At 47.7% G+C, this 56994-nt stretch carries 58 protein-coding genes and 1 pseudogene (2 of these 59 cut by a window edge); 19 read left to right on the top strand and 40 right to left on the bottom strand.

All coding sequences use genetic code 11. The features are described from left to right. Nucleotides 1-6075, top strand: partial view of a putative Ig domain-containing protein gene (locus D0C16_RS13780; protein ID WP_151032908.1) — the 3' portion only. 2337 nt of this gene lie to the left of the window's left edge; the window shows 6075 of its 8412 coding nt (coding positions 2338-8412); its start codon lies off the left edge, out of view; its stop codon occupies nucleotides 6073-6075. A 446-nt stretch (nucleotides 6076-6521) separates the two neighbouring features. Here the strand turns inward: D0C16_RS13780 and D0C16_RS24785 are convergent, their stop codons facing one another. Next, entirely contained in the window at nucleotides 6522-6662 is a 141-nt protein-coding gene (locus tag D0C16_RS24785) for a transposase domain-containing protein (protein ID WP_084618167.1), read from the bottom strand. Nucleotides 6663-7300: 638 nt separating this feature from the next. Here D0C16_RS24785 and D0C16_RS13765 point away from each other — a divergent pair. From D0C16_RS13765 to D0C16_RS13755, 3 genes are all read left to right on the top strand, one after another. Beyond that, the gene (locus D0C16_RS13765) at nucleotides 7301-7819 is read left to right on the top strand and encodes a hypothetical protein (protein WP_225318678.1); all 519 of its coding nucleotides are present in this window, start codon (nucleotides 7301-7303) and stop codon (nucleotides 7817-7819) included. A 4-nt stretch (nucleotides 7820-7823) separates the two neighbouring features. Next, entirely contained in the window at nucleotides 7824-9230 is a 1407-nt protein-coding gene (locus D0C16_RS13760; RefSeq protein ID WP_062060803.1) for a DEAD/DEAH box helicase, read from the top strand. A 292-nt stretch (nucleotides 9231-9522) separates the two neighbouring features. Next, nucleotides 9523-9711 carry a hypothetical protein gene (locus D0C16_RS13755; protein WP_062060806.1) on the top strand — a complete coding sequence of 63 codons (189 nt, stop codon included), beginning with the start codon at nucleotides 9523-9525 and terminating at the stop codon, nucleotides 9709-9711. A 429-nt stretch (nucleotides 9712-10140) separates the two neighbouring features. Here D0C16_RS13755 and D0C16_RS13750 read toward each other — a convergent pair whose 3' ends face one another. From D0C16_RS13750 to D0C16_RS13725, 6 genes are read right to left on the bottom strand one after another with little or no spacing between them, the layout of a single operon-like run. After that, on the bottom strand, nucleotides 10141-11133 hold the full coding sequence (locus tag D0C16_RS13750) for a serine/threonine protein kinase (RefSeq protein WP_062060809.1): 993 nt from the start codon (nucleotides 11131-11133) through the stop codon (nucleotides 10141-10143). A gap of 12 nt (nucleotides 11134-11145) precedes the next feature. Beyond that, nucleotides 11146-11571, bottom strand: coding sequence for a hypothetical protein (locus D0C16_RS13745; protein WP_062060812.1), 426 nt, complete (start codon nucleotides 11569-11571; stop codon nucleotides 11146-11148). After that, the gene (locus tag D0C16_RS13740; protein WP_062060815.1) at nucleotides 11568-13667 is read right to left on the bottom strand and encodes a hypothetical protein; all 2100 of its coding nucleotides are present in this window, start codon (nucleotides 13665-13667) and stop codon (nucleotides 11568-11570) included. The genes D0C16_RS13745 and D0C16_RS13740 overlap by 4 nt, the downstream gene beginning before the upstream one ends. Nucleotide 13668: 1 nt before the next feature. Then, nucleotides 13669-15636: a hypothetical protein gene (locus D0C16_RS13735; RefSeq protein WP_062060818.1), complete on the bottom strand. Its 1968-nt coding sequence runs from the start codon at nucleotides 15634-15636 to the stop codon at nucleotides 13669-13671. Then, the gene (locus D0C16_RS13730) at nucleotides 15633-17114 is read right to left on the bottom strand and encodes a site-specific integrase (RefSeq protein ID WP_062060820.1); all 1482 of its coding nucleotides are present in this window, start codon (nucleotides 17112-17114) and stop codon (nucleotides 15633-15635) included. The genes D0C16_RS13735 and D0C16_RS13730 overlap by 4 nt, the downstream gene beginning before the upstream one ends. Nucleotides 17115-17165: 51 nt before the next feature. Further along, nucleotides 17166-17303: a hypothetical protein gene (locus tag D0C16_RS13725; RefSeq protein WP_370458187.1), complete on the bottom strand. Its 138-nt coding sequence runs from the start codon at nucleotides 17301-17303 to the stop codon at nucleotides 17166-17168. Between the two features lie 236 nt (nucleotides 17304-17539). Between D0C16_RS13725 and D0C16_RS13720 the strand changes: the two genes are divergently transcribed. From D0C16_RS13720 to D0C16_RS13685, 9 genes are all read left to right on the top strand, one after another. Next, nucleotides 17540-18301 (top strand): ParA family protein, encoded by a 762-nt coding sequence (locus tag D0C16_RS13720; protein ID WP_151032907.1) that lies wholly within the window; start codon nucleotides 17540-17542, stop codon nucleotides 18299-18301. A gap of 17 nt (nucleotides 18302-18318) precedes the next feature. Next, complete coding sequence (locus D0C16_RS13715) at nucleotides 18319-18777, top strand: lipopolysaccharide assembly protein LapB (protein ID WP_151032906.1); 459 nt, start codon at nucleotides 18319-18321, stop codon at nucleotides 18775-18777. Nucleotides 18778-19144: 367 nt separating this feature from the next. After that, a complete protein-coding gene (locus tag D0C16_RS13710; protein ID WP_151032905.1) occupies nucleotides 19145-20893 on the top strand; it encodes a nitrogen regulation protein NR(II) in 1749 nt (582 codons plus the stop codon). Between the two features lie 36 nt (nucleotides 20894-20929). Beyond that, entirely contained in the window at nucleotides 20930-21640 is a 711-nt protein-coding gene (locus D0C16_RS13705) for a response regulator (protein ID WP_151032904.1), read from the top strand. Nucleotides 21641-22296: 656 nt separating this feature from the next. After that, nucleotides 22297-23370 carry a M23 family metallopeptidase gene (locus tag D0C16_RS13700; RefSeq protein ID WP_151032903.1) on the top strand — a complete coding sequence of 358 codons (1074 nt, stop codon included), beginning with the start codon at nucleotides 22297-22299 and terminating at the stop codon, nucleotides 23368-23370. Nucleotides 23371-23434: 64 nt separating this feature from the next. Further along, nucleotides 23435-23590: a hypothetical protein gene (locus tag D0C16_RS24050; RefSeq protein WP_191968488.1), complete on the top strand. Its 156-nt coding sequence runs from the start codon at nucleotides 23435-23437 to the stop codon at nucleotides 23588-23590. A 79-nt stretch (nucleotides 23591-23669) separates the two neighbouring features. Continuing rightward, entirely contained in the window at nucleotides 23670-24074 is a 405-nt protein-coding gene (locus tag D0C16_RS13695) for a globin family protein (protein WP_151032902.1), read from the top strand. Between the two features lie 253 nt (nucleotides 24075-24327). Beyond that, nucleotides 24328-24816 carry a hypothetical protein gene (locus D0C16_RS13690; RefSeq protein ID WP_151032901.1) on the top strand — a complete coding sequence of 163 codons (489 nt, stop codon included), beginning with the start codon at nucleotides 24328-24330 and terminating at the stop codon, nucleotides 24814-24816. Continuing rightward, nucleotides 24809-25093 (top strand): transcriptional regulator, encoded by a 285-nt coding sequence (locus tag D0C16_RS13685; protein ID WP_151032900.1) that lies wholly within the window; start codon nucleotides 24809-24811, stop codon nucleotides 25091-25093. The genes D0C16_RS13690 and D0C16_RS13685 overlap by 8 nt, the downstream gene beginning before the upstream one ends. 31 nt (nucleotides 25094-25124) lie before the next feature. Here the strand turns inward: D0C16_RS13685 and D0C16_RS13680 are convergent, their stop codons facing one another. The 13 genes from D0C16_RS13680 to D0C16_RS13620 all read right to left on the bottom strand — a co-directional run bounded on the left by D0C16_RS13680 (nucleotide 25125) and on the right by D0C16_RS13620 (nucleotide 35224). Continuing rightward, a complete protein-coding gene (locus tag D0C16_RS13680; protein WP_151032899.1) occupies nucleotides 25125-25454 on the bottom strand; it encodes an antibiotic biosynthesis monooxygenase in 330 nt (109 codons plus the stop codon). Nucleotides 25455-25471: 17 nt separating this feature from the next. After that, nucleotides 25472-26137 carry a hypothetical protein gene (locus D0C16_RS13675; RefSeq protein WP_151032898.1) on the bottom strand — a complete coding sequence of 222 codons (666 nt, stop codon included), beginning with the start codon at nucleotides 26135-26137 and terminating at the stop codon, nucleotides 25472-25474. Between the two features lie 42 nt (nucleotides 26138-26179). Then, the gene (locus tag D0C16_RS13670; RefSeq protein ID WP_151032897.1) at nucleotides 26180-26647 is read right to left on the bottom strand and encodes a GNAT family N-acetyltransferase; all 468 of its coding nucleotides are present in this window, start codon (nucleotides 26645-26647) and stop codon (nucleotides 26180-26182) included. Nucleotides 26648-26726: 79 nt separating this feature from the next. Continuing rightward, the gene (locus tag D0C16_RS13665; protein ID WP_151032896.1) at nucleotides 26727-27422 is read right to left on the bottom strand and encodes a hypothetical protein; all 696 of its coding nucleotides are present in this window, start codon (nucleotides 27420-27422) and stop codon (nucleotides 26727-26729) included. Beyond that, nucleotides 27415-28242, bottom strand: coding sequence for an FTR1 family protein (locus D0C16_RS13660; protein ID WP_225318677.1), 828 nt, complete (start codon nucleotides 28240-28242; stop codon nucleotides 27415-27417). Before D0C16_RS13660 ends, D0C16_RS13665 begins: the two co-directional genes overlap by 8 nt. Beyond that, complete coding sequence (locus D0C16_RS13655) at nucleotides 28243-28578, bottom strand: cupredoxin domain-containing protein (protein WP_151032895.1); 336 nt, start codon at nucleotides 28576-28578, stop codon at nucleotides 28243-28245. Further along, nucleotides 28575-29987, bottom strand: coding sequence for a HAMP domain-containing sensor histidine kinase (locus D0C16_RS13650; protein ID WP_151032894.1), 1413 nt, complete (start codon nucleotides 29985-29987; stop codon nucleotides 28575-28577). The genes D0C16_RS13655 and D0C16_RS13650 overlap by 4 nt, the downstream gene beginning before the upstream one ends. Next, entirely contained in the window at nucleotides 29984-30643 is a 660-nt protein-coding gene (locus tag D0C16_RS13645) for a response regulator (RefSeq protein WP_151032893.1), read from the bottom strand. Before D0C16_RS13645 ends, D0C16_RS13650 begins: the two co-directional genes overlap by 4 nt. 76 nt (nucleotides 30644-30719) lie before the next feature. Then, nucleotides 30720-31361, bottom strand: a complete 642-nt coding sequence (locus tag D0C16_RS13640; protein ID WP_151032892.1) for a hypothetical protein — start codon at nucleotides 31359-31361, stop codon at nucleotides 30720-30722. A gap of 12 nt (nucleotides 31362-31373) precedes the next feature. Then, nucleotides 31374-32234 (bottom strand): SDR family oxidoreductase, encoded by an 861-nt coding sequence (locus D0C16_RS13635; protein ID WP_151032891.1) that lies wholly within the window; start codon nucleotides 32232-32234, stop codon nucleotides 31374-31376. Nucleotides 32235-32243: 9 nt separating this feature from the next. Further along, a complete protein-coding gene (locus tag D0C16_RS13630; protein WP_151032890.1) occupies nucleotides 32244-32945 on the bottom strand; it encodes a TenA family transcriptional regulator in 702 nt (233 codons plus the stop codon). Continuing rightward, nucleotides 32932-34479, bottom strand: a complete 1548-nt coding sequence (locus D0C16_RS13625) for an AMP-binding protein (RefSeq protein ID WP_191968487.1) — start codon at nucleotides 34477-34479, stop codon at nucleotides 32932-32934. The genes D0C16_RS13630 and D0C16_RS13625 overlap by 14 nt, the downstream gene beginning before the upstream one ends. After that, nucleotides 34472-35224 (bottom strand): thermostable hemolysin, encoded by a 753-nt coding sequence (locus D0C16_RS13620; RefSeq protein ID WP_151032888.1) that lies wholly within the window; start codon nucleotides 35222-35224, stop codon nucleotides 34472-34474. Before D0C16_RS13620 ends, D0C16_RS13625 begins: the two co-directional genes overlap by 8 nt. A gap of 268 nt (nucleotides 35225-35492) precedes the next feature. Here D0C16_RS13620 and D0C16_RS13615 point away from each other — a divergent pair, with 268 nt between their 5' ends. Beyond that, complete coding sequence (locus tag D0C16_RS13615; protein WP_151032887.1) at nucleotides 35493-36857, top strand: GGDEF domain-containing protein; 1365 nt, start codon at nucleotides 35493-35495, stop codon at nucleotides 36855-36857. A gap of 26 nt (nucleotides 36858-36883) precedes the next feature. On the opposite strand, the gene D0C16_RS13610 is transcribed toward D0C16_RS13615, so the two are convergent. The 11 genes from D0C16_RS13610 to D0C16_RS13560 all read right to left on the bottom strand — a co-directional run bounded on the left by D0C16_RS13610 (nucleotide 36884) and on the right by D0C16_RS13560 (nucleotide 43981). Next, on the bottom strand, nucleotides 36884-37381 hold the full coding sequence (locus tag D0C16_RS13610; RefSeq protein WP_151032886.1) for a GNAT family N-acetyltransferase: 498 nt from the start codon (nucleotides 37379-37381) through the stop codon (nucleotides 36884-36886). Next, nucleotides 37378-37683 carry a chorismate mutase gene (locus D0C16_RS13605; protein WP_151032885.1) on the bottom strand — a complete coding sequence of 102 codons (306 nt, stop codon included), beginning with the start codon at nucleotides 37681-37683 and terminating at the stop codon, nucleotides 37378-37380. Before D0C16_RS13605 ends, D0C16_RS13610 begins: the two co-directional genes overlap by 4 nt. Before the next feature lie 10 nt (nucleotides 37684-37693). Next, nucleotides 37694-38026, bottom strand: coding sequence for an antibiotic biosynthesis monooxygenase (locus D0C16_RS13600; RefSeq protein ID WP_151032884.1), 333 nt, complete (start codon nucleotides 38024-38026; stop codon nucleotides 37694-37696). 46 nt (nucleotides 38027-38072) lie between these two features. Next, nucleotides 38073-38558, bottom strand: a complete 486-nt coding sequence (gene lspA / locus D0C16_RS13595; protein WP_191968486.1) for a signal peptidase II — start codon at nucleotides 38556-38558, stop codon at nucleotides 38073-38075. Between the two features lie 62 nt (nucleotides 38559-38620). Continuing rightward, nucleotides 38621-39190, bottom strand: a complete 570-nt coding sequence (locus D0C16_RS13590) for a hypothetical protein (RefSeq protein WP_151032882.1) — start codon at nucleotides 39188-39190, stop codon at nucleotides 38621-38623. A gap of 46 nt (nucleotides 39191-39236) precedes the next feature. After that, nucleotides 39237-39914, bottom strand: a complete 678-nt coding sequence (locus D0C16_RS13585; protein ID WP_255482106.1) for a tRNA (adenine(22)-N(1))-methyltransferase TrmK — start codon at nucleotides 39912-39914, stop codon at nucleotides 39237-39239. 188 nt (nucleotides 39915-40102) lie between these two features. Continuing rightward, nucleotides 40103-40528: a GFA family protein gene (locus D0C16_RS13580; RefSeq protein WP_151032880.1), complete on the bottom strand. Its 426-nt coding sequence runs from the start codon at nucleotides 40526-40528 to the stop codon at nucleotides 40103-40105. Between the two features lie 223 nt (nucleotides 40529-40751). After that, entirely contained in the window at nucleotides 40752-41387 is a 636-nt protein-coding gene (locus D0C16_RS24455) for a hypothetical protein (RefSeq protein WP_225318676.1), read from the bottom strand. A 58-nt stretch (nucleotides 41388-41445) separates the two neighbouring features. Further along, the gene (locus D0C16_RS13570) at nucleotides 41446-42087 is read right to left on the bottom strand and encodes a DUF4145 domain-containing protein (protein ID WP_151032879.1); all 642 of its coding nucleotides are present in this window, start codon (nucleotides 42085-42087) and stop codon (nucleotides 41446-41448) included. A gap of 142 nt (nucleotides 42088-42229) precedes the next feature. Continuing rightward, on the bottom strand, nucleotides 42230-42976 hold the full coding sequence (locus D0C16_RS13565) for an Abi-alpha family protein (protein ID WP_151032878.1): 747 nt from the start codon (nucleotides 42974-42976) through the stop codon (nucleotides 42230-42232). Nucleotides 42977-43108: 132 nt separating this feature from the next. Continuing rightward, nucleotides 43109-43981 (bottom strand): hypothetical protein, encoded by an 873-nt coding sequence (locus D0C16_RS13560; RefSeq protein WP_151032877.1) that lies wholly within the window; start codon nucleotides 43979-43981, stop codon nucleotides 43109-43111. A 636-nt stretch (nucleotides 43982-44617) separates the two neighbouring features. On the opposite strand from D0C16_RS13560, the gene D0C16_RS13555 reads away from it, so the two are divergent. From D0C16_RS13555 to ahpF, 3 genes are all read left to right on the top strand, one after another. Next, on the top strand, nucleotides 44618-45034 hold the full coding sequence (locus tag D0C16_RS13555) for a hypothetical protein (RefSeq protein ID WP_151032876.1): 417 nt from the start codon (nucleotides 44618-44620) through the stop codon (nucleotides 45032-45034). Nucleotides 45035-45269: 235 nt separating this feature from the next. Further along, nucleotides 45270-45833: an alkyl hydroperoxide reductase subunit C gene (ahpC, locus tag D0C16_RS13550; RefSeq protein ID WP_151032875.1), complete on the top strand. Its 564-nt coding sequence runs from the start codon at nucleotides 45270-45272 to the stop codon at nucleotides 45831-45833. A gap of 128 nt (nucleotides 45834-45961) precedes the next feature. Continuing rightward, nucleotides 45962-47527 (top strand): alkyl hydroperoxide reductase subunit F, encoded by a 1566-nt coding sequence (gene ahpF / locus D0C16_RS13545; protein WP_151032874.1) that lies wholly within the window; start codon nucleotides 45962-45964, stop codon nucleotides 47525-47527. A 65-nt stretch (nucleotides 47528-47592) separates the two neighbouring features. Here ahpF and D0C16_RS13540 read toward each other — a convergent pair. The 4 genes and pseudogenes from D0C16_RS13540 to D0C16_RS13525 form a co-directional block, all read right to left on the bottom strand. Continuing rightward, a pseudogene (locus tag D0C16_RS13540) lies at nucleotides 47593-48546 on the bottom strand (polysaccharide deacetylase family protein); the annotation flags it as partial. 399 nt (nucleotides 48547-48945) lie between these two features. Next, nucleotides 48946-50115: a histidinol-phosphate transaminase gene (locus D0C16_RS13535; RefSeq protein WP_151032872.1), complete on the bottom strand. Its 1170-nt coding sequence runs from the start codon at nucleotides 50113-50115 to the stop codon at nucleotides 48946-48948. Nucleotides 50116-50399: 284 nt separating this feature from the next. Further along, nucleotides 50400-51011, bottom strand: a complete 612-nt coding sequence (locus D0C16_RS13530) for an alpha/beta hydrolase (protein WP_225318675.1) — start codon at nucleotides 51009-51011, stop codon at nucleotides 50400-50402. 114 nt (nucleotides 51012-51125) lie between these two features. Continuing rightward, nucleotides 51126-51743, bottom strand: coding sequence for a LysE family translocator (locus D0C16_RS13525; protein WP_225318674.1), 618 nt, complete (start codon nucleotides 51741-51743; stop codon nucleotides 51126-51128). Nucleotides 51744-51853: 110 nt separating this feature from the next. Between D0C16_RS13525 and D0C16_RS13520 the strand changes: the two genes are divergently transcribed. Then, nucleotides 51854-52192, top strand: a complete 339-nt coding sequence (locus D0C16_RS13520; RefSeq protein WP_151032871.1) for a hypothetical protein — start codon at nucleotides 51854-51856, stop codon at nucleotides 52190-52192. Between the two features lie 334 nt (nucleotides 52193-52526). Further along, the gene (locus D0C16_RS13515) at nucleotides 52527-52982 is read left to right on the top strand and encodes a nuclear transport factor 2 family protein (protein ID WP_151032870.1); all 456 of its coding nucleotides are present in this window, start codon (nucleotides 52527-52529) and stop codon (nucleotides 52980-52982) included. Between the two features lie 23 nt (nucleotides 52983-53005). On the opposite strand, the gene pelA is transcribed toward D0C16_RS13515, so the two are convergent. The 5 genes from pelA to pcnB form a co-directional block, all read right to left on the bottom strand. Beyond that, nucleotides 53006-54247, bottom strand: coding sequence for a pectate lyase (gene pelA, locus D0C16_RS13510; RefSeq protein ID WP_225318673.1), 1242 nt, complete (start codon nucleotides 54245-54247; stop codon nucleotides 53006-53008). Nucleotides 54248-54474: 227 nt separating this feature from the next. Then, nucleotides 54475-55317, bottom strand: coding sequence for a 3-methyl-2-oxobutanoate hydroxymethyltransferase (gene panB, locus D0C16_RS13505; protein ID WP_151032869.1), 843 nt, complete (start codon nucleotides 55315-55317; stop codon nucleotides 54475-54477). 26 nt (nucleotides 55318-55343) lie between these two features. After that, nucleotides 55344-56027, bottom strand: a complete 684-nt coding sequence (locus D0C16_RS13500) for a deoxynucleoside kinase (protein ID WP_151032868.1) — start codon at nucleotides 56025-56027, stop codon at nucleotides 55344-55346. 18 nt (nucleotides 56028-56045) lie between these two features. Then, on the bottom strand, nucleotides 56046-56531 hold the full coding sequence (gene folK / locus D0C16_RS13495) for a 2-amino-4-hydroxy-6-hydroxymethyldihydropteridine diphosphokinase (protein ID WP_151032867.1): 486 nt from the start codon (nucleotides 56529-56531) through the stop codon (nucleotides 56046-56048). A gap of 3 nt (nucleotides 56532-56534) precedes the next feature. Continuing rightward, nucleotides 56535-56994, bottom strand: the end of a protein-coding gene (pcnB, locus tag D0C16_RS13490) for a polynucleotide adenylyltransferase PcnB (protein ID WP_151032866.1). 926 nt of this gene lie beyond the right edge of the window; the window shows 460 of its 1386 coding nt (coding positions 927-1386); the start codon falls outside the window, past its right edge — the gene reads right to left on this strand; the stop codon is at nucleotides 56535-56537.

Genomic DNA, 56994 nt, shown 5'->3' with positions numbered 1-56994 from the left:
AGCGCGCAATTAGCCGGTGGCGGTGCCTTACCTGCCTGGCTGAGTTTTGATGCAGTAACTCGCACGTTTAGTGGCACGCCAGCGAACGCCGATGTCGGTACGGTATCGATTGATGTGATTGCGAGTGACGGTAACGGCGGTACCGTCACCGATACGTTTGTTATTACCGTTGCCAACACCAATGATGCGCCCACAGTTGCTAATCCAATCGCCGATCAAAACGCGACTGAAGATGCTGCTTTCAATTTTCAATTTGCTGCGAATACGTTTAACGATGTTGATGCGGGCGATACGCTTACCTATAGCGCGCAATTAGCCGGTGGCGGTGCCTTACCGGCGTGGTTAAGTTTCGATGCGGTAACTCGCACGTTTAGCGGAACGCCAGCCAATGCCGATGTCGGCACTGTATCGATTGATGTGATTGCGAGTGACGGCAACGGCGGTACGGTTACCGATAGTTTCGATATTGTTATCGCCAATACCAACGATGCACCCACCGTTGCCAATGCGATTCCCGATCAAAACGCCACCGAAGATGCTGCGTTTAATTTTCAATTTGCTTCGAATACGTTTAGCGATGTTGATGTCGGCGATACGCTGACTTATAGCGCGCAATTAGCGGGTGGTGGTGCTTTACCCGCGTGGTTAAGTTTCGATGCTGTAACTCGCACATTTAGTGGCACACCTGCGAATGCCGATGTCGGCACTGTATCGATTGATGTGATTGCCAACGATGGCAACGGCAGCACAGTGACCGATACGTTTGTCATTTCCGTTGCCAATATCAATGATGCACCAACGGTCACCAATGCAATTCCAGACAGGGACGCAACTGAAAACTCACCATTTAATTTCCAGTTTGCTGCAAATACCTTTGGTGATGTGGATGTCGGCGATACGCTGACATACAGCGCGCAATTAGCGGGTGGTGGTGCATTACCTGCCTGGTTGAGTTTTGATGCAGTGACTCGCACCTTTAGTGGAACACCTACAAACGGCGATCTTGGTTCAATCTCAATTGACGTGATTGCCAACGATGGTAATGGCGGTATTGTTACAGACACATTTGATTTGACTGTTTATGCGGGCATCAATAATTTACCAACGGTTGCTAACGCTATTCCCGATCAGAATGTGATTGAAGATTCTGTTTTCAATTTCCAATTTGCGTCTAATACTTTTGCAGATGTGGATGTTGGCGATACCTTGACCTATAGCGCGCAATCGGCCGGAGGAGGCTTATTACCGGCATGGCTCAGTTTTGATGCTGCGACTCGCACATTTAGCGGAATTCCGTTGAATAACGATGTTGGAACTTTTTCACTAGAAGTGACTGCCGATGATGGTCGTGGAGGTACTGTCACAGATACTTTCGTCATTACCGTTTCCAATACCAACGATGCGCCCACCGTTGCCAATGCAATTCCCGATCAAAACGCTATCGAAGATACTGCATTTAATTTTCAATTTGCTTTGAATACGTTTAACGATGTTGATGTTGGCGATACGCTCACTTACAGCGCGCAATTAGCCGGTGGCGGTGCATTACCGGCGTGGTTAAGTTTTGATGCGGTGACGCGTACCTTTAGTGGCACACCTGCGAATGCCGATGTGGGTTCAATTTCAATTGATGTGATTGCCGATGACGGCAACGGTGGTACCGTCACCGATACGTTCGTCATTACCGTTGCCAATACCAACGATGCACCCACCGTCGTCAATCTAATCGCCGATCAAAACGCGACTGAAGATGCTGCGTTTAATTTTCAATTTGCATCTAACACCTTTAGCGATGTCGATGTCGGTGATACGCTGACTTATAGCGCGCAATTGGCGGGTGGAGGTGTATTGCCCGCGTGGCTGAGTTTTGATGCAGTGACTCGCACTTTTAGTGGTACACCGGCGAATGCCGATGTCGGTACTGTATCGATTGATGTGATTGCCGATGATGGCAACGGCGGTACTGTCACCGATAGTTTCGATATTCTCATCGCCAATACCAACGATGCCCCAACAATCGCCAATGCGATTCCCGATCAAAACGCGACTGAAGATTCAGCCTTTAACTTCCAGTTTGCGGCGAACACTTTTTCCGATGTTGATGCGGGCGATACGCTCACCTATAGCGCACAATTAGCGGGTGGCGGTGCCTTACCGGCGTGGTTAAGTTTTGATGCCGTGACGCGTACCTTTAGTGGCACACCTGCGAATGCCGACGTGGGTTCAATTTCAATTGATGTGATTGCCGATGACGGCAACGGTGGTACCGTCACCGATACGTTCGTCATTACCGTTGCCAATACCAATGATGCGCCAACGGTCGCCAATGCGATTCCCGATCAAAACGCGACTGAAGATTCAGCCTTTAACTTCCAGTTTGCGGCGAACACTTTTTCCGATGTGGATGCGGGTGATACCCTCACCTATAGCGCGCAATTAGCGGGTGGCGGTGCCTTGCCCGCGTGGTTGAGTTTCGATGCAGTGACTCGCACTTTTAGTGGTACACCGGCGAATGCCGATGTCGGTACAGTATCGATTGATGTGATTGCGAGTGACGGTAACGGCGGTACGGTTACCGATAGTTTCGATATTGTTATCGCCAATACCAACGATGCACCCACCGTTGCCAATGCGATTCCCGATCAAAACGCGACTGAAGATGCTGTGTTTAATTTTCAATTCGCATCTAACACCTTTAGTGATGTTGATGTCGGCGATACGCTCACCTATAGCGCGCAATTGGCGGGTGGTGGTGCCTTACCGGCGTGGCTGAGTTTTGATGCGGTGACGCGTACCTTTAGTGGTACACCTGCGAATGCCGATGTGGGTTCAATCTCAATTGACGTGATTGCCAACGATGGCAACGGCGGCACCGTTACCGATACGTTTGTCATTTCCGTTGCCAATACCAATGATGCGCCCACAGTTGCTAATCCAATCGCCGATCAAAACGCGACTGAAGATGCTGCTTTCAATTTTCAATTTGCTGCGAATACATTTAACGATGTGGATGCGGGCGATACGCTGACTTATAGCGTGCAATTAGCGGGTGGTGGTGCATTACCTGCCTGGCTGAGTTTTGATGCAGTAACTCGCACGTTTAGTGGCACGCCAGCGAACGCCGATGTCGGTACAGTATCGATTGATGTGATTGCGAGTGACGGTAACGGCGGTACCGTCACCGATACGTTTGTTATTACCGTTGCCAACACCAATGATGCGCCCACAGTTGCTAATCCAATCGCCGATCAAAACGCGACTGAAGATGCTGCATTTAATTTTCAATTTGCTGCGAATACGTTTAACGATGTCGATGGTGATGCACTGACTTATACAGCGCAGTTAGCGGGTGGCGGTGTATTGCCCGCGTGGCTGAGTTTTGATGCAGTGACTCGCACTTTTAGTGGTACACCGGCGAATGCCGATGTCGGTACTGTATCGATTGATGTGATTGCCGATGATGGCAACGGCGGTACTGTCACCGATAGTTTCGATATTCTCATCGCCAATACCAACGATGCCCCAACAATCGCCAATGCGATTCCCGATCAAAACGCGACTGAAGATTCAGCCTTTAACTTCCAGTTTGCGGCGAACACTTTTTCCGATGTTGATGCGGGCGATACGCTCACCTATAGCGCACAATTAGCGGGTGGCGGTGCCTTACCGGCGTGGTTAAGTTTTGATGCCGTGACGCGTACCTTTAGTGGCACACCTGCGAATGCCGATGTGGGTTCAATCTCCATTGACGTGATTGCCAACGATGGCAATGGCGGTATTGTTACAGACACATTTGATTTGACGGTTTATGCAGGCATCAACAATTTACCAACGGTTGCTAACGCTATTCCCGATCAGAATGCGACTGAAGATTCTGTTTTCAATTTCCAGTTTTCATCTAATACCTTTGCTGATGTGGATGCTGGCGATACCTTGATCTATAGCGCGCAATTAGCGGGTGGTGGTGCATTACCTGTGTGGTTAAGTTTCGATGCAGCGACTCGCACCTTTAGCGGAATGCCAACCAATGGTGATGTGAGCTCGATTTCGATTGATGTCATTGCCAGCGATGGCAACGGCGGCACTGTCACTGATACGTTTGTCATTTCTGTTGCCAACACCAACGATGCGCCCACCGTCGCCAATGCGATTCCTGATCAAAACGCCACTGAAGATGCTGCGTTTAATTTCCAATTTGCATCCAACACCTTTAGCGATGTCGATGTCGGCGATACGCTCACTTACAGTGTGCAATTAGAGGGTGGCGGTGCCTTACCCGCGTGGTTAATTTTTAATGCGGCGACTCGCACATTTAGCGGTACGCCGACAAATGGCGATGTTGGTACTGTATCGATTGAAGTGATTGCCAACGATGGAAATGGCGGTATTGTTACAGATAGGTTCGATATTGTTATTAGTGAAGCTATTGGCAACATTAATCAGGCTCCTGTGCTTGTAAATCCCATTCCTAGTCAGAGTGCGACTGAGGATGTTGCATTTAATTTTCAGTTTGCCGCGAATACATTTATCGATGCTGATGTAGGCGATACCCTAACTTACCGCGTACAGTTAGTGGGTGGCGGTGCATTGCCCCCTTGGTTGAGTTTTGATGCGGCGACTCGCACATTCAGTGGGGTGCCCACGAATAATGACGTAGATACGCTATCGATTGAAGTTGTCGCCAGCGATGGCCAGGCGACCTCCTCGGCTCAATTTCAATTGAATGTACTGGTCGTAAATGATCGTCCCATTGCAGGTGAAATGATTGTCATCAACAACCTGGAAGATGCATCGGGGGATCAGCTTGATTTGCGGGTGCTATTTTCGGATGAGGAAACCGCAAGCAGCGATTTGGTGTTCTCTGTAGTGAGTAATTCTAATCCCGGCTTGGTGATTAGCGCAGTCATTGATCCTGCTACCGGCTTGATACAGTTTCATTATGGGGCAAATCAATTTGGCACTAGTGATCTGGTTATCAGGGCGCAAGATGAGCAGGGTGCTTGGGTTGAGTCTGTGGTGCGCATCAATATTGCCTCTGTAAATGATGTGCCTGTGTCTGAGGCAATTGCGGATATTACTGTCTACGCAGGAAGTCTGCCGCTCTCAACGGATTTGCAAACGGTATTCAGTGATATCGAAGATGGGTATTTATTGAGTTGGTCGGTCGTAGAAAATACCAATCAGTTGGTCGTAACAGCAATTCAGATTGACCCTGTTACCGGAATCATGACCTTGGTGTTTGCTGATCAGGCATTGGGGGTATCAGTCGTTACTTTGCGAGCTCAAGACAGTGATGGTGCCTGGGTGGAAACCAGCTTTCAAGTAACTGTGATTGAACCAGAGGTGGTTTCTCCCAGGCCGCCGGTTGAGCCTCCCGTCACTCCACCAGTTGCTCCACCGATCAATCCGCCATCAGTTGAGCGTCCTCTAAATCCTCCGACTGAATTGCCGGTAGTTCCCCCGATAGTGCCGCCAGAAACAATTATAACGCCGCCGCTGCCGAACGAAAATGAGGGGGAAAATACAGGAGATGTTGGTGAGCTAGGAGAGGGTATTTACTCCTCTGATGGAAGTGCGATATCAAGCGGAAATGATGATGTAAACAATACTGATCAAAATGATAAGTCCAGTCGTGACATTGAGCGAGCAAACAAAATGCAGCTCGATAATAATCTTTTGCTCAGCTCGCTTACGGCATCTCCGAGACTCGCTGCCCTGATTGCTCCTGATTCTGGTTTTACACCTTGGGATGCTGCAGATTTTGACAACGAGATTCATCGATTGCGCGCACAAATGGATGAGGCTTTGGAGGAGGAGCAAAATCGTAGAGCTGTAGTCTCAGGGTTAATTTTTTCAATTACTACCGGCATATTGGTCTGGTCTTTGAGAGCAAGTAGCTTGCTGTTGATGCTGGTATCTTTGTTACCTTTATGGCGAGGTTTCGACCCTCTACCCGTTCTTGACGAGGTAAACAAAAAGAAAAAGGAACTTCTGCGGCAGCGTAAAGATAAAAAACAAGAAGATCGTGAAGTTCGTGAAGTGGGGTATTTGTTTGACCACAATAAGGGAGGGTAGATCGCTGCTGAGTAGGTCTCTTTAGTGATAATGAAATGAGAATTGACTCCTTTTTAATCGCATTTCAAGCAATAGTGTGGTTTCAGTGATCTGATTGGTTTAGCAAGTACGAAATTGCTGCTCAACATCGTAAGCGTCCTATCAACCCCACCTAGCCTTGCCCTAAGCGTACATGTAACACGAAACTATGGCCAATATCCTACAAGCTTTTCAGTCTCTACCCACCCTTTTCAGCAAGCAAAATATTTAAAATAAGTAGCGAAAGGACGCTAACCGAAACAGGATGCAACGGTTAAAGGGATTGGTTTAAGGATGAAGCTGCAAAATGGACGACATTAGGGATCAGGCATGATGCCGAGCTGATTGGGAGATCACTTACCCGCGCAGGAAGTAAAGGGGCTAGCTGGATGTGATGCCTCTTTTTTTGACGTTTGGATTCTATTTTTCTAATCCGCATTTAATTTCACCGTCCACGGTATAAGATCTTCTAGCCGATCATCCTCAGTGTGTTTGGGAATTTCTGTCAGCAAATGCTCAGTATACTTCACCGGATTTAGATTATTCCCTCTTGCGCTGGGTTCGTACATTTGGTGACGTGGTTTTTATCGTCGGTGCTTTAGCTGTGAGCTGGCAGGTTGTGTAGGGTTTATTTTCCTCATCAAGAGGTGGTGTGTTAACAATCGATCCAGCTAGGACGCCTGAAAAAAAGAAACTGTGTGCTGCGGTAATTGTGGCGGTAAATAAGGTGTAACAGTTAAGTCTTAAGCCGGATATTGAGTTTAATGTCCGGTTTAATTTAAGAGCACCTCTGAAAATAAGATTTTAAATTCATAAGTTGAACTCTTTTCGAATATTTTTGGGGTGAGTACTACGGCAATTGGTAAGCATGCTCGCTACAAGATCAATCTTTTCGCTCGGCTTCTTTAATCGACTTAATGATCACTTCAATCCCTTCGTGAGGATCTGCTCCTATCGCGTGGCAGTACCTCACGAATTCTACAAGCTCTATCTTCTTTCTATCTTGCTCCATTTTCCCAACACTGGTCCAATGGGCTCCAATCATAGGGGCTAGGTCACGCAAAGTTAACGAAGTTGCTGCTCGCTTTTGCTTCAGCCAAAAGCGAAGCTTTGCATAATGAGGTGAGTACGAAGATGTTTTCATTGTAGCGATATTAGATACAAGCTAGAATGTAGCGAAATTCACTACAATTCAAATAAGCATCAAATGAAGCCAAAACACCTAAAGCATGAAGTATTTAGTGCTTTCCAAGAACTGATAGGAAGCCGTTTTACGGTTGCTCAAGCCGTATCTGTTTACATGGCAAGCCCATTTTGCTCTCACTCGGACGTAAAACCCGCACGGCAATTTGTCTACAGAAACATGAAGCGGCTTATTCAAGCTGGTGAACTGGAAAAAATCGGTCCTGATGGCGGTTGGCAAAAATACCGTTTTACTGAGAGCTTTAACGCAAGGTTAACTGCAGATGTATCTCTCATTTCAGGTCAACCGATAGTGCAAGAGGCATCAAATATAAGTGCGAATCTTATCGAAAGGCTAAATCACCAAAAGTTGGAATTACTTACCACAATGGGTGAAGCTGAAGAGTACGACGCGATTTTCAAAGAATTACCAGAGATGCGCGGGCAAATTCAATCGCTTTATAACGATTCGCGAGATAGGTGTTCCAAATTATTGGGGAAAGTTAAAGCGCTCGAAAATCTCATCTCATTAAATTCAAGATAAAAATATGCAATTAAGACGCTGGCAATCCGAATGTATTTCAAAGGCTCTGCATAAGTTCTCAGTAATGGGTAATCACTTTCTCTGCTTGGCTACGCCAGGTGCTGGCAAAACAGTTATGGCGTCAGTCTTGGCTACCAAACTGCTCGAACATAATCAGATAGATCTCATTCTGTGCTTTTCACCTTCGGTCACAGTATCAAGTGACTTTGAGCAGGCACTTGCAGATCACACCAATGCCCGAATGGACGGACTGTTAGGCTCTAAAGGGCGTTCACTCACCTACCAAGCAATGCTTTATTTAGATGATGAGTTCTGGAAGCTATTTGATACGAACAGGATATTTGTGATATTTGATGAAATTCATCACTGTGCTGGCGATGGATTAGGTAATGCGAATGCATGGGGACAAAAAATTATTCAGCATATTCAAGGTCGTGCTACTTATTCTTTAGCACTTACGGGTACCCCTTGGCGTTCTGATCAAATTCCTATTGCACTTTCGAGTTATTGCCAACAACAAAAAATTCATTGCGATTATGTATATGGTTTGACGCAGGCAGTTGCGGACAACGTGTGTAGAAGCCCAAAAATTACGCTGATTGACAATGATAAAGTTTGGATTAAGCACAATAATGAAGTATTTAAGTTTTCATGCTTTGGCGAGTTACTAAAAAAATCCAAATGCTCCTATCAACAATTGATAGAAAACGAAGCTCTCATTTCCTACTTCATCGATAAGTCGTCAAAAAAATTATCCGCAATTAGAAAACAGCATTCAAGCGCAGGTGGTCTTATTGTTGCTGCCTCGGTAGAGCATGCCAATAAAATTTCCGAGATATTGTATCGTCGGACCGGAGATCAAGCGTATATAGCAACCTATAGAGAAGAAGATCCACTAAACATAATCAATAGGTTCAAATTTAATTCTGAAAAATGGATTATTTCCGTTGGGATGATCAGCGAGGGAACCAATATACCTAGGTTGCGAGTGTGTTGTCATTTAACCCGAGTTAAAACGGAGCTACATTTTCGACAAGTTTTGGGTAGGATATTGCGAAGCAGTACTGAAGCAAATGAAGAAGGTTTTCTCTATATGCCTGCTGAACCCAATCTTCTCGAATATGCCACTCGTGTTGCACAAGAAATACCAGATGGTGTTGCTATTAAATTTGACTCTATGTCGAAGGCGCAAGATCGTGAATGTGATGCTTTAATTCTGAAGGGCGACGATAATCTCGCCACGAGTGTAATCCTGGCGGTCGATTGCAGCTCTACTGACGATTCAGATCTGGAATTAGATCTTAGTCATCAAGCAGGGCTAACTTCACTCGCTAGATCATATGAATCTACAGTTAATATCTTTGGCAGGTTTAAACAAGAACTCCTGTCGCTACCGCTTACTGCTTGTTGATGCTGGCGCAATGCTCAAATATATCGTTCCGACAATTTTTTATTTTTCTTTCGATCTAGCCTGCGAAACTAATTTGTAGTGCATGAAAGAGGCTTAGCTGAAAAATCAAATAACTGCGTGTTGATTTATGTATGAAATTGGTCGTTTTTTGCGTTTAAGAATGACCCAGGATAATAGGTGTTAGTAATCATCCTAACTGGTTTTTTCAATATTTTAAGTTGGTCAATATTCAATGCCAAAATGGGTCCGCATTGAATGAAAATCAATAACTCTATCTTTAAAAGTGGAAACTATGTCTGATATTAATGACGAATTTTATGCTCTGTTAATACGTATATCCTCTCCAAAAACCCGCAGAGCAGGTGACGCTTTTTTCTCAGCTGATCCTCTGGACTTGTCCATTACGTATTCACCAGACAATTTTGATAGCTTCGATGTTCAGCCTGATGGCAAGTCGACTGACATCATCGGTAAGAAATGATGATCCCTTTATGCAGTTATTCTTTCGAACCGAGCAATAATCATCCTTTTTTTCTTGCTGGCTTGTGGAATTTTTCCTCATATTAAAACATCATCATTAAGATACAGTAGTCATTTTCTTTAGAATCATCGAGATGCGAATTCGCACCAATTTTTTCACACAATCGTAAACCATTTACCCACTTTATTGCATCAATTTACCTAATTGGAGCGGTAAGTTGGCATGAGGTTGCGTTGATAAACTGGATAACAGGTGCGGCATTCAAGTGTAGCTGAACAGCAAATATATCTCTGAAGAAGAAAATGCATAAAGGATTGCTCAAAGCCTTGCTGAACAGCTCTGTATTACGACGAAGTTATTTTCAGGCTGAATACTATTTAGGCGCCCTCACTCTGGGGGGATCAATCTAGTTCGGAATGAAAAAATTCTCTAATAATTTCCTGAAGACCTTAAGAGTGCTGGCTCTTGAAGGTTCGCAAACTGTTCTCGCAATTGAAGGACATGTTCTGCCCAGTAGCGCTCGGTATTAAACCATGTAAACGTTGATGGGAATGCCGGATCAGTCCAACGTCTCGCAATCCAGGCGGCGTAATTCAGCATACGAAGAGTTCTGAGGGGCTCTATCAAACATAGTTCTGAATCGTTGAAGTCATGGAACATCTCATAGCCTTCTAACAGTGCATCGAGCTGCGTAGTTCGATCTTGGCGATCACCACTCAACAACATCCACAAGTCTTGTACAGCAGGTCCCATGCGGCAATCATCGAAGTCAACAAATACACCGCGGTCTTCTCGCCACAAAATGTTGCCCGGGTGGCAATCAGCATGAATACGAATTGGTGAATAAGCACACTCACTGAATCGCTGTTCTATTATTTTAATAATATCTTTAGTCAGTGATTCGTAGGCCGGAAGGAGGCTCGGTGGAATAAAATTATTACTCAGGAGAAATTCCCGACTATCGATACCATAACTCTTGATATCAAGCAGTGACCGATGACTGAAGGGCTTTATCGATCCAATTGCGTGTAATCTTCCAAGCGAGCGACCAAGTAATTCTAAAGTGTCTAAGTTATCTAGCTCTGGCGCATGCCCTCCAGCTCGTGGAAATAATGCGAATGTAAATTCTCCGTCCCGATGAGCACTTACTCCGCTTTCATGTACTAACGGTGGAACAATTGGCCACTCTGCTACTGCAAGCTCTTTACAAAAGTCATGCTCCTCACTTACTTGCTCAAACGACCACCGGGACGGTCTATAGAATTTTGCGATGAGGGGCGCAGAGTCGGCAATTCCGATTTGAAATACACGATTTTCGTAAGAATTCAATGCATTTAAACGACCATCACATTGATATCCCAAGCACTCAACGGCATCAAGAATTCGTTCTGGTGTTAAGGTGCTGTAGGGATGGTCTGACATATTTTGAACTCATTAGTAAGGTACATCGGTGCTTTTGGGATCCACTCGCACATCAGTCACTATGCCATACTGAGGAACCTCTCCGCCGAGTTTACGGATAACTTTTGCCATCTCTGCATTAAGATATAGCAGAGACATGTAGCGGCTGCGGGCGATATCCAGATCACGTTTGAGTTGCTCTATCTCAGCAGACTGATTGGGATTGTTCTGAGTTCGCGTTTTCTTGCGGGGTGGGGGCTGCTCGCTTGATGCAGATTCAATTTCTGCAATAAGTTGTTCAAATCCTGGGCGATTGCGAATGGTGCCACGTTTCCGTCCTGCTTCAAGTGCGACTTGATCCTTATTAATTGGGGAACCCTTGGGGACACGAACCGGCGCATTTTTTTTGAGCCTTTCTAGTGCGGCAAAATATTCCATGATGGTACTGGTTGTCTTCATTGTTTAGTTGTCGCCGGTTTCAGGTATGTAGAGTTTATAAAATCAATCTCTTGGTTAATAAGTTGGTACGGGCGGCTCTTCGGTGATATCGAAGCCAAGTCAAAGCGAAGGCTTTCGATGTAAGTCTCAAGTTTTTCTGGTTTTAAGATTGCGTGCTTACAACCACTCGTACAAGGTAAGACCAAATCGATCGCAAAATGAGGGCAGCTGCCTTTCAGAACACAGCCACCTACCGGAGTTTCTTTGAAACTGAATTTACCTTGTTTGACAGCCATTTGGGTTTCTTTTTGGCTGTGGAAGATTCTAGGTAGGCTATTTCTGTCCTTTGCGCGCTGAATATCTGCTCCAATAGGTCCGCACAGTTGCTGTTCAGATCGAATTACTTGTTCATGAAAGCGAACGCTCGTGTTGAATGCAACAGCATCACGGAACGACATCAGTACACTGCCGCCATCAATGGGCCTGCCACTTTCATCAATGAGAAAGTTTTGGGCATAGCTTGAGTTCTCTGAGTAAAGCGCCGTCATCACTTCAGATAGGTGCTTAAATTGCGTTTTTAGTGTTGGTAAAGATACCATTCCAGAGCGGCTTGCATAGACGGCTACTGAGCGTCGGAATTGATGTGACGATAGTGGCCAAAGTTTTCCCACTGCAAAATTGGGGTTTTCATCCCATGCTCGAAATGCATCGAACACTCGCAATTCCTCCAAATCTTCCGCTTTGATCGTCAAGTCAAGCGATAGACAAGCGGCACGCCAAGATTTTGTATCGAATAGGGTGGTCGCTATCGGTAGCGAATAATGAACGTTAGGCGTAATTGTATTGAAGCCTTTTCCTATAAAAAGGGGGGCATTGTTTGGTAATTCATCTCCAATTTGATGACTTCTAAACCAGGTGAGGGTGGAAAGTTGCTGCGCGATGCTGGCGGCATAAAGCCCCTCCTTCGAGGTTGCCCACACCAGCGGGCGACTGTAGTGCCCTTTCTGTGTAAACTTTTGGAGGTAAGACACAAACACCGGTAAATTTCCTAGCCCCTTTGTAGTAGAGTTCACTATCGGCCTAAAAGGCATAACTTGTACCTCGGATATTCGCATACCTGAGAATGCGTGGATCAGGAATATACAGAGCACTTGCAAGTGTGTGATGTGCGAATCAATCGAATTTAAGTTGTTTAGGCCCACCTGTTTTGCGTAGGCCGTAAGGCCAAAGCGCTCAAGCGTCTCGGCGGTGTTAAGGCTATGCTCCTTGACCTCAGGCCATGTCTGGAATGTGCAATTTGGGTATAGCCTCATCACTCGCTTCAGATTTTCCGCGTAGCTACGGCTTTCATTCGAACACAGACTCGGGTCTGCGTTCATTGCTTTGATATAGGCTTCTAGGCGCGGCAAATAGGGCTCAGCAGCTTTCAATTGCTCTTGCGCACCGCCTATTATCTTGCCTAACAACCGTGTGGGAATCAGAGGGTGATGCTCTTTCTGATCTTCCCGTGTGCGGGCTTTACTTTGAATGAGTGTCAATATATCGGTTAAATTTGCCTCCGGGACAAGTCGAGGCACGTCGCACTCAATAGTATTTAGTTGTTGCCAGAATGCAATGTCTCGTAGTAGCCCCATTAATGCAGTTGGCAAGCTAAACCCGTCGTCTACATTCGAGATCGAGCTGCGCAATGCCACTTGAAACTGTAAGCTCGTATCGGCCTCAGCGAGTGATAGGTTAAGCCCATGGGCTAATTTGGCAATCGCTCGCAGAATCGATAGTGATTGCCGTACATGAACCATTCCCCGCGAGCGCCCTGCGTTTGTGGCTGTTTCAAAAATGTTAAGCCAACAAACAGTTTTTATCTCTTCTGTGAGCCTGCGCGCCAGCGCGTCCATCGGTCCTTGAGTCTTCGCATCCCACCAGCTCACAAAATTGAAGGTGTTATTGGCACCATAAACGCGTAGATCCCATTTGTTGTCTTTGAAATAACTCAGTACGTCACCCTTCTTATTGCGTGCAATCACATAGTTTGGGTCAATACCTAATTTTGATACATGGTTGATCGTGTCAGGTGCTTGATGCGAGTCAGGGTTGGCACAATGGATCTGAAACGCCATATTATGTCCCTTCTATTTCAAGTAGTGCGTTTATTTTGGCTCCCCAATATTGGTCTCGCTCACCGCGCTCAAAGCGTATGATTGCATCTTTCACATACAGTGAGATTTCGTCACTCATGTCAGAAAGATCTTCTAGTATCTGTTGGATACGATTCAAATATGGCGCGAATTTTTGGAATTGCTCATCGATATTGATTGAGCTGATGCGGCTCTGAGTCTCGATCCAGAGCTTGATGGTTAGCAAGCGTAATATGCTTTCAATGTCGGCATGCAAGCCAAAGTGCACGCAAAATATACACGTAATAGGGGCGCTACAGCGTGGCTCAATTGCAAGCTCCTCAAAACCCTCGACGCATTTTGGTCCATCCTGTTCCAAGTCACAGACGCCTGTGAGCGTTATTTCACCATCGCTAATGATTCGTACAGGCTTAATATCCATATGACGCAGTTCCGCAGCCTTTGCTTGTGCTGCAAAGTAGTCGTTCATTGCTTTTGCTGCTTCTTCATGATTTTTGAAAGCATAGTGCCTTTCAATAGTTCTTGGTGATGCCAATTGCATACTAGAGACCATAGCGATGTTGCCGCCGGAGGCTTCTAACAGGTTCACTGATTTGTGCTTACGCGCAGCCCGGGTGGCCAGTGCTGGCGCGCGCGCAGGCCAGAGACTTAGCTGCCGCATAGCGTTGCCCGATAGTAAACTATAGGGGACTCGGTCAGCGCGGTCAGTAATAAGAAATAATCCCAACTTTGGCGGAGCTTCGATCTGCTGGGTCATCCAACCGTGTAACTTGAGATATATTTTCCAAGTAGTTTGAGCGAAGCGAAGATCCACATGTTGTTCTTGTTGCTCAAAGCTAGCGCGCCCTTTGATAGCTCTAGTCGTTGCTAACCCCACTGCTCTGTCTAATCGAACGTTTTGACAGTCAATACTGACGAGGTGCGCAGCATTGTTCCCGGTCTCCGCCATCAACAGATGCGCAAAATGGCGCGTGGCATGGTTCGCCAACTCGTGAAGTGTGAATTGACTAAACTTGCGGTTATTTTCCTGTAACCGCTTGAAGCTATCAGGATTGATGGGCGGGACGCTATGCTCAGCTAGCAGCGCATTAAATGCACTGGCCTTGCCTTCAAATACCCCTTCACGTCGGAAAAAAAAGGGCTGCCAATCAGCGCGACCTCCCTTCACTCGTGTTGACCAGCCGTTCGCATTGTTTGATATCTGGCTGTAGAAAATCAGGTCCTCGAAACCTAGATCTGCCAATTTGACCACCACTGGTGGGGCGATGTTATTGAGGACAGCATGAGTGAATGCCTCAAAGTAGCGCTGATGGAGGGCGTAAGCCACTGCATGTTCATCGGCGGTTGTTGCGGGTGCAGGCAACTCATTCATCCCCATTTTTTTTTGAGGAATTCGTATTGCCCAACTTTGCACCACTTTAGGATCATGTCCGCTGGCCTGACTACAGATATATATCAATGCTGATTGCAGGTTTTGAGCCATAGGATAGCCGATCGATATAGCCCTATCACCCACATTAGACAGGCGCAGGCGGTGACGAATATGATCGGTGCAATCTCGGTAGAGCCCTCGGGCGCCCTCAAGGCTATATAGCTCAGCCGAGCGCTCATGCCGGTCAATCCAATCGAATATGGACTCAATCCAGCAAAAATCGGGAATACCTGAATGACCCTCTAGTAGTCCTTTAATGATCGGTTGGATCAAGGAGGCTCGTTTGGCGCAAAAGCTTAAAGGGTTGACTTTCTTTCGCTCATTGAAGGATCTAATAGTAGGATCGAGCGATCGACGATCGAGATAGCAGACACGGTATGTTTTTAGATAGCGCATTTTCTTGCCCTGACCTTGATCAATGCAAGTTAATTCTGGCCTGAACGTCGGTGCTATATCAAAACTGTTCTTGGGCAGCGTATTCAGTTCGGGTAGGGTGTAAGTGATCGCGCCGTTTGTCATGTCCGAAGCTGCTCTATTGTGCGATTGATTCTCTCGTGATGATATGCGCTTGCTTTTCTGACTATTGAGTTGCTCTTATCGTAATTCAGGTAGCTTTGAGTCGTGTTAAAGTTCGAATGCCCCATACGCTGTTTGAGTTCGTCGCGGATATCCATGGACCCGGAGGCATCTGCGTCTCGAATAAAGTTCATTCCGTATGTTGCCCGAAGGTCATGGAATCTAAACGTGTTGAAGTCTGGATGATTCACGCGGATATCTTTTATTAAGCGACTTAAGTAGTTTCTCACGGCATTACCCGTTTGGACGGTGAAAGTAACGCGATCTCGCGCCGAAATACGTTTGCTAAATTGCCCCTCTTGGCGGTCAATAATCTCGGAGGTGCTTGTGTAAAAAGGTGACCCGTTTGAGGCGAGAAAAACATAGTTCTCGTGGCTCTCTTCATAAAAACTGAGTGCCCGACGGCCCCGACATTCGTCTGATTCAATGTAATCGCGCAGCATTCGAACCAACTCAATAGGTACGTGGAGCCGATAGCGCTTTTGATTTTTTGTATCAACTCCAGTGCCATCACCGACTCGAAGAAGCACCTCGCCATTTTTTGGGGATTTCTTGAGGAGATCGTAGATATCTTTAACTCTGAGTGTACAAACAGTTTGGAGGCGAGCTCCTGTGAAAAGGGTCACAAAGCACATTAATTGGAAAGCTCGATTGTTGCTTTTACTGAGCTGTTGAAGGAATAGGTTCTGCTCGTTCTCTGTCAGTGGTCTCAGGGTTCCGCCGTCCGCAATCTCGCCCACGTGGTTACGCTGTGGTTTGGGAATCTTGAAGTTAGAAGTCTCTACAATTTTCATCATCTGAAGGCCGATCGAATTAACAATCGGGATGCCAACAAAGGAGCTTTTGTAAGCACTGTGTTCGATTGCGGATTCCGCTACCAGCTTCCATGCTAAAAGCCCACGATAGAATCCGATTACTGCTTGCATACGAGCTTTAGCTACGCTTAGAGAGATCGGCTGGCCGCTCTTCTCACGCAAGAGCCTTTTTAGGTATCTGTAGTAAGCCCAGGTAACCCGCTTCTCTTCTTCGATTGGGAAGTACAGCTCATGAATATCTTTGCCTTCGTTGCGTAAGTGCTCAATCCACCGTAAATACATAATCAGGTGTTTGGCTATCGATCTAAGCGTATCGATAATTGGCGGGGCAAGCTTCGCCATTTCTGTGAACTTACTCATCAGGTACAGGTTCCCTAAGTCCCAGGGGGTGCCGTCGCCACGAATTAGGACTGGAAAGTTACGAATCACACCGTCTTCAATCGGTGAAAACTGAAGGGACAGGTCGGTGTATTTCAATCTTGAAAAACGCGCCACTCTTTGATCTCGCTGCGGGTCGAAGGCAATTTGTGCAGGAACAAATACATCGATGCAGGAGAGTCGCGCCGTTGAATTTAATGCCTGTTTCGATTTTTTATCGTCTCGCATAAGTGATCTCTTGCAGCAGCTTTGTACATACATTCAATCACGTTAAGGGGGTTATGTATACATGTGCACGTTAAGGGTATCATAGCTGTTAAGTGCCAGTATTCGCGCATCTGTTAGCAGGCCGGTGCTTTCAATCGCATCCAATACCAAATCAGGGGTAAGCGGTTCGTAGGGATGGGTCTGGCTCATAACAAGTGACTCGGGAAAGAGGGTGCGATTGTAGCGCTCGCCGGAGCTCATTGCTTGCTTATGCGCTAATCGATGCTTTTAATCCATGACAGGTGTGAAATGGCGGATAAATTTTGAATGATTTGCATAAAAATGCTACAAGTTAAAACGCCTTGAGCAGATTTCCTTCACGATAATGACCGGCACTTGCTCCCTTGCAAGATGGCGCGACCGGTAACAACACGCATAGGATTGTTATGATCAAAATCGCTTTCTATAACCTCAAGGGCGGCGTGGGCAAAACTACCACTGCAGTCAACATGGCCTATATGGCTGCCGCCGCCAAAAAGAACGTGATTCTGTGGGACTTGGACCCGCAGGCAGCGGCCAGTTGGTTTTGTCAGCAGGAGCCGGATTCCGCCAAGGCGATCAAGTTGTTTAGCAAGGGCAAATCCATCGGAGAGATGGAGCTCTATAGTCCCTATCCGCGCTTGATGCTGATTCCCGCGGACTTGAGTTTGCGCAGTCTTGATAGTGAATTTGATGAGCTCAGTAAAGACAAAAAATTCCTCAAGCAATTGCTCAAGCCGCTCAGTGAAAAAGCCGATGTGCTGATATTCGATTGCCCGCCCACGCTCTCCCCCAGCGTAGAACAGCTGTTGCAGGAAGTGGATATTTTATTAATCCCGATGATTCCCAGCCCACTCTCGATTCGCGCCATGGAACAAGTGATCGAGTTTTTGAACAGCAAGAAATCTGCGCCCAAACGTATCGTTGGATTTTTCAATTTGGTGGATATGCGCCGCAGCCTGCATCGCGACGCGGTTGAAAACAGCAAGAAAATGCCGGTACCCATGCTCAAGACCTATGTGCCGAATGATTCGGCCGTTGAGCAAATGGGGCTGCGCCGGGCACCACTCACCAGTTACAATCAGCGCAGTCGAGCGGCACTGGCCTATATCGATTTGTGGAAAGAAATTGCGCGGCTGCTCAAGGCTGCGACTAAAGAAGCTGAATAATTCGTAGCGGATATCCCATGATCAACTTGTGTAAACGCCTGTTAATCGCAGGCTGTGTGTTAGCTTTTATCGGTTGTACGCCCTACAGCCAGCAGCCTTCACCGCGTCCAGCGCCTACTCCCTCCAAACCGGCCGTAACAACCAAGCCCTCAACCACGCCGGCAGTGGTACAGCCGCAGCCGGGCGTGGTACCCAGGCCAGCAGTGAGCTTGAACCCAGCCGCCGTCAGCTTGTCTCGCCAGGCACGTAACCAATATCTCGCGCAGGATTACCAGGGGGCTATTGCCACTGCCGAGCGCGGTTTGCGTATCGAGCGGCGCGCGGCAGATTTGTATCTGGTGTTGGCTCAGGCCTATATGCAGCTGGGGCAACCGCAAAAAGCGGAGATGTTTGTGCAGCAGGGGTTGCGCTTTGCACCTCAGGGTTCCGATGTGGCCAGCGGGTTACTGCGGGTGCGAGAGTCGCTCGGACAGTAATTCGCGTTTTTAACAGGCACAAAAAAAGGGCGCAGGTTGCGCCCTTTTGTTTGATCGCATCATCGCTAGAATTCGCGATGAGCATGGTCGGCTTGTTTGGCCTTTTTCAGTTGGTGTTTTTCTTTGGCAGTGCGAGTTGCCGGTTTTTTACTTTCTTTGCGTTTGTCTTGAGATTTGCTCATCTTGCTCACCTCCAGTGCATAAAGTGGGTACCGCTATTTAAGCCTAGGCGTAATCGGGTTAATTGCCAGAGCGCGGCGCGTTAAAGTTTCATCGCCCAGCTGCATCTAAATCTACCAACAGTTACAATTTGTCACTTGGCTTTCGCGGCCATACCAAACAGTTCTATGGCATTGCAGGGAAACGAATGAACGATCTGGTCATCGACAATTACACCAGCCTCGCTTTTGGCCAGCGCTATCGGATTTTTAATCCATTGACGCTGCTCTTTCGCGATGCGGGTCTCGAGCAGGAATACCAGGCCAATGTGGCCAGCAACATTGCCCAGCAAGTGCGTATCGCCCTGGCGCTGGCGTTTGTGCTCTACCTGAATTTTGCGTTTCTGGATTACCTGTTAGTGCCGGAAAGCATGTGGGCCCTTTGGGGTGTCCGCGCCGTGACCTGCAGCCTGTTAGCGCTGCTATTTCTCATCAGTTATCAGGCGATTTTCCAACGCATCCACCAGCAAGTTGTATTTGCCTCCAGCATGGTGGCCGCCGGTGGCATCTTTGCCATGTTGTTAATCACCCACAACCAATACAGCCACTATTACTACGCGGGTATAAACCTGTGCATCACCTGGACGCTGTTTATTGTTGGATTGCGGTTTCTCAACGCGTTGCGCACGGTGTTGTTAATAGTGCTGCTGTACAACTGCATCGCGTTTTATAAAAACCTGCCGCTCGCCGATATTATTTCCAATAATTTTTTCCTGATGTCCAATGCCATCATCGGGATTTTTGCAGGCTATACCATCGAGCAGCATTCGCGCTGGCAGTTTTACCAATCGCTGGTGATTAAAAACAACAGTAGCAAATTACATCGCGCGATGATCGCCGCGTCGCTCGATGCAGTGATTACTATCGATGAGCAGGGAGCGGTGATTGAATTTAACGAAGCCGCCGAGCAAATGTTTGGTTACACCCGCGAGCAGGCCCTGGGTCAATCCATCGGTGAATTAATTGTGCCCGATGCCATGCGCGCGCAACACGAGCATGGGTTTCGTCGTTACAGCGAACAGGGCGCACCCAAGGTGTTGGGGCAGCGCCTGGAATTGCAGGCAAAGCGCAGTGACAACAGTGAGTTTCCGGTGGAGCTTACTTTACGTCAGGTGGATTTAATTGGTCGCCGTCTGGTCACCGCCTACATTCGCGATCTCACTGCCCAGCGCAATGCCGAGCATGAAATCGCGCGTCAGCGCGAAGATTTACAGCGCAATGAAAAACTTGCGGCCATGGGGACATTGCTCGCGGGAATTTCCCATGAGCTGAATAATCCACTCGCGATTGTCGTGGGCCAGGCGCAATTGCTGCAAGAAACCGAGCAGGATACGCGCGTGCTCAAACGCGCCGATAAAATTCGTCAAGCGGCCGAGCGCTGCGCCACTATCATTAACACCTTCCTGTCCATGGCTCGCAATCAGCCACCCAGCTGTGCCCCGGTTGATGTCAACGAATTAATCACAAGGGTTCTTGAATTACTTGAACCCAAATTGCGCGAGCATCACATTGAATTGCAATTAGCGCTTGGAGAGTGTTTGCCGCGCGTATCGGCGGATGCAGACCAGGTTCATCAAGTCGTGAGCAATCTCATCATTAATGCGCAGCAGGCGATGCAGGAATCAGCGCAAAAAGTACTGCGAATCGAATCCTCAGTTACCGACGATCAATCAGCACTGCTTGTGCGCATTAAAGATTCCGGTCCGGGTATAACCCCCGAGGTTGAGCGCCGCATTTTCGAACCCTTTTTCACCACTAAAGCGCCTGGAAAAGGGACTGGCTTGGGGTTGGCGGTGTGCAGCGGTATTGTTGAAGCGCATGGCGGCAGTTTGGAATTGGAGCCCTTCACCGGTAACGGCGCTTGCTTTCGAATGAGTTTGCCGCTGTGTCCGGCATAAATTTATCAATAAATTAATTAGCATCAAGTGAGCGACATGAGCACTCAATATCAAATGATTGTGGTTGATGATGAAATCGACATTGCCGAAACTCTCGCCGATTATTTTGAGATGCAAGGATTTGCGGTCAAGGTGGCAGTAAATGGTCAGGAGCTGAAAAAAATCCTGCCGGAATTTACACCACATATTGTGCTGCTGGATTTGAATATGCCCGGAGAAGATGGCTTAACTCTCACACGCTATTTGCGCGAACACACCCGCGCCGGAATTATTATGGTTACCGCGTCGGCCGGGCAGGTGGATATGGTAGTCGGCCTGGAAATGGGGGCGGACGATTACGTCGGCAAACCGTTTGATTTGCGCGCGTTACTGGCGCGTGTGCGCAGCGTATTGCGCCGCACGCAAAATGAATTGCCCGCGAATACGCAACCAGTGCAAGACGCGCGCAAAAAAATTGGCAAATGCTTGTTGGATGTGGAAACGCGCAAACTTTGGGAGGGCGATACTGAAGTGCCGCTCACGGCAATGGAATACGATTTGTTGATGGTATTTTTGGCCAACCCCAATCGCCCCTTGTCGCGCGATTATTTACTGGAGCTTGCGCACAAAACCGATGCTGATCCGTTCGACAGATCTATAGACAGTCGCATCACCCGCATGCGTAAAAAAATTGAACCTGACCCGGATAAACCGGCCACCATTAAAACCGTGCGTTCGGTAGGCTATGTCTATATTCCCAATGCCTAGTGCATTGGGGATCTATTTATGTAGGTACGATTAGCGCAGCGTAATCGTACGAATGCCATTCCCCCCGCATGCTATTCCCTAGCCCCTATTTTTACTGTTGCGCCGTTATCCCCACACGAGGGATAAATTCCTGCTTTTACTTATTTATGAAATGTTCAATAAGGCCAAGAGCATTAGGCATTTCCTTGCATCCTGAAATTTGTCGATTGATTTTTCATGCGTACGATTACGCTGCGCTAATCGTACCTACGTGCTCTTTTCTACTCCTAATCCTAACAGATTATTCAATGACATAAGCCGTATATCTATAGGGCACATCCACTCTATATTATTTAAAAACTCTTATCCATTAATAGCGTGCATCAAGTAAATACAACTGGCAGCCCGCACCACCTAGGGTGTTTCAGGCAAACCAATATCCGCCATAGCAGCATTCCACACCAGGTTAAATTACACCCGCTGACACAATTGACACAAATCTCCCTTCCCTCGACAAAATCCTGACAATCTCCCCCTTTAATATGGCCACATGAACAAACGACATGGCTGTCGTCGCTGGTAAAAGGAGCTTGGTCATCGCGGTTGTTCGCTAAGGCGCTTCACTATCTGTTACTTGCTAAACACTCACTCATTTTTTGTTTAAAAGGAAATTTAAAATGAAATCACTTCATGTTTTTACTCGCTCACTTGCTGTTACTCGTTCCCTGATTGTTGCCTCTGCTGCGTTGGTTTCTGTTGCTGCTTCAGCATCGGATTTCCCGCTGCGTGCGGATGACATCAACCTGAACTACCGCTACACCACTGACACTCATTGGTCTGGCGATGCTCAGGCAGAGGCGTTGGATATTATTGCTCGCCGCCATATCGGCAGCGGTAAATGGGATCACCTCAAAACCAACGGTGCGGACAATAAAGTCAATTCCAACCACATTGTCTACGGCGCAAAAATTCGCGCAATGGATGCAGGTACGGTGGTTGGTTGTTGGCGTAACGCGCCGGAAAATACCCCGGGTTCCAACCACGCCAAGGTGGCGGAAGGCTATATAGGCTATGCGGGAAACCACTTATGGGTTCTGCAAGATGACGGCAACTACGCACTTTATGCGCATGCACAACCAGGGTCGATCTCTACCGATTTGTGTCCGCACAATGCCACCTATTTACCAGCAAAAGAGCAGGGTGCGGTGTGGACGATGGCGGGAATAGTATCGGGCGGTGCGCGCATTGCTAAAGGTCAGGTGTTGGGTCTGGTAGGAAATAATGGCAATTCATCTGGTCCACATTTGCATGTTCACGTGCAAACCGGTTCGGGCGATCCCATCAAAATGAAATTCGATCATGGCCAAACCACACCATTCACTGATTACACTGCATCGGTAAATGCCACCTGGACTTTACTGAACGGCAAATCAATTCCTGCCGGTAAAATGATGGTTTGGGCTCCGCACTCAGTGGCTTATTGGACAGTGAACAATATTCCTGACGAGCGCATGCAAGCCTGGTTCAACCACTTTGCAGACTCCGGCGTAATGCCCAGTGTTTATGCCTGTACCGACAATGGCCAGATCTATAACACCAGTTGGGTTCCAACCAGCGGTGCATGGGTTGCCCACCACGGCATGTCATTAACTACGTTCAACAAAAAATCGACTGATTTAGCCAGCCTGGGTTTCACCCGATACGGCTGGTGGTACTGCGGTTCTGTGTACACCGGAATCTGGCGTAAATAAGTTAACGGTAAATCGTTAATTCGTGAAATGGAAAATTTTGGAAATCATTCAAGAGGATTTGAAAATGAAAGCAATGAAATTAATTGGTGTGTTGGCGTTAGTGATGGGGGCAGCGACTGCGCAAGCGAGTATCGTAATGCCCGATCTGCGAGTGAAAGAGCAAGTTGGTAATTTCAACCCGCAGCCCGAGCCGCCAGGAAAAAGCATTATCTTGCAATAAGTGTGTTAACCAAAAAGTAATCGCCACCTGGCGATTACTTTTTACTTTCCCTGTCTCTTAACGGTAAAAAGGTGTCGATATGGATAGCTCAACCATTCAGCTGGTACAAAATTCCTGGCAAAAAGTAGTCGCCATTGGCCCGCAAGCGGCGGCGCTGTTTTATCAAAACCTATTCGAGGCAGACCCTGCATTAAAACCTTTATTCAAAGGTGACTTGCAAGCGCAAGGCAAAAAATTAATCGAGATGATTTCAGTTGCCGTGAACAAATTAACCGAGCTGAATGTATTGGTTCCCGTATTACAAAACCTCGGCAAGCGCCACGGTGGCTACGGCGTACAAGACTCCCACTACGACACAGTCGGCGCCGCTTTATTAAAAACATTAGGGCAGGGCCTGGGTAATGAATTTACGCAGGACGTAAAAATCGCCTGGACCAATGTTTATGGCGTGATGGCGGATGTGATGAAAGAAGCGGCGAAATAACGATAGCATTTTTTCTCGCCGCTCACGTAGGTTGGCGGTGAGGAACGAACCCCAACAGGGCAATGTTTCTACAAAGAAATATCTTTCTTACAAAAAAACTGCCAAAAAGAAGTTGAGCTGCTCAAATAAAAAGCACACCCACACCACGGGAGTCATATTCCTGTTGGCTTTCCATTGTGGAAAGAAAAGACTTGCCAAAACGGAAAGTCATGGCTATATTACTTTCCATCTCGGAAAGTAAAGGGGCTTTGCAATGAGAGAGAACAACCATCAAATTACTGCTGATGACGCTAAAGCAGCGCTGGCATCAATAGGTGTGGCGAATAAAATTACCCTTAGCAGTATGAGGCCACCATTATGGTTAATACTGCTGTGCGCAATTGCCTTGGGTATTAAAACTGCGGCTATGGGCTCTATGATTAATAACAGCCTGTGGAATGCAATTCACTGGGGAGCTTACAGTGTTATTTGCCTCAGCGTTGTATCGTGGATTATTGCGTTGCGAATTAACGGCATCACGATAAAAATTTCTGATGTGAATATCACGGTAAAAGGCATTGTGGTCGCACTGCTTATTTGCGCATTGCTGATATTGTCGCGAGTTATTTACCTGCAATCCGGGTCATTGGTGATTCCTTGTGTTGCAGGTGTTCTTAATGCATTGATCCTGACAATTGGTTTGCGCTTTGGTCGGCTACTGAATGCAAAAAAAGGAAATTCAACGGAGGCGCGTAATGGGTAGTGCCGCTTTTGATGAATTAATCCATGCACCTAACCGATTAAAGATTTGTGCCCTGCTTGCACCGGTAGCCTCACTGGAATTCAGCGTACTGCGCGAGCATTTGGGTGTGAGCGATTCCGTGCTTTCAAAGCATATTAAACCGCTTGAAGAGGCAGGTTATGTCGTTATTAACAAAAGCGCCAGCGAGGGAAGGGTGCGCACCTGGTTATCGCTGTCCACCAGCGGGCGTAAAGCGTTTAAAGGGCATGTAGAAGCGCTGAAAGAAATAGTGGGGTGACAGCTGGCTTGGCTATAAAAACTATTCCCGATTAAAGCGGCACTGCCGGAGCAGGTGCTAACTTCAACAAATCTGCTTCAACCTCCAATAGGTGTAGAACATTTGGTTTTCCATTTTTTATTAGTTTACGCATTGAATCTCTGGCTTCAACCAAATGGGCGGGCCAATCAGCAGATGCCGCATAGAGCTCGTTGCTTGGCCACTGTGCGTAAGCAATAAATTTTCCATCTGAACTACGATGCAATCGGGAGCCTAGGCTACCAAAGTTTTTATAAATAACTTGAGTGCAATGAATCCACGACGCGATGAATTCTTTTTCAAGTCCATCAATCGGATCGAATTCGAGAATTACAGCAATCATTTAAAATTTCCTTTCTTCTATGTAGTTGAGTCCGGTTTTTCACAAGATGTGTGAACTAGTTTGTCGGCTTGGTAATTGGGGGTAATTTCGTTATTTCGCTTTAACACCGATGCCGTCATATCAATTAATTTGTCGTAGCCATTTTCGGGCCATGAGTTTTTCAAGATTAACGCTTGCTTATAAGCTAAGGGCACTTTTCCCTGATAATAGTAAGCAAAGAACAGCCCGCGCTGGGCTTCTTCGTCTGGGGCGGGATCTAAAAAGCACTGAGCGCTTTTGTATAAAATTTCGGCGGCGGGCGCTAGGGTAGGATCTGAGTTTACGTATAGGTTGGCAAGATCCAATATAGCCCTTACATTCGATGGGTTTAGGCGTAACACATTTTTAAGGTCTTCGTCGGCGCCCCGCCATGAGTCCGGGTGGTCCATGTTATGGCCAAACGTTTGAAGCAATCCTCTTTGATACAAAGCCGATTCGTTTTTAGGGTCGCTTTTTAGTAAAGAGTCCAGCTTCTTTTTAAGTAGTTCGTATTTTTTCGTAATCTCTTTTTGCTGGGCTTCATTCTCAATTGCAGGTGGGTAACTGCCGAGGGTTTTTTCAAGTTCTTGTAAATCGGTATCGATTGTATTTGCGAGTGAGCTGGCGGTAAAAATGAGTAGAAATGCCCAATAAAATGCTTTCATTTTTGATCCTTAATGTTTTTGTGTTCGGCGAATGCCTTGGTGTTAGGTGTGTTCGCGAAGGAGCGACACCTTGTAGTTCAATTTAGGCAGCATTCGTTGTTGAGGCTCGCTGTAAATTTCACCCACTTTTAAGGCGCCTTTTTTTAAGTAAAATCCTTCTGCATCTGGGTCAGATATGATGTAGAAGTCAGAAATACCTAGTGAGTCGCATTCGTTAAGAATCTGGGCAAAAACCAGATTTCCGTAGCCCTTGCCAATGGCATTGGGCAATAACCACAGGTGGTCAAGTTCATTGCTGTCACCTTTTACAAGTGCGAAAAATCCAATTACTTCATGATCTTTTACAATGAGTTTAACGGTATTGCTCGCAATATACTCCGCTTTGAATGTCAGGTTGGCTCGCCATGTTTCGAGTTGTTCCTGCGCATATCCCCAGTAGCCTTTCGAACTAATTAATAGGTCGCGCAGAAGCTCTGCATCCTTTGCTTGTGCGTCGATAAAGGTGAGCATGTAATTGTCCCTATTTGGCGGGGAGTGGTAATGACAGGGTCTTGATTGGGTTCATGGGGGCGGGTTGTAGCGTCGCCGATTAAAACTCAAACTCTATCCCCAAGCGAATATTATTGTCCGGGGTGTCTTGGTTCAAGCCAAATAAATATCCCAACTCCCAGCGCAGTTGCGTTTTAGCGGAAATTTTTTGTACGCCGGTAAGTACGGGGCCGGCAGCCCAGTCCTGATCGTCCAGATAGAGTTCGAGCGCGGGTTCGAGTACAGGTGAGTAGCGGTAGCGAAATTGGGCGCGCGCAGCGGTTTCGAATTCGTCTTCGATGTCGTTGCCAAATTCGTATTCCGCAAACAGATTTACAGTGCCCACCCAATTGGAGGTTAGTTCTTTTTCCATCAGCAAGCCGAGCGCCACTTCGCGGCGGTGAATGTCGTCGGCGCTGGCGGTTTCAAACAATAATCCCCAGTCGGCCCAGTATTCGCCCTGTTCGCTAAGTTGCCATTTTATTTCTGCTTCGTACCCGCGATATTGTTGGTTGTCGTGAGTGATGGATTCGGTCAGTAAATAAATTTCGCCAAACCAATGCTCCGCCCAGGCGTAACCGAGGCCGGCGCGTTGCAACATAATGTTGTCATCGGTCACATCGCGCCACACAGCGCCATATTCCAATTCGCGTTCGTTTTGTTCTACATACGGATGATAGACGCGGTTAAGTTCTGCAAGAGAACCGCTTGACCAGCCGCCGCCAGCCGCTAGCAAAATTAGAGCGAGTTTACGCATGGGCGAGCTTCCTCCGTCGCCATTGCCAAATACCGATGACGATCAGCGGCGTTACTGCTAACCAATAAAAAATAACTTGAATAGCGCTGGGGCTGGAGTCATATCCTATCAGCGCGTAAAGCAGTTCACCCAGCCAGGAATGTTCATTGACGAGCCTGGATGTGTCCCACAGGGGGGCGGCGGAATCGAGCACGCCGATTTGCAATAGTTGCTTGGCGATTTGCGTGGCCAATCCACCGCTCAGCAGGATCAAAAAACTGAACAACAAGTAGATAAAACGGCGGACGGAAATAAATACCAGCAAATAATAAGTAATCGCTCCCAGGCTCGCGCCTATCCCCAAACCGATTGCGCCACCCGTTAACGCCGACTCCAATTTGTCCGGTTGTTGTGCAAAGCCGCCTAAATAAATCCAGATCTCCGCTACTTCGCGTGCGAGGGAAAGGCCTACGGCAAAAATAGCGGCTGCAACCAGCAGCTGACGGTTTAGGCGTGGAGTATCTTCTCGCGCTAGATGTCGCAGTTGGTGTGGCGTATTGAACAGGAGCGGCGCAATAAACGCGGCAATTACGATAAAAGCGAGCACCACCATGAAATACAAGAGGGCATTGGTCCACTCTTGCCCGGTGCCGCCCAGTGCGTCGGCGATAGTGTAGGCGTAGTGTGCCAGCGCCCAGGAGCTGAGCGTGCCCATCACCAGTGCGACGAGAATCCAATGAAGGGAAAAACCGAGTTTGCGACTCATCACCATCAGTATGGTAATGATGAGTGCGGCCTCCAGCACTTCGCGCAATACTAATAGAATTGCATCGACCATCATCTAGCCCTCGGGTTGCGCGCGAATTACACCCTGCGCTGTTTTGGGATTAAATTCTCCAAAGAAGGGGTAGTCCCCGGGTTTTAACGGGCCGATAAAAATAATTGCCTTGGCGCCGCCCATAATGACTTTTTCGCGATTTAATTCGTAGCTTTCAAATTCTTCCGGCGTCGGATCCTGATTGAGCACAACTAATTTAATTTTGGTGTTGGCCGGCACAACCAGCGTTGAGGGAAAAAATAAATGATCGCGAATTTCAATCGTAAATTCCGGCACAGCGGCGAATGCAGACAAGGGTAACGCACAGGCAAATAACAGCATGAGTTTGCGCTTGATCATTTTTCTTTCGCTCCTTCGTTGGGTGCGCTGAGGCTTTGGGGGCTGCAGGCAGAAAAAGTTACCTGCACCAGTAGCCCGGTTGGGAAGGATGATTCGGTCAAGTTGATCCGGGCCTGGTGCAAATCAACAACCTGTTTGACAATGGATAAACCCAAGCCGCAGCCGGGTGTGCCGGAATTGTGGCGATCACCGTGCAGACGATAAAAGCGATCAAAGACACGCTCTCGTTGATCGGCAGGAATACCCGGGCCGTTGTCCATAACTTCCAGCACGACCTGGTCGCCACGCCGCCAGGTGTGCACCACAATCTGCCCGTTGGCGGAGGAATATTTTATTGCGTTGCCCAATAAATTATTAATCAATGTTTCGAGTGCGGCGGCATCGCCATTGACCCAGCAGGTGTCGCCATCGAATTCAATTTGTAGGTCTTTGTGACTCAGTGCATCGCTCGCGCCTACGATCACTTGTTTGACCAGCGCAGTCAGGTTGACGGGTTGAAATTGACTCATAAAGTGATCGGGTGAGGTCTTGTTGAGTAGTAGAATTTGCTCGACCAAATAACTCATTCGTTTAATGCCCTGCTGTAATTTGTAAGCAGACTCGGGTACCGGTTGCAATTCATGCAGCAAATTTTCACAGTGGATATTTAGCGCGGCTATGGGCGTGCGCAGTTCATGTGCAGCGTCGCCTGCAAAGCGTTGCTCGCGCATAAAGGACGCGCCCAAGCGACGCAATAACTCATTGGCCGATTGCGCCAGCGGAATTAATTCGGCGGGCATGTCCTGCTGATCAATAGCCCGCAAATCGGTTGCTTCGCGCGCGTGAAATTCCTCCGTCAGCCGCGCTACCGGGCGCACCCCAATTCCCAGTACCCACCAGATTACAAAGCCGATGATGGGAATTGCAATCACCATGGGTGTTACCGCTTGCAGGATCATGGATTCCGCCAAACGGTAGCGCTGATCGTCGCGCTCGGCGAGTAAATACCAACCGGAATTATTGACGGCGGGTGCCACCAAAACATGCCAGCGGTAGTGATTGAAATTAACAAACTGATAGCCGCTGCGCAAATCGCTAATCACCTCATCAGGCATTGCGGTTGAGCGCATCAGCAACTTGCCCTCGTTACTGACCCATTGAAATTGCAAATCGGCCACGCGCGTAGAAGTGTCGCCGGGCGCGGCTTTTGCCGGTGCGTTGTATACCAATGGTGCAGAGTTTTGTGAGAATTCCTGATAGCGCCCTGGCAACAAATAATTCAACAAGTCGACCTGTTGCAGCAGCCGCTGGTTAAATAGTTTTTCGGCTTCGTCCATACTGCCGAGGTAACCACGCACCGCCGCCGCAAAGTTGGCCAGCGTGATTATCGCCACCAGCAGTATGACCAAAAAAACGCGAATGGATTTCATTGGCGCGGAACCATGTAGCCAATGCCGCGCAGGGTTTTAATAAAATCGGCGGGCAATTTTTTGCGCAAATTGTGAATGTGCACTTCAATCGCATTACTCGCGACTTCATCGCCCCAGCTGTAAAGTTTTCCTTCCAGCCCTTCTTTGGTTTGGATAATACCAACATGCTCTACTAACGCTTTGAGCAACATGTATTCGCGACGCGATAAATTCATCGGCTCATCATTGAGTAGCGCGAGGTGGTGAGTGGTGTCCAGTTTTAGTGGGCCAACCTGAATCATCGCTGTGGATGCATTTCCCAAACGACGCTCCAACACGCGCAAGCGCGCGAGTAATTCGTCCAGCTCAAAGGGTTTGGTCAGGTAATCATCGGCACCCGCATCCAAGCCCGAGACTTTGGCATTGGTGCTGTCGCGCGCGGTTAGAATCAATACTTGAGTGGGGTATTTTTTTTGGCGCACCAGGCGCAACAAATCCAGGCCGTCCATATCGGGCAGGCCCAAATCCAGTAATAAAATATCCGGTGGTTCAGCGGCGAGAAAGGTGCTGGCGGCCTTACCGTTATCCAGCCAACTCACGGCAAAGCCGGCGCGCTTGAGTGCGCCGACAATGCCGTCTGCCAGCAGGCTGTCATCTTCAACAAGCAGTATGTGCATTCCTGTCCCTCGTACTTACAGAATCTTGGGCTGTCGGGCTTATGCATTCTACTGCGGAGAATTTGCCAACAGACAATTACAAATGTTTTTTCGCTTTGGTGAGCGCGCTTTCAATTTCCTGTTTGCGCCCGGTATCGGCAGATTCGCGGCCGGGGCGTGCTGGCGCCTGCAGGGCTTTTTCCAAGCTTGCCACAGCTTGCGGATATTGTTTTTGATCCAACAGGTAATCGCCGTAAAAATAATTGGAATCTATACCGTCAGGATTATAGCTTAATCCTTTTAGCAGCATCTCTTTGGCCTTTTTGTCATCGCCAAATCCAACCGGCCAGCCGGGGACTTGATAATAAAGTGAACCCAAGCTGGTGTAAGCGGAACCGGCCAGTGCATCCGGTGCGATACTGATGGATTGTTCAAATAATTTTTTTGCTTGTTTAACCTGATCCAATGCACCCAATCCACCTTTGGCCCCGGCGTAGGTGGAGCGAATAATTCCCTCCCAAATCAGATAGGCAGGTTTATCCCCGTTGCTGGTGCGCAATTTTTCAGCCTCGGCCACTAATGTTTCAAACGCTTTTTCGCGCTCGGCTTCCGGTAGTTGGTATTTGATTTCTGCCCAGCGAGTTTGTAATTGTTTGATGTCGGTGGCTTCATCGGCATGTAAACCAAAGCTCACGAATGTGCTTGCCAACAAACTGGTTGCGATCAATAAACGTTTCATAAATGGAGCCTCTTATCGTGTCGTGCTGGCAGCTGTTTTGCCAGTACTTGGAATCGTTGACGAAATGGAGTTGCTTGACGAGCGCGCGAAGCGACGAATAATGGGCAATTTACTCTGCAAGCCTTTGTCCACCAGTCGAGGGAAAATAGCATTGAGGCGGAGAAAAAATCGCTCCGGCCAACCCAGGTTTATATCGCGCAGTTTGTTTTGTACCAGTAAGTCTTCAATGGCTTCGGCCACTGTTGCGGGATCATCCACTGAGTTTCCCAGCGCATCATTGAGCGCTACCACAGCGTCAGAATTTATCCGCGTGTCAGTTGCGCGCGGTGCGACATATGCGATTTGAATTGGGGTGTTGGCGAGTTCGCGCCTTAAGGCTTCGGCAAAACCGCGCAGTGCAAATTTGCTCGCGCAGTAAGCACTGAATCCCGCGAAGCCAAGTGCGCCAAAGCTGGAGCCAATAAATAAAATTCGGCCATGCTCTTTGTGCAAAAACGGCATCACCTGGCGGGTGAGCAAAATGGTTGCAGTCACATTGGTGTTGATTACCTTTTCGATCGCCGCAGGCTCGTTATCTTCCAGCAAACCGAATAGGCTGACACCGGCGCAATTAATTAATACATCAACCGGGAGTTGCAGGGCGGTTAGTGCGACGCGAATGGTTTCCAAACCCTCGGCACTGGCGATGTCGGCTTGCAACGCGAAGCCTTTGTGCGCGGTATGTTGCAGTTCGCGTTCAATCCTGCGTAATTCATTGAGCGACCGACCGACTAAAATCACGCGCGCGCCGGCGCTCGCGAGTTGCCGTGCTATAGCTTCGCCAATACCGCCGGTAGCGCCAGTTAGTAAAATCGTTTTGCCATTCATATTCATGCGTTACTCCTAGGCAACTTTTGCGGCAGCGCTGTTGGGAGTAGCAAGCGGTGCGCTCGTGGGTTGATTGATCGAGCGGAAAATGTTCCCGTACAGTTTGAAAAACATTTTTGCCGCGTGAAGAATATCCTCCTGATCTTTCAGTTCGGTCAGGCTGTTCATGAGTTTGGCGAAAAACACCATGTGTTCCTGATCCAAACTGCCGTGGGAACGCAAATAGGAAAACGCCTTGTTGGGCAAGCCCAAATGCTGTTGGATAATGTCGGCCGCTTGCGAGGCCAAATTGATGCTGGTGCCTTCGAGCACAAACACCATGCCGAAAAACGCCATAGGGTTATTGCGCATAACGGTATCGTAGGCGTAAGCCACCATCAGTTCTGTGGCCATACCGGGGCGCCCGTGACGAATGGTTTCTTTATCGGCACCACAGGCTGCCAGGTCATTTAAAATCCATTCCTGGTGCCCCAGTTCTTCCTCAATATATTCAGCAATTGCTTCACGATAATTTTCTTTTTCCGCCGGCAAGCGGCTGCCCACCGCCATCAACAAAGGCACCGTATGTTTTACGTGGTGAAATGCCTGGGTGAGGAAATCGATGTATTCCTCCAGACTGAATTGGCCCTGGCTCATACAGCGTTGGATAATTGGAGCGCTCAACAAATAATTTCGCTCTTGTTCAGTTTCTTGCTGTAGGCGATCAAAGAATGTCATAAATAGCTCCTGCGTGTTGGCCCGTTTGTTGAGAAGAATCTGCGGTGGGTGTGGTGGCATAAATGGCGGTGATATCGCGTTGGTAGTGCGCCATAATTTCGTTGCGCCGCAGGCGACCATTGTCAGTCAGTAATTGATTGGCGGCGGTAAACGGGCTTGATGCCAGAATAAATTTTTTGATGTGTGCGTAATCGGGTAGTCCCTGATTAACGCGAGCGATCTCTTGTGTGATTTGTTCGGTCGTAACCTGGACGGATGCGGGAACTAAAATCGCACTGCAGTAAGGTTGTGCATCACCCACGACTATGCATTGCGCAATACTGCGGCACAGCGCCAATTCGGATTCAACCCATTCGGGAGAAATGTTGCGACCAAAACTGCTGATCAATAAATTTTTGCGTCGACCGGTAATAAATAAAAAGCCGTCGTCATCGAGGTAGCCCAGGTCGCCGGTGTCCAGCCACGCATCTTTACTCTGCGGGGCTTGGCCCCAGTAACCGGAAAATGTATTGCCGCTGACGAATATGGAACCTTGCTCAATGTTAATTTTAACGTGCGCCAAGGGCTTTCCCACGCTGCCGATTTTATTGGCCGCGGGCGAATTCAAACTAACAACAGACGCGCACTCCGATAAGCCGTACCCTTCGTAGACGGGCAAGCCGATGGCGCGCGCTTGTTGTATCAAACTGGATGATGTGCGTGCGCCGCCGACGGCGATAAATTTTAACGCGGCGGGCAGCGGGAAGCCCTGTTGGCTAGCCGCGACCAAGCCGAGCAAAATTTGCGGTAACACAATCAAGCTATTGGGATTGTAGTGATGCAGGCTGCGCAGCAAGGTGGGCAGGGATAATTCCGAACTGCCGAGCAAACCGGTATCGACACCGGCGAGTACCACAATGGTTTTACCCAATTGCAGCGGCACATACACACCGGCAACATTTTCCAGCAGCGTGCTCAGGGGCAGCAGAGTGAAGTGGCGATTAATTTCTGCGTCTGCACCGGGCGTGGAGTAAATACGCTCGATCAGTGCGTTGGTAACATTGGAAATCGCCGCTTCAGAAAGGCAAACACCTTTGGGGGCGCCAGTAGTGCCGGAGGTGAAGGTAATTTTGCTAATGTCAGCAGTTTTGCTCACTGATCCCGCGTTGCTAAGGAAATCGCAAAAAATACCCTCGTGGCTAGTGCTGCTGCGACGGGCGACCGGAGCAATGGATCGCGCATCACCCACCGTTAACAGGCAGCCTAATTCTGTATTTGTAATGACGTGGTTCAGTTGTGCATCAGAAAAAAACAGCGGCAAGGGAACCAGTGTTGTACCCGCCTTGCGCGCGGCGAGATCGGCAATAATCCACGCACACGAATTTTCGCCCCAGAGTCCAGCGCGACCAATATTATGGTCAGTTAACCATTGCGCGAGCAGATTTACCTGTTCAACCAATTGCGCATAATTGAACTCACACTGTTTGCTAATCAATGCAAGCTGTTGTGGTTGTTGCTGTGCGTGTTGCTCCAGCGAGGCGAAAAAATTATTCATCGTTTGCATCCTTTGCGCTGACGTTGTTGCGCGCGCGAAATTCGGTGCAAATTTTTTCAATCGCGCTGTTAATTGCCAATACCGTTGCGCGATACATGGGGTTTTTACGGGCGGCGGCCATTGCGGGGCGGTTATCACCAAACATCACTTGTGGTTTGTTGTCGTAATAGCTGCCCCAACTGGCACCGCCGTCGGGCAGCACCGCAGGGTTGGCATCCGCCAGTACAATAGGTGAGTAATGCAGGCGGGCAAGTAGCGCTTTTACTTCGCGGGTGCCGGTAAACATCACATAGTGGTAACCCAGGCGTTCCATCACTTCGCCAATCACAATAAATAACAACAGGCTGCTGCCTTTCCAGGTAGAGACCAGATTGCCGATTTCCACGATTTGGTGGCGCTCAATCGGCTGCTCCAACTTCTCACTAATCACTTTTTCCACCGGCGCCGTTAAGTATTGTTCGGCAAACAAGGTCCCGGTGCTGGCGGGCGCCAAGCCTACGGCGGCAGAGTATTCGCCACTGCAACGCAAGCTGATGATGTTAGGCAGGAAGTGGGTCACCTCGGCGTGGTGCACGGCGGCGAAGCGGTCGTGGATGTAGCGCTCAATGGCCGGGCGCTGTTCGGTACCGGGGGTATGCAAACCAAAGCGGGGAATGCGAATTTTCGGCAGGCGTGGCATATGCCATTTGTCAGCAACGCCCTGCTGGATTTGTGTTTCCGGGTATATGCCGGCTAGCTCTTTCATTGCTGCATCCTCAGTAGTGGGATTTCTTAGGATGCAGAATAAAAACCTAACCTTAAGACCTGCTTAAGAGAAATTAAGGTAGCCGAGGGCGGTGGGCGCTGGCAGGGGGATCTGGTGCAAATGTAGCGTGATTAGAGCGCCTCACGGGCACTTATAACTAAAAAAGTAAAACTTCAGCCGTGCCCTGGTAAACCCTGCTAAATCGAGTGAATCAATCGCTGGCGCGCCAACTATAATGTGACCATTGTGTGGACTAGTGGACTACCTGATGACAATAAAAACGCTGGCTGTTTCGCGGCACATGAATGCAGCAAAGATAGGCTTGGTTCTCATCACTATATTGGGGCTGTTTTCGTACCCCTATATTCCTCAAAAAAAGCTGCAGATTTTTCCAGGACCACATGTCTGGTGGGGGGCATTTACCGACGGAAGTCCCGCAAGTAAAACGACATATACATACAAAAACGAAAGTCAGTCGGCGATTGAGTGTGTATTTGGTGAGGCAGCCTCGTTCAATATGTGCGGCAATAGCAGCGTATTCGCTAATCAGGGTGTTGCGACCCGCGATCAGCTGGTGAGTGACCTGGCGTTTGCCACTAAAGTTTCTCCCAGTATTTCGTTGGATTTAACCGGTTATTCCGGTGTTTGGATTGAGATAGATTATCGGGGGCCGGCAAATTACATTTATCTGACGTTGCAAAATCATGAGCCTACGCTAGATCTGCCTGATCCGATTCGCCAATTTCGGCCGCAAAGCGTGGGCATAAAAACGTCTGAGCTCCATGAGCCGATATTTATTCGGTTGGATGAATTCAAAGTAAGCGATTGGTGGATAAAACTGTTTTCGCTGCATCGGGCAGAGTCCGATACCCGAATTAATCGCATACAAGCGCTAAACATTGAGGTTAAAGAGCAGCCGCCCCTTTCCAGGCATTACCTTGAAGTAAAATCAATTACGTTTATTGGAGAGCGGATCAGCAAGGAAAATTTCTATTTAATTTTCATAATCGCGTTTGCGACCTTGCTCGGGTTGGAAGGCGCTTTTCGAATCTATTCGCTGTACAAACGACATCGCGCTGCGCAGCTATCTCTGGACGCATTAAATGAGCACAACCAAAAGTTGCAGTCTGTGGCATTCAAGGATGAGCTTACCCAGCTGCTCAATCGCCGTGCGATCAGAGAAATTGTAAGCAAAAATATAGCGATTAAAACTCAGCAAAATTTGGCGATTGTAATTATTGATATCGACCATTTTAAGCGGTTCAACGATACCTATGGCCATGCGCTGGGGGACAAGGTATTGGCCAGCGTTGCGCAATTACTGAAACAGGTTTCACGGGATTTTGATCACGTGGCTCGTTGGGGCGGTGAAGAGTTTGTCATTGTCACGCAGGATGCTCCTGCCGAGAATTTACTGGTTTATGGAGAAAAGCTGCGGGAGAAAATCGCCGCTAGCCCGATTTTCAAAGAGGACATTTCAGAGCCTATATTTGTAACTATCAGTGTGGGAATTGCTCAGGGCCGTCTTGGTGAAAGTTTTGATGCAGCGCTGGAGCGCGCAGACCAAGCCCTGTATCAATCAAAACAAAAGGGCAGAAACTGCTGCACAATTTCTTTGGCAAATGATGTCTAGTGTTAGTGGGGGGCTGCTCGCAGTCGTCAGCTATTGTTTGTAGCTAACCAGTGCGGATTTACTATCGCCCAGCGCTCATGATCCTTCCACGCAAGCCCGCCCACGCGGAGATAATTTTTGGAAAACCCTTCTTTTATAAAACCCGCTTTGGCAACCAGCCGAATAGACGCGGTATTTTCCGGCTGAATATTGGCTTCCAAACGGTGCAAATTTAATCCTGCGAATGCCTCTTGCAACAGTAGCACCATGCCTTTGCTCATATAGCCCTTGCCTTGGTGAGGGCTAAACACCTCATATCCCACATAAGCGGATTGAAAATGGCCACGCAAAATTCCGGAAATATTGAACGTCCCCACAATTTGCGCCTGCGCACCCGCGCACACAAAATACCGGTGTTCCTGTGCCAAATAAGCATCGTAATCCTGCGGTGCATAAGTCCAGGGTTCGTGCAGCGAAACACTTTGCTGGTACAACTTTTTTATTTCAGCGAGGTCGCTTTGTTTGGGTTTTCTCAGGCTAATCATCGCGAATCCGCAAGAGCGGCGTGCTCTACCAGTTCAGCGTTGATGAAAGCTGAAATCATTGCGCGATAAACCGCTTCAACCACCGTTGGATTTGCATTCAGCTCTTTTGCCAATATTGTTACCTTGGCAATGACCTGCTCGACACGTTGCGGCGCTCTTACATCATCAGTGGTTTTCTTAAAGCGAGCTGCTTGTGCAACAAAATCGCCGCGCTGCGCGAGTAAATTAACCATTTCCCTATCAATCGCGTCTATATGGAGGCGAACCTCGTCTAGCGATTTACAAATAATTGAACGTTCCAATGGCGACTCCTTATTGGGTTATGTTTTGTTGCTTTGGCAAAATGCCAAATTCTTTATTGCCGTAAGTTTTTAACACCTGGGAAATAACCACCTGGTAGTTATCCAGCCATTTTTCGTGTTGCGCTTTTGCTTGCAGGTGCGTCGGGTGCTGCATTAACGCCTGTAATGCCTCTAATGATTCCCAGTAATACACCGTTGAAACGTATCCTGTGCTTGGATTTTCCCAAGCTTCTTCGCCCAGGTAACCAGGGATTGATTTGGCAGCCTCGGCAATGGAGTTATCTAGCTGATAAAAGTCGTCATCAAATTGCTTTTTCAAAAATATAAAGGTAGATGAATACATCAAATTTTCCTTTGGTAAAAAACGCTATTCCTGGCTGCGTTAACGCTTAAGTGAGTCGCTTCCCCAGTTTGGATGAGATAAATAAAAACCCGAATACGCCAGCCATAATGGCAACATCTGCAACATTAAACACCCCAGTTTGTAGCGGCCCCAGTTGCAGCAGCATAAAGTCTACGACTCGGCCATCATTTAACGCGCGGTCGTACAGGTTGCCAAAACCGCCGGCCAGTATTAACAAGCCCACTGTAAAACTGTATTTATTCATCGGTTTTATCATCAAGTAAATTAAGCCGATTACCAACACCAAACCCACCAAGACCGTAAAAACCATCAGTCGTACTTCGTCGGGAAATTTCGCACCAAAGCTCAGCATGGCACCGGTATTTTCGTGATAGGTCAGGCTGAAAAAACCATCTAAAAAAGAAATGGGTTCTTGCCCCTTCAGTAAATTCACCGCTTGTACTTTGGTGTAGCGATCACAACCAATGAGTGGAAGGAACACCAATAAGATTAAGATCATTTTAATTTTCATGTGGTTGTTCCTAATTCTTCGATAATTTTTATATCCACCTAGGCGCCGGTTGGTGGTGATAATCATTGGCTTAATAATTGAAAGCTTGCGCCCGCAAACAAGCCTATGCCGGCACCAATCGTCAAGTCTACCCCTGTGTGTCGTTGGAGACAAAGCCTTGACCAGCCAATAAATACGGCGAAAACGAGAATAGCAATGACTGCGGTTGTATCGGGGGTCATAAGCCAGCTTGCAAATACAGCAAATCCAACATGCAGTGATGGTTTTGCCACCGCACTAAATAAATGGCAAGCCAAAACAATAGCTCCAGAAAGTGCGACGGCAACTACTAACGCGGAAAGCTGGTTGCCTATGTACAAGGCGATAGCTCCAAGGAGCAAGGTTGCACTGGCGACCAGGTTCAGTTCCTTGCGCTCGCTTTTTTGTGAGGCGTCAACATGTGCCCATTGACCAGTTTTGGTTTTGAACAGGCAAAAAATTACGACCAGTAGCGCAAAACTAACAGCAATGAAAATCGTAAAAAGGCCCTTCGGTTGTTCGCCGGAATTTGCGACTGAAATTGCAGCGACCAAGGGCATTAACAATGCGGGATGTCCAATAAGTGATATGAAACGCGCGATATTAATTGTCATCCTTATTCCTGCTGTTGTCGCTGAGATCCAGGGTGTGGAGTTTACCTTAACAAAGTTGAAGGGTTACCGCACTATACGCATCTATGATTGGTTGCATTTCAGCGCCATTCTTGCGTTGCTTTCGCTTGTAATGCGCGAGGGTTTTGTTCAGGTAGTTAAACGCAAGATTAAATTCATCCTGATTGGGACACTGCCAAATCGTATTGCCGACGGGGCTCATCGCTGAAACACCAATATTGTTTTTTGGAGCCGTCAGGATAATTTCATAATAACGACGATTTTCAATCATCAAGGTTTCAGCTTTCAAACCAAGGTCGAGCGCAATTAATTGTTGTCTTAACGTGTAGTGGTGGTGCACCGGGCACAAGAGAAAATCTATTTCAGCAGTAGCATTATTTTGAGTAATTGCCTCCACCATCGCGCTCATTAAATCCCCGCCTACACCCGCAATAATGACTAAATGCTTCCCCTTGAATTCCTTTAATTGCAACTGACATAAATCCATACAGTGCACCTCCCATTGCGAATAAGAAAGAGAAGCGAAATCTGACCCAGCAACAATCGGAAAATAACGCTTCAGTTTACTTTCCAGCTGATCCATAAGGTCAGGCACAAGATCCACAAAATGTACACACGGCGCTGCCTTTTTGGCCACTAACGCTGCCCCCAAAAAGCCATGATCGCAGCAACAATCCCAAATATGATCGTATTGCGAAGTCACCATGGATTCGATTTGTCGTAGTCGTTTACTGAGTTTCAATTAGCAGGCTCTGTTAAGTATCTTCCGGGTAAAAAGTAGTGATTTATTTTTCGAGAAAAAGAGTTGTTCTGTCGGTCAGAAGTGGGGCTGTTTGCCGCTGTAGGTTGGGCAGTAATACCCAACATTATGGCATTATCCGATTGATTTCTGTGTTAGTTGTTTCCATTCAAAAGCTCTATTAAGTTTTCAATTTCAGGTTTCGTTTCGTACGGGTTGACACCTGTAGAAACTTTACTCCATTTGGCAGCTTCACAAACAAATATATTTGCAGCCACTTCAATATTTTGGCTGTCCATTAGCCCGGCAGGGACCCAATAAAACGGGCTCCCTCTAAATTTGTTAGGTACTGATGAACCGCACGTAATACAAAAGTGAGAAGTAAAACCTGTGTCTTTAACCCACTTTGAAACATTACCTTCGCCGGACAACCATTCAAATTTTTCTGTATTTATGACAGTTCCGCAGCTTGAAGCAGTTCCTGTTTGTTTTCTGCATAGTGAACAGTGACATTGATAAATTTTCAGTCGGTCTAGTTTTACTTCAAATTTTACTGAGCCGCACAAACAACTTCCAATCATTTCTAAAATCTCTTAGTGTCTTTTTTAGTATAAAGTTGCCATTCGTTTGAGAACTTTGTTGCGCTATTTCTTTTCCAAGTGGTGGCCGAAGCCATTAAAAAGTAAATATGGAATTACTGATATTAAAAGCCAGAGCCATTGGTGGCTGTAAGTCACCCACGTCCAACAAGCCCAAGCAAAAATAACAACAACGATTTTCAGAATTTTGTACATGCACCACTCCCTAAGGAAGAACCACGGGCTTTAGCCCCCACCTAACATAAACAAGATATGGAATAATGCGAGCAGTCCCCGAAGGGGTTGCAAGATAAATTGGAGTTTTCGCGGCAGCTCGAACAAATAGATTAATGGGGCGGCCTGTTGATGTCATGTAGACACCAGGGCCAAACAGCCCAAATTTCGTTGAATTTATTGTTGCTGAAGCTGAAATTCCTTGCGCTCCTTTTGCAGTAGTAAAATGTACGAGATTTTTAGGAAGCGTAGCAAAACCGTAACCAGCCGTTGCCAATGTAATTGCAGTTGTAGGCGCAACTTCGGGAGTCCAAAGTGCGGCAAATACTCCCGGTACATGAGCTAGTGGAGCAAGAGGATGTTTTGATTTAACCGCAATGTCCGCCCAATATTGAGCTGCATTATCTCCCGCGATTGTCGTTGTGCGATATAGATGAGCCATTTGGTTAAAAAATTTGGAAATAGAACCAGTTTCAGAAACTTCTACAGGCGCGCCACAAGCAGAAGTTTTGCACATAATAGATGATGAGTTCATAAACATTCCTTTAGCGATGATTAAGCCTAACGTGCGGTCCAGCCGCAGTTTGTAAGCGGCGCATTTTCGATAAACTTCGGGCAGTGCATTCACTAAATGCGCCGCTTACAATGCGTCCAGCAAACGAAGTTTGCGAGCCCGGCGCGACTTGTTATGCTAGGTAGCTAAGGAGCACACCTTCTATATCTTGAATCATATTTTCAACATCAAGATCAGTAAATTCTTCTGGCTTACCATGAGCGGCACTATTGCGAATGTCTGCAATAGCAGTTATTCGTTTTTGTTGAAGTTTGTTATACACACCTGCTTTCGCAAGCTGGCCATTCATTGTGTCTAGCTTCCCGATTGGCAATCCATGCGTAGAGCATAGATCTCTTAATGCCGTTTCCAATACAACTCCAGCGATAACTGCTGAAGCCAATTTATAGCCACTTCTTAATAATTCACTTGCCTGCTCCAACTCACTTTCAAATACTTCTGCTTGGACAAGGCTTTTTAAAGATGCTAGATAACCACCTTCAAAATCTTCTTTTGCTGCGAGAAAAACAGCGCCAACTCTTTTTAAAATGTAATAACTTGACTCCATTGGTTGTGGAATTTCTGCTTTTAGAAAAGATTGAAAGTGCTGCGATTTTTCACCGCATGCATTAGTTAATAAATTTTTTGTTTTTACTTTCCAGCCGAGAAACATCTCTTCATCAATTTTGTTTCCAGTACCAGCATTGACAGTTGCCTCAACAACATTAAGTTGTTGATTAAGCTCATGAAATCTTTGACTCAGCCTTTTAATCATTATGATTTCCTTTAGTACGCATATTTAAGCATAGCCGCGATAAACGGTAGTTTTTAAGTTGCACTTTTGCCATAAAATGGAGCGCAGCGGAATGGCAAAATTGCAACTTAAAAGCCATTCGTTTGATTGCTTTGTTAGGGCCTTATGTTTCACTAAGTGGAGTACAAGCCTCAAGAAACATTCGCCCATACTCTGTTAATTCAAGATAGCGATATACTATATTTTTAACACCGGTAGCTCGATGACGGGAATCTGTGTCCATATAAACTTCCGAATACTCATTCAAGACAACAAGCTTAAGGCGCTGTAGATTTTCTAGCCATAGCTGGGCGTACGGACATTCTCCAAAACCTAGTTGTTGGCAATACCTCAAAAATTGGCTTTCGATATATTCATGCTCTAATGAATAGCGATTGTCCTCTTCCTTTAAAATTAGAGTTCCTTCAATTTTATTAAAGCTAATAAATACTAGCGCCTCTTGAGGCGACAGCTGGCTAATTAAATTTATAAATGAAGGGTGTACCATTGCTTGACTTCGAGAGTCCATTGCTTTCAATAATAATTCCGCGTAAAGGTCACGAAGCTCTGGTGAATCTGAGGAAATCGAAATTGAAGTTATTGCAGAAACAGCAATACTGTTTGGTGGCGAACAGCGAAACTCCGATGGCGTAGAATTTAAACGCTTCTCAATTTTTGCTTTTAGCCACTCTTTAGAGTGCTCGAAGCCCCAGTCAAGCATTGCTACAGGGGACAAGCCAATCTTGAATATTGTTTCAATAGCTAAGCCAACTTGACGCGTTCCGGGTTTAGCAATGTCTGAATATATTTCAGATGTAACCTTACCGATAGTTTCATTTATTACTCGAGCACCTTCACTCTCGATAGACATAGATATTGCCTCAGGTTTTGCTTGCTCTAACGCTAAGCTCAGCTGTGGTTTTGATGTTGCATTTTTCGGCTTAAAATGAGCGCAGCGAATGCCGAAAAATGCAACATAAAAACCATCAGATGCAGCGCCTTGTTATGCTTGAAGTTGTTGAGATCTATATTTACGAACGAAGATATATTTAGGATGAGCGCACCAAATAACTGGCTTTCCAGACCCTCCGCCTGAAAACATACACCGCCCATATACCAGTATGTATGCTCCAGCTAGTTCCTCTAAATCTTCCACTTCAAAGGAGCTTAAAAAGCTCTGAGTCACGTCCTCAAATATTGCAACACTAGCGGAACCATACTGTTCCCCTGAGTTTAGCCATAACTTTCCGTCTGCAGTATATTTTGCAGACGCGATAGGGCCCCAATAAAATTGCATTTTTTCGTGATGCGATTCTTTAGATATTTTCTCAAAGCCAGCAACAATACTATTAACCATACCTGAGATTAGAATTTCTTCTGAATTTTTAAAGAATGAAATTTCAGTGTTAGATTCTCTAAATGCGGGGCTTTGTACCAATCTATGCAAAATACGCTTGAGAGTGAATTGCTGGCTAGCTTCTCTGTTGCTGCCCTTTAGTACAAAGGTTCTACCCCCCTCTCCTTGTAAGCTATTCGTGGGTTTTGTATTTTCTACGACCTCAACAACTCCACCAACTTCTTTATCAAGCTGAATAATAATTTTATCGCCAGATTTAACTTCGTCCACTTCAACGGATGATCCATCATTTTTATCGTCGGACATGACATATTCGATTTTAAGAGAACAGTTGTCGTCATGCCTTGCACAAAAATGAGCAGGGTGACCGTGACTACTCTCTTTGCGAAACCAAGCAAACTCTTCACATTCGACACACACTAGACTTAAGCGTTTAGATTCTAAAACTGAGGATTCCAATAACGAAAATGGGCGAGCTTCCCAAACTTTATTATCTGATGTGCATTTTGCATATTGCATATTTTTTTCCTTTAAGAGAATGCTGGTTTATGAGAAGCCTAACAGTTTATTAAATTGCACCAACTATATAACCCGCAGAAAGTTATTCCAACTAATTTGATGTGGGGCTGCATAACTCCAAAAAATGGATTAACCATCAATCGATTATTCCAAGCTAAATAAAGGGTTAACTAATATTCCGAGTTAATTATGGAGTTATACGGCACAAGTAATCCTAATTAGTTACCCGGCTCATTTGCCTGACTGTCCGCTTGGGGCACTTTACTGCCTTAACATTTGTTGGGGTTCGCAAGCTCACCGCCAACCTACGGGAGTATGTTGCTGGACGGGTTCATTATGTGCCGGGGTTCAAGAAGGCCAATAGAGACGATAGCAAGCTTTTGATGCTATCTGAATTACATTCCGTTACCCAGCGGTTTGCCAATCTTCCCCTGGTCTAATGGTTGACACAATTGCAACAATTCTCTTTTTCTGCGGCATAGTTCTGACAACTTCGTGGCCTAAGATGGCTACATGAACGAGCGGCAAGGATGTCGGGAAGGTGGCAGGAATGCTTGTTCATTAACTTCCGAAAGGATACTCAAACTGGCTTGCCATAGCGGCAAGTAAACTGAAATTTTTTGCGAGGATGCAATCATGTTGAAATCTAAATCTGTTCTGTTTGCCACGTTAGTGTTGGCTACCCAATTTGCTGCTGCCGGTGGCCTTGTTCTTGAGAAACAAGTGACCCCGCCCTTTGATCAACAACTTCAAGGCAGTTTGATGCTGGAGAAGCAAGTGGATAATGGCGGCCTGGTAGTTGAGGGCATTATTGTGCCGGATCGTAAAACCGCCGGCGTCATCGTGCCTGACCGCAAGGGTTCAAATTCGGCGGTAGAGGATCAAACGGATAATGGTGGCTTGGTTATCGAAAAGTCCCCGGTGCTTGAGCGCGGTGGTATCAAACTGCTCAGTGGCGGTTTAATTGTCGACAGGCATGTTGCAGGCGGCATGATTGTGGATCAACACTTGGCGGGCGGCCTGATTATCGACCGTCACGGCAGAAACGTGTAACGGCGATTCTTTAGCGCAGCCCGGCTCACTAAACACTCCTATCAAAAGCCGCCGCGTCCGGGATGGACGCGGCGGCTTTTTTGTCCGCTTGTCATAGCCAATTAAAATTAATGTTTTATTGTTGATAAATTTTAAATATCGGTGGTATGGCCACATTCAATTAGCCGCTTGGCGCCTGACTCCCTAATCTGTGCCCGTCGAAGCAATTAACCCAACAGACTCAGGAGTACTACTCATGGCAACTATTAATTCTGTAATCAAACCATTCAGCGCCCAGGCTTACCATCAAGGCAAGTTTGTGCCAGTGACCGATGCTGACCTGAAAGGCAAGTGGTCAGTCGTGTTCTTCTACCCGGCGGACTTCACCTTTGTATGCCCCACCGAACTGGGCGATCTGGCCGACAACTACGCGGAATTCCAAAGCATGGGCGTAGAGATCTACTCAGTGTCTACCGACACTCACTTCACCCACAAAGCATGGCACGACAGCTCTGAGACCATTGGCAAGATCCAATACCCAATGATCGGCGACCCAACTGGCACTATCACCCGTAACTTCGGTGTGATGATTGAAGAAGCCGGTCTGGCGGATCGCGGTACTTTCGTGATCGATCCGGAAGGCAAAATTCAAATCATCGAAATCAATGCCGGCGGTATCGGTCGCGATGCCTCTGAACTGCTGCGCAAAGTTAAAGCCGCGCAATATGTTGCGAGCCACCCGGGTGAAGTGTGCCCGGCCAAGTGGAAAGAAGGTGAAGCGACTTTGGCTCCATCTTTGGATTTGGTTGGCAAGATCTAAGTTATTTCTACCTAATCAAATCCCTCCAAGCCTCCCTTAGCTACGCGCCCCGTATAAAAGGGAGGAATGTGACCTCCCCTCTTTGAAAAAGAGGGGCAGGGGGAGTTTCAAATTTTATGGAGAACACCATGTTAGATGCTGCGATTAAAGGCCAACTCAAAGCCTATTTGGAAAAACTGCAACGCCCCATCCAACTGGTTGCTAGCCTGGATGAGAGTTCAAAAAGCGAAGAGTTAAATAATCTTTTGTTAGACATTGCGACGCTGTCTGGAAAAGTGAGTGTAAGTAATCTGGGTAACGCCGCGTATCGCCCATCATTTTCTATTGCTGCACTGGGTGAAGCACCGCGAATTGAATTTGCGGGAATTCCCATGGGGCACGAATTTACCTCGCTGGTGTTGGCCTTATTGCAAACCGGCGGACATCCACCCAAGGTGGATGCAAAAACCATTGAACAAATTAGAGCAATTGAGGGCAAATTTCATTTTGAAGTGTTTGTCTCGCTCTCCTGCCACAACTGCCCGGACGTAGTGCAGGCCGTAAATTTGTTGGCAGCGATCAACCCGAATTTTTCAGCCACTATGATCGATGGCGCGCTTTTTCAAAACGAAGTCGAGCAGCGTAAAGTCATGGCGGTTCCCAGTGTGTATTTGAATGGTGAGCATTTCGGACAGGGCCGTATGACGCTGGAAGAAATTATCGCGAAAATTGATACCGGCGCGGCCGAGCGCGATGCCAAAGCCTTGGGTGAAAAAGATCCGTTTGATGTATTGGTTATTGGCGGTGGCCCTGCGGGCGCAGCGGCGGCGATTTATTCCGCGCGTAAAGGCATTCGCACCGGTGTAGTGGCCGAGCGTTTTGGTGGGCAAGTGTTAGATACAGTCGGCATTGAAAACTTTATTTCCGTGAAAGCGACAGAAGGCCCGAAATTGGCCATGGCGCTGGAGCAGCACGTTAAAGAATACGATGTGGATGTAATGAATCTGCAAAAAGCGGCGGAGGTTATTCCTGGTAATAATCCCGGTGATCTGGTGGAAGTCAAACTCGCCAGCGGTGCCAGCGTTAAAAGTAAAAGCGTGATTCTCGCCACTGGCGCACGCTGGAGAGAGATGAATGTTCCCGGCGAGCAAGAATATCGCGGCAAAGGCGTAGCCTACTGCCCACATTGCGATGGCCCTTTATTTAAAGGCAAACGCGTAGCAGTGATTGGTGGTGGCAACTCAGGCGTGGAAGCGGCGATTGATTTGGCGGGAATTGTGGCTCAGGTAACCCTGATTGAATTCGATTCAAAGTTGCGTGCAGATGCAGTATTGCAGCGCAAATTATTCAGCTTGCCCAACGTAACAGTGATCACCGAAGCCTTAACCTCTGAGGTGGTCGGCAATGGCGAGAAAGTTACGGCGCTGAAATACAAAAGCCGCAATACCGATGAAATCGCCACTGTGGAACTGGACGGTATTTTTGTGCAAATCGGTCTGCTGCCCAATACCGATTTCTTAAAAGGCACAGTGCAGCTGACGAATCGCGGTGAAATTGAAATCAATGCGCGCGGAGAGACGTCAGTGCCTGGTGTATTTGCCGCGGGCGATTGTACCAACGTGCCCTACAAGCAAATCATTATCGCCATGGGGGCCGGTGCCAGCGCCTCTTTGGGCGCGTTTGATTATCTGATTCGTACCAGTAGCCCGTGCTAAATAAAAAAGGCATCGCAAACGCGATGCCTTTTTATAGTTTACCGCAGAATTACGCGCGATTTTTAAGGTGCAACTGCGCGGCCGGTGGCGGGGTCTATCTTGCCAGGGCAGAGTCTTTTAGCACGCAAATTGGCGGCAATCTGGGCCAGCGCACCGTTAGTGGTTGAATAGCCATCGTGCATTAAAATCACTTGGCCATTTTGCAATTGGTTAACCGCGTTGGCGATACTGCTGCTGCTAGCGCCATTCCAATCTTGCGAGTCGACATTCCAGGTGATAATGCGCAAGCCAAGCGCGCTTGCTGCTTGTTGTACGGTGGAATTGCTTTCACCGTAGGGTGGGCGAAACAACGTTGGTTTTGGTGCGCCGGAATTCTGAATTGCTTGGTTGGTGCGGTTCAGTTGGTCATAAACTTGTTGATAGCTGTAACCGTTGAGATGTGGATGGTTGTAGCTGTGATTTTGCAACACGCCGACGCTGCGCATCTGCCCCAGCATGGCGGAATTCGCGGCAGCGCGCTCGCCCCACACAAACCAGGTGACCGGGGTTAAATTATTTTGTTTTAACAAGCTAATCAGTGTGGCGGTATTGTTGGTGGGGCCATCGTCAAAGGTCAGGCCAACATAACCGCTACAACTTGCGCTTGAACTGGAACTACCACCACCGCCAGTCCCGCAGTTTCCGCTCATGCATTCGTAGGTGTAACCGAATCCGATATAACCGTTGCAGTGCATGGTTTCCGAATAGGAGCCGCCGCCACAACTGCCATTCGCATAGAGGCCGGTATTAGTGCGCATGTTTTCTGCCTGGCGAATTTCGTTGTTAACCCGCAGATAATCGACTACTACGTCACGCCCACTGGCGTCGTTGTCGTATTGCACCTGAATATCGCCAGAGGCGCTGCCCGTGTAGGTGTAATCTTTCAGGCTGGTTGTCAGTGTCCACTGAGCTACCGTTGCACCAGCCACCTTGAGGTTGATGTGTTCGGTTCCGGCGACGCCGCGCGCGCGTAGCGTAATAGTTTGCGCGTCGGCGGCGGCTGCCAACAAAATGCCAGCGAGAATTGCCGCAAGGCTGCGTAGATAAGTCATGGAGAATCTCCGGGAGTTTTCCGCGGCTGAATTATTAAATGAGCGCGGAGTGAAAGTTGATCCTGCGGGAATGCAGGGGGCCAGATCCATCACTACTTATTATTTAAAACGATGGGTCGGGATAACTATTTAGTGATCCGCAATGATATTGTCAATTAAACAATAAGCATCTTGTCGGAATGACAATAAAGCGTTACTTGCTTGACGCTTAAGTGCTTTTAGTTGGGTAAACTTGTAACATATGTGTTCTAGTGTACAAGTTTTGGTTTCGGCGAGGAAATAGGGAGACTACAACGGCCGCCGAGTATTCGACGGCCGTTGCCAGAGTTAATCGGCAATGAGCAAATTACTGGTCGTATTGTTTGGTTTGCCGAGCGCATGCAATTCAATTTTGAATGCATTGATCAGGTGATTTACGTCGTCTGCCGGGCGCGCCGCTATGCGGAAATATTGCTCGCTGGAGCCGAGTTTGTTGCCGCAATTGCGAATAAAGCAACCGTGTTGTTGCAACACGCGATCGCGCAATTCGGTGCCGTTAATATCATCGCGCAATTTGACAAAAATAAAATTGGAATGCGTTGGGTAGACTGTGAACTCTGGTAATTCTTCAAAGCGCTCCGATAAATAAATCGCATCGGCAATCGTTTTCAAACGACTCTCGTGGTATGCCTGATGTTCATCTTTAATCAGATGCAACAGCATCTCGGTAATGCCGTTGACATTCCAGTAGGGCAGGTGAGTGCGCAGCTTGGCAATATTGTTCTCATTACTAATTGCAAAGCCCATGCGCAAGCCGTGCAGGCCCACATTTTTCCCCAGGCTTTTTAATACCCAGGCATTTGGATAACTGGCCACGTCATTTTTTATTGACGGCGGTTCTTCGCCCGAGAAGTCGATAAACGATTCATCAATCACAATATTATCCAGCTCGGGTAATGCCGCGAGAATTTGCAAAATTTCGTCACGCGATAAAATCGAGCCGGTAGGGTTATTGGGATTACAAATTACCAGGTTGCGTGCGCCGGATTTTTTTACTTCAGCAATTAAGGTTTCTGGCGCGGCGTATTGATTGTTGGCGTCTTCATAGCGATAGGTGTGAAGTTCAACTCCCAACCCTTGTGGCTCTTCTATCCAGCGGCCAAAGGAAGGCACAGGTACGAATAAACTCTCCTGAATAAATAGCGAATTTAACCAGGAAATAATTTCCGTAGAGCCATTGCCGGCAATAATTGTTTTGGGGTTATGGACGCCGGAAAATTGCGCAATATTCTCGGCAATGCTTTCGTTTGAGCCGGGGTAGTATTTCAACGCGTAGGCGATGCGCTCTTGCAATTTGTCCATTACTTGCTGTGGTGGAAAATACGGGTTCACCGGAATGCAGTAATCGCGTAGGCCATTAATTTCGCTGAATTGCTTGGTCAGGCTTGCAAACGAAGGATTGTGGGTAGTTTTACCAAACAGGCTGGTATCAAACGGCGTATTGGGGGCGTTACTCATGGGACAGATTCCAGTTGGGCTAAGCCTTACCGCATCCGGGTTAATGATACTTCTGTTAACTGTCAGGAATTGAAATGCTGCTGATTGCTCTGCCGGTTCCAAGGGGGAATCGACGCGATGAAAACGCAAGCGGGAGTGCGATAAAGCCAGGACGTTATTATTAGTGGTTGCCGCGAATACCTGTCAGGGGGTATTCGCGGTGCACTCTATCGAGATTAATTCGTATTCGCAAATTGCCGTGTAGAAACTGTGACCCGGTTCTTGAGTTGGCTGGTGAGTGGCGCTTAAGCCGCTGTTGCGTGACCTTGGCTTGGCGTTTTGGTTGCGCGTTTATCCAATACCCGGGTTTTTCGTAGGAGTTGTTGTAATTGATTCACGCCCTCCGGCCAGTCGCCTAAATTGGACGCGCTATTGATATGCCCAACATTTTTATAACGCAGATAATCAGCCCCCCACAATAATGCCCAGTAGGCAGCTTTGGCTTCGGTCAGCCAGGGGTCATTGCTGCTGGCAATAATCCGGGTTGATACGCGTAGCGGTTGTTGCGGCAAGTGTGTGGCTATCCCGAATTTATCCGGATCGGCAGGTGCCACCAAAAATAAGGCGGCAATTTTTTCCGGAAACTCCTGCGCGATACTCGCGCTCGCCAGAGCGCCAAAGCTGTGGGCAATAATCACTACCGGTTTATCGATGTTTTGCAGTTGCGCGCGAATCCCCCGCTTCCATTTTTCCAAATCAGGCGTGTCCCATTCTGCGAGTTCAATGCGGTTACTGTGCGGCAATTTTGCTTCCCAGCGGCTCTGCCAGTGCTGGGCATCGCTATTGCGTAAACCGGGCACAATTACTATCGGTTGTTCGCGCAATGATTGTGGGAAAAACGAATCGACGTTGGACATGTTGCTGCCTCCTCAAGTTGATAGGCGCAGCTTAGGGATTTTTGGCGAGCCTGAAAAAGAATTGTTTTTTCTTTGCTTATATCGAAATTTTGCAGGGGCAGCGAATGGTTTGGCTCAAAGTTGCGTAAACGCCAGGGCGATGCCAGCCGCGATGAGGGTGCCGCCGGAGATGCGGTTAAACCAGCGTTGGTGAGCCGGGGATTTAAGCCAGCGCATAATCGCGCTGCCGCCCGAGGCGTAAATCGCCATCCAGAGCAAATCGGTAATCAGAAAAATAACCGTAAGCAGAGCGAATTGGGCTGGCATTGGTTGGTGGATGTTGATGAACTGTGGAAAGAGGGCGCCAAAATAGATTAAGCCTTTGGGGTTGGTTATCGCCACCACCAGCGATTTCCAAAACAGGTGGCTGCTGCGCACTGCAGGTAAATCTTCTTGCAGGTTGTGTGGTTTGGCGCGGATCTGCTCTGCGCCCAGATACACCAGATAAGCGGCGCCTATCCATTTGATCAGATTAAACACCCATTCCGATTGTTCTACCAATAATCCCAGGCCAACGGCCGATAAAAGCATGAGTACCAGGTTGCCGGCGCTGGCGCCGAGCATGGTGAAAATCGATTTGGCAAAACCAAAACGGCCCGCATCGGCCATGCACGACAGCATCACCGGCCCGGGGCTGGCCGAGACAATAAATGTGAGGGTGCTAAACAGCCAGAGTTGTTCGATCGAGATCATTTAATAAAAGTGCAAGCCGGGTCGCCTGCAGTGTAACAGAGCAATCAGCAGCGGCGTTAAAGTCTCCTATACTCAAGCGAAACAGATTTCTTGAGCAAAAGGTGTTTGGTATGACATGTAACAATATTTCCAGCGCAATTCGGGTTTTGGAAGGATTGCAGGCAGGTTTGGATCAGGCCTATTGGGAAGCCAATAGTCTGGATCGCAAAGATTTTTTTTATGACCTTATTAGCGCGTTGCACGCTGAGCTTTCCGAACTGGGCAAGTTAAGCGTGCAAGATCACGATTTGGTGTATGAACCGGTCACAGAAGAGTTTCGTGCTGCGCGGCCCAAGTTGGGACGCTTGTTGAAATTGATTGATGAGTTTGCATTGCGCTCTACCACAGCAGCGCGTCTCGATCAGTTAATTAATGAGGCAATGGTGTTGATGGGGCGCGGGTCTTTGTAGTTGATATAGCCATTTCTAATCAGGCGAATGTAGTTATCGCCAAATAATTTAAAAATTACCCGATGAAAACTGGCAATGATTGAAAACTGAACAATACTGAAACTACCGGTGACGGTTTCTCCCTGTGAGCTGACGGTGGTGTGTTGCGATTGGTTGGCTTATCGATTTAGGGAGGTTGTGTAGTTACCGTTGGGTTTTTCTCTTAGCCCAGTTTGGAACTCCCCTTTATTTGTAATCTAGTATGGTCTTGGCCGGCATCGTTTTGGTGTCGGCTTTTTTTATGTTAAAAATTTATGTAAACATGTTTTGCGTGTCTATTTAATGGTAATTCACGATGAAAAAATTGGTTGTCATGACGATATTGTCCTGTGCTTCTATGCCCACCCTTGCCGATTCCTGTATGGAGACTAAAAACCTGATCACATTGGATCAGCGCTATGAAACTGCGATGCAGAAGGGAGATGTAAAATTCTTGGAGCAATTACTCGCCCCGGAGTTTTATTGGGTGCACAACCTGGCCAATTTGAAAGAAACAAAGGCAGCCCTCATTGAGCGAGTGCAAAAACCGGAAGAACAACCCAAGGCGCGGCGCTCGCACGATTTGAGTGTTAGGCACCTTCAAAATACGGCGGTAGTAGAAGGGTTGGTCAGTGTGGAAAAATGGAATGCGGACGGTAAAACTTTTCGCACTTCGCGTTATCAGGTAATGCGGACCTACGTTGAGTTAACGGGAGAATGCAAATTACTGGCGGTGCAGAGTATGAAAGTCTGGTCAAGCGACGGGCAGTGAATATTGCCCGTCGCTTTTCATTCTTATTTCAACGGGTGGGATTTGGCCCAGCGCGCATATTTCTCCAGCACTTTATTTGGTGCTGTGGTGTACCAGGCGTAACCAAGGCGTCGTTCCTCTGATACTTCTCCTATTGCATAGTGAATCGAATCGTCGCGATCGCCAAACACCGGTTTATTGGTGCCTATTTCATAAAAACGCGCCCAGAGTGGCGGCGCATTTTTATCATCGTCCAAACTTACCGCGCCGCGCACCCAGGTCTTACCGGTTATTTTGCTTCGCTCATACCAGCTCGCAGCGGCGTGTACCGACTTTACAATTACCTCGCTTGGGTTATCCAGATCCATTAAAAAGTCCAGCATCCACACGCTTTCTGAGCTGGTGAGTGAAATCATTTCATAGGCGCGCGCTTTGGCGGGCTGCAATGTTTTTGCATCATGCTGTGCGCCCCAGACTGTTAATTTTCCATCGACGACTACCTGGGTTTTTATGACGCAATCCAGTGCGCGCGCAAGGCTATTTCGTGCGGCTTGTTGTTGGGCTTTAGACACAAACGTAAATTCATTTTTAGCGTGGGCGACATTGTTTAATACCAGCATGAGGTCGCGCATCAATGCATCATTGTAAGTGATGTGGTCGTGATAGCTACCGCGCAAGGGAAAACTTTGCGGCCAACCACCATTGGGATATTGCGCGGTTAACACCAATGCCAAGCCGCGCGCAAAGGCATCAGCGTAGCGCGTATCTCCGGTAGCCTTGTGAGCTTTCGCGAGTAATAACAATTGGGTGCTGGTTGCGCCGTTATCGAACGTCGGGACGTAATCCTCTTCGGTACCAAATGCTTGTCCCGGTTGGCGCAGCGCCTTGGCCATATCGGTACGTTTGGACCAGCCCCCGGACGGCGTTTGGAAAGAGAGAATAATATCCATCACCCGTTTGCCTTCAGCAGAGGCAAACCATTCGATAGGTTGATTAATTTCAAAACCAAATTCTTTGGTGGCTGCCGGTAGCTCCGCTGTTTTTTTGTTGAGCTTTGTTAATTCGGCGGCAATTACCGCTTCATCTTTTTCGTGCAGTGATTTAGAGATTGCGTAATAAGCATCCCAGCCGATTGGTGAACTCTCTGCTAATGGTGTTGCAGCAGTTTTTTCAATTACCGAAGTCGCCATTACACCCGGGGCGGCGGCAATCAATAGGCTTAAGGTGAGAACAAGCAGAGTTTTGTTAGGTATCCGAACTGTGTTAACTGTGAGAGGGCTAAGCATAATAATTTCCTGTTATCGCGGGGCATATAGAGGCTGGCCTTATAAAAATAATAGTTGCAAAAACTTGGTAGTGGCCATGTATAAGTTAACTGCCGATAGCCTGTCAGTGTAGCAAGAAAAATAATCAGCGCTGCTTTTCAGTCGTGGGCATGGATATAAAAAAGCCGCTGCAATTGCAGCGGCTTTGTTGGCGACCAGGTTTTGGCCCACAGTGCCAGTGCACGACATTAATTAAAAATATTATCGTCACCGGGAAATGTGCCAGCTTTTACGTCGGCGACATATTTTTGCATGGCTCCAGGAATATCCTTTGCCTCCAATAAAAAGTTTTTGGAAAATTTGGGTGGCTGTTCTGTTAGGCCGAGAATATCGTTAATTACTAATACTTGCGCATCGACATCGCGGCCTGCGCCTATGCCGATAGTGGGGATGGCAATCTCACGGGTAATTTGCGCTGCGAGTGCGGCGGGTACGCATTCCAGTACCAGTAAATCAGCGCCGGCATCCGCGAGTAATTTAGCATCCGCGAGAATTTTTTCGGCGCCTTCCTGATCGCGCCCTTGCACGCGGAAACCGCCAAATTTATTCACCGATTGCGGTGTTAACCCCAGGTGTGCGCACACAGGTACGCCGCGTTCGGCAAGCATACGCACTGTGTCTGCCAGCCAAGCCCCGCCTTCGAGTTTTACCATCTGCGCACCGGCTTGCATGATGCGCATGCAATTGCGCATAGCGTCCTCCGGTGTGGCGTAGGTCATGAATGGCAGGTCGCCAATGATTAAGGATTTTTTATTACCGCGCGCTACGGCTTCCACGTGGTAAATCATTTGTTCCATGGTGACGGGAATCGTGCTGTCATATCCCAACACCGTCATGCCGAGTGAATCGCCAATTAATACTACTTCTACACCACAGCGCTGTGCCATCGCCGCCATGTGCGCGTCGTACAGTGAGATAACTACAAATTTCTCACCGTTACTTTTTAATTTATTGAGTGTGTTTATCGTGATGCTTTTGGTGAGTGCAGTGTTTGCCGTGGAGGTGGTGCTGTTTATGGTTCCGTAAGGCATGGCAGTTCTCGCTGTGAGAAAAACAATTAGAGTGCAGGCACTGGATTGTAATAGTGACGACCGCTTTTGATGGTGAGTATGTATTCCACCAGCTGTTTAAAGTGGTCGCGATTTTTCGCCAGATTTAAATCCTTGGCGTTGACAATCAGTAGCGGTGCGCCATCGTAAAAATGGAAAAATTCAGTATAGGCGTCATTGAGTGCTTTTAGATAATCGGCGCTTATGTATTGCTCGGCGCTAATGCCACGTTGACGAATGCGGTCGAGCAATACATCGAGTGGTGCCTGTAAATAAATCACCAGATCCGGTTTGGCGGCATTGATCACCAGCTTGTCATACACCTGGCGATAGATATTTAACTCATCATCATCCAGCGTTACCCGCGCAAACAGTTGATCTTTTTCAATTAAAAAATCAGCGACGCGTACGGGTTCGAAAATATCGTCCTGCTTTAGATTTTGTAATTGATTGGCACGTTGAAACAAAAAGAATAATTGCGTCGGTAGCGCGGTGGATTTTGGGTCGCGATAGAAACGCTCCAGAAACGGATTTTCTTCCGGCTGCTCCAACAGCATATCGTAGTTGAACAGGCGGGCAATATTGCGCGCGAGGGTGGTCTTTCCGACACCAATGCAACCTTCCACGGCGATGTAGCGCGGAAGTTTGGTATTGGTGAGGTCCAGGCCTAATTCTTCAAAGACAGCGTCCACAGTAACTCCTTGCGCCGGTTAGCGATTCTCTGGCAAACGTGCCAAGCCTTCAAAAGGGCACTGGCTCAACAGGGTTTGCAAGGAAATGCCATCCGGTAGTTGTAAGTTCGGGTCTATATCCGCCAGCGGGTAGAGAACAAAGCTGCGCTGGGTCAGGTAGGGGTGGGGTACAGTCAGGCGCGGAAGCTGGATGGATTGATGGCCATAAAGTAGCAAATCCAAGTCCAGAGTACGCGGCCCCCAATGCTGCAGCCGCACGCGTCGGTGCGCTTGTTCTATGGATTGAAGCGCATCCAGCAAATCCAGCGGGGCGAGGCGGGTCTCCAGCTGCGCCACCGCATTGATGTAGTCCGGCTGTTCCGGGCCTATGGCACGGCTTCGATAAAGTGCTGAGCGGGCAACCAGCCGCGTGTCCGCTAGCAAATCCAGTTCGAGGAAGGCGCGGTTAACCTGCCCCGTCGGATCCTCCAGATTGCTACCCAGCCCTATGTAGGCCAACACCATGGGTTATTCGTTCCCGCTGCTTGCAGTATCCGATTTGGGCTTGCGCGGCCCGCGGCGACGGCGTGGCTTGCTGCCGCCGGTTTTGGTGCCCTGGCGCGCTAATTCCTTCACCATTTGTTCGCGCTCTTCGTCGTTGGCGGTTTGGTAATTAGTCCACCAAACGCCGAGCCCATCCAGAGCTTCGCCGGCAGCTTCACGCATCAACAGGAAATCGTAGGCCGCACGGAAGCGTGGGTGATCCAACGTCCGCAAAGCGCGCATCCCCAAACGGTTGGGTAGGCGCTGCTGCAAATCCCAAATCTCGCGCATGGGAATCAGGAACCGTTTGGGCACGGCCGTGCGCGTTAACTGTTGGTTAATTGCATTGGTACCAGCTTGCGCCCAGGCTTGGGCGGGCGTCATCTGTCCAGACAGCAACTTGAACTGCTGTTGTACGGCAGGCCAGAGCAGCGCGGCATAAATA

The organism is Cellvibrio sp. KY-GH-1, assembly GCF_008806975.1.
In the GTDB taxonomy this organism is placed as follows: Bacteria; Pseudomonadota; Gammaproteobacteria; order Pseudomonadales; family Cellvibrionaceae; genus Cellvibrio.
This window is presented reverse-complemented; position numbering and strand designations above follow the sequence as displayed.

Excerpts from the sequence above, each read along its gene's own strand:
- lspA (WP_191968486.1), bottom strand. The coding sequence starts at position 38,558 with ATGAAAATTAAAATGATCTTAATCTTATTGGTGTTCCTTCCACTCATT.
- D0C16_RS13765 (WP_225318678.1), top strand. The coding sequence starts at position 7,301 with ATGAAGCCAAAACACCTAAAGCATGAAGTATTTAGTGCTTTCCAAGAA.
- D0C16_RS13690 (WP_151032901.1), top strand. The coding sequence starts at position 24,328 with ATGAGAGAGAACAACCATCAAATTACTGCTGATGACGCTAAAGCAGCG.
- D0C16_RS13640 (WP_151032892.1), bottom strand. The coding sequence starts at position 31,361 with ATGAAACGTTTATTGATCGCAACCAGTTTGTTGGCAAGCACATTCGTG.
- D0C16_RS13555 (WP_151032876.1), top strand. The coding sequence starts at position 44,618 with ATGTTGAAATCTAAATCTGTTCTGTTTGCCACGTTAGTGTTGGCTACC.
- D0C16_RS13755 (WP_062060806.1), top strand. The coding sequence starts at position 9,523 with ATGTCTGATATTAATGACGAATTTTATGCTCTGTTAATACGTATATCC.
- D0C16_RS13535 (WP_151032872.1), bottom strand. The coding sequence starts at position 50,115 with ATGAGTAACGCCCCCAATACGCCGTTTGATACCAGCCTGTTTGGTAAA.
- D0C16_RS13730 (WP_062060820.1), bottom strand. The coding sequence starts at position 17,114 with ATGCGAGACGATAAAAAATCGAAACAGGCATTAAATTCAACGGCGCGA.
- panB (WP_151032869.1), bottom strand. The coding sequence starts at position 55,317 with ATGCCTTACGGAACCATAAACAGCACCACCTCCACGGCAAACACTGCA.
- D0C16_RS13600 (WP_151032884.1), bottom strand. The coding sequence starts at position 38,026 with ATGTATTCATCTACCTTTATATTTTTGAAAAAGCAATTTGATGACGAC.
- D0C16_RS13720 (WP_151032907.1), top strand. The coding sequence starts at position 17,540 with ATGATCAAAATCGCTTTCTATAACCTCAAGGGCGGCGTGGGCAAAACT.
- pelA (WP_225318673.1), bottom strand. The coding sequence starts at position 54,247 with ATGCTTAGCCCTCTCACAGTTAACACAGTTCGGATACCTAACAAAACT.
- D0C16_RS13525 (WP_225318674.1), bottom strand. The coding sequence starts at position 51,743 with ATGATCTCGATCGAACAACTCTGGCTGTTTAGCACCCTCACATTTATT.
- D0C16_RS13680 (WP_151032899.1), bottom strand. The coding sequence starts at position 25,454 with ATGATTGCTGTAATTCTCGAATTCGATCCGATTGATGGACTTGAAAAA.
- ahpF (WP_151032874.1), top strand. The coding sequence starts at position 45,962 with ATGTTAGATGCTGCGATTAAAGGCCAACTCAAAGCCTATTTGGAAAAA.
- D0C16_RS13565 (WP_151032878.1), bottom strand. The coding sequence starts at position 42,976 with ATGTCTATCGAGAGTGAAGGTGCTCGAGTAATAAATGAAACTATCGGT.
- D0C16_RS13740 (WP_062060815.1), bottom strand. The coding sequence starts at position 13,667 with ATGGCGTTTCAGATCCATTGTGCCAACCCTGACTCGCATCAAGCACCT.
- D0C16_RS13615 (WP_151032887.1), top strand. The coding sequence starts at position 35,493 with ATGACAATAAAAACGCTGGCTGTTTCGCGGCACATGAATGCAGCAAAG.
- D0C16_RS13715 (WP_151032906.1), top strand. The coding sequence starts at position 18,319 with ATGATCAACTTGTGTAAACGCCTGTTAATCGCAGGCTGTGTGTTAGCT.
- D0C16_RS13675 (WP_151032898.1), bottom strand. The coding sequence starts at position 26,137 with ATGAAAGCATTTTATTGGGCATTTCTACTCATTTTTACCGCCAGCTCA.
- D0C16_RS13710 (WP_151032905.1), top strand. The coding sequence starts at position 19,145 with ATGAACGATCTGGTCATCGACAATTACACCAGCCTCGCTTTTGGCCAG.
- D0C16_RS13655 (WP_151032895.1), bottom strand. The coding sequence starts at position 28,578 with ATGATCAAGCGCAAACTCATGCTGTTATTTGCCTGTGCGTTACCCTTG.
- D0C16_RS13520 (WP_151032871.1), top strand. The coding sequence starts at position 51,854 with ATGACATGTAACAATATTTCCAGCGCAATTCGGGTTTTGGAAGGATTG.
- D0C16_RS13590 (WP_151032882.1), bottom strand. The coding sequence starts at position 39,190 with ATGACAATTAATATCGCGCGTTTCATATCACTTATTGGACATCCCGCA.
- D0C16_RS13725 (WP_370458187.1), bottom strand. The coding sequence starts at position 17,303 with ATGAGCCAGACCCATCCCTACGAACCGCTTACCCCTGATTTGGTATTG.
- D0C16_RS13620 (WP_151032888.1), bottom strand. The coding sequence starts at position 35,224 with ATGAAAGAGCTAGCCGGCATATACCCGGAAACACAAATCCAGCAGGGC.
- D0C16_RS24050 (WP_191968488.1), top strand. The coding sequence starts at position 23,435 with ATGAAAGCAATGAAATTAATTGGTGTGTTGGCGTTAGTGATGGGGGCA.
- D0C16_RS13735 (WP_062060818.1), bottom strand. The coding sequence starts at position 15,636 with ATGACAAACGGCGCGATCACTTACACCCTACCCGAACTGAATACGCTG.
- D0C16_RS13625 (WP_191968487.1), bottom strand. The coding sequence starts at position 34,479 with ATGAATAATTTTTTCGCCTCGCTGGAGCAACACGCACAGCAACAACCA.
- D0C16_RS13745 (WP_062060812.1), bottom strand. The coding sequence starts at position 11,571 with ATGAAGACAACCAGTACCATCATGGAATATTTTGCCGCACTAGAAAGG.
- D0C16_RS13645 (WP_151032893.1), bottom strand. The coding sequence starts at position 30,643 with ATGCACATACTGCTTGTTGAAGATGACAGCCTGCTGGCAGACGGCATT.
- D0C16_RS13670 (WP_151032897.1), bottom strand. The coding sequence starts at position 26,647 with ATGCTCACCTTTATCGACGCACAAGCAAAGGATGCAGAGCTTCTGCGC.
- D0C16_RS13530 (WP_225318675.1), bottom strand. The coding sequence starts at position 51,011 with ATGTCCAACGTCGATTCGTTTTTCCCACAATCATTGCGCGAACAACCG.
- folK (WP_151032867.1), bottom strand. The coding sequence starts at position 56,531 with ATGGTGTTGGCCTACATAGGGCTGGGTAGCAATCTGGAGGATCCGACG.
- D0C16_RS13610 (WP_151032886.1), bottom strand. The coding sequence starts at position 37,381 with ATGATTAGCCTGAGAAAACCCAAACAAAGCGACCTCGCTGAAATAAAA.
- D0C16_RS13695 (WP_151032902.1), top strand. The coding sequence starts at position 23,670 with ATGGATAGCTCAACCATTCAGCTGGTACAAAATTCCTGGCAAAAAGTA.
- D0C16_RS13570 (WP_151032879.1), bottom strand. The coding sequence starts at position 42,087 with ATGATTAAAAGGCTGAGTCAAAGATTTCATGAGCTTAATCAACAACTT.
- D0C16_RS13760 (WP_062060803.1), top strand. The coding sequence starts at position 7,824 with ATGCAATTAAGACGCTGGCAATCCGAATGTATTTCAAAGGCTCTGCAT.
- D0C16_RS13580 (WP_151032880.1), bottom strand. The coding sequence starts at position 40,528 with ATGATTGGAAGTTGTTTGTGCGGCTCAGTAAAATTTGAAGTAAAACTA.
- D0C16_RS13660 (WP_225318677.1), bottom strand. The coding sequence starts at position 28,242 with ATGATGGTCGATGCAATTCTATTAGTATTGCGCGAAGTGCTGGAGGCC.
- ahpC (WP_151032875.1), top strand. The coding sequence starts at position 45,270 with ATGGCAACTATTAATTCTGTAATCAAACCATTCAGCGCCCAGGCTTAC.
- D0C16_RS24785 (WP_084618167.1), bottom strand. The coding sequence starts at position 6,662 with ATGTACGAACCCAGCGCAAGAGGGAATAATCTAAATCCGGTGAAGTAT.
- D0C16_RS13705 (WP_151032904.1), top strand. The coding sequence starts at position 20,930 with ATGAGCACTCAATATCAAATGATTGTGGTTGATGATGAAATCGACATT.
- D0C16_RS13665 (WP_151032896.1), bottom strand. The coding sequence starts at position 27,422 with ATGCGTAAACTCGCTCTAATTTTGCTAGCGGCTGGCGGCGGCTGGTCA.
- D0C16_RS13560 (WP_151032877.1), bottom strand. The coding sequence starts at position 43,981 with ATGCAATATGCAAAATGCACATCAGATAATAAAGTTTGGGAAGCTCGC.
- D0C16_RS13635 (WP_151032891.1), bottom strand. The coding sequence starts at position 32,234 with ATGAATATGAATGGCAAAACGATTTTACTAACTGGCGCTACCGGCGGT.
- D0C16_RS13585 (WP_255482106.1), bottom strand. The coding sequence starts at position 39,914 with ATGGTGACTTCGCAATACGATCATATTTGGGATTGTTGCTGCGATCAT.
- D0C16_RS13685 (WP_151032900.1), top strand. The coding sequence starts at position 24,809 with ATGGGTAGTGCCGCTTTTGATGAATTAATCCATGCACCTAACCGATTA.
- D0C16_RS13650 (WP_151032894.1), bottom strand. The coding sequence starts at position 29,987 with ATGAAATCCATTCGCGTTTTTTTGGTCATACTGCTGGTGGCGATAATC.
- D0C16_RS13630 (WP_151032890.1), bottom strand. The coding sequence starts at position 32,945 with ATGACATTCTTTGATCGCCTACAGCAAGAAACTGAACAAGAGCGAAAT.
- D0C16_RS13700 (WP_151032903.1), top strand. The coding sequence starts at position 22,297 with ATGAAATCACTTCATGTTTTTACTCGCTCACTTGCTGTTACTCGTTCC.
- D0C16_RS13750 (WP_062060809.1), bottom strand. The coding sequence starts at position 11,133 with ATGTCAGACCATCCCTACAGCACCTTAACACCAGAACGAATTCTTGAT.
- D0C16_RS13515 (WP_151032870.1), top strand. The coding sequence starts at position 52,527 with ATGAAAAAATTGGTTGTCATGACGATATTGTCCTGTGCTTCTATGCCC.